This is a genomic window from Providencia sp. PROV252 (genome assembly GCF_033676005.1).
GTDB classification, from domain to species: Bacteria; Pseudomonadota; Gammaproteobacteria; order Enterobacterales; family Enterobacteriaceae; genus Providencia; species Providencia vermicola.
Genome location: NZ_CP096294.1, coordinates 4,489,527 through 4,546,316 on the forward strand (window position 1 = coordinate 4,489,527; position 56,790 = coordinate 4,546,316).

Sequence of the window (56,790 nt, forward strand, 5' to 3'; positions counted from 1 at the left end):
ATGATGACTATGTTTTAGTTATCGGCGAGAGTGTTCGCCGAGATTATATGAGCGCTTATGGGTACCCAATAGATAACACCCCATTTATCAATAAAACTAATGGTATAATAGTTGAAGGATTAACTTCTGGTGGAACCAATACCGTTTCTTCGTTACGCGTAATGTTAACACAATCAAGTACAGAAAGCTGGGAACCCAACTATGGGCAAAATTTTGTTGATTTAGCAAAATCAGCTGGCTATAAAGTTTACTGGATCTCAAATCAAGGTTTTCTTGGTGAATTTGATACACCAATAACGTTTATCGCCAAAAGGAGTGATGTTAAAAAGTTCAACAAGATGGGGGCCTTTAACTCCAACGATTCAAGTGACTTTAGCTTAGTAAATATGTTTAAAGATGAATTAGAAGAAAAAGTAAATAAGAATCAAAAACGGTTATTTGTCATCCATTTATATGGTTCTCACCCTGATGCTTGTGCACGTATTGAAGATTATGAAAATAAATATGTCACTAAAGATAAAAAATATACGAATATCTCATGTTATGTCTCAAGTATCGAAAAAACAGACAATATCCTTGAATCAATTTATAATATATTAAAAATACAAGAAAAAGAAAATAATCGTAGTTTTTCAATGTTATACTTTGCAGACCATGGTGTTTCGCATACCATGATTGATGATGAAATAAAATTAAACTTAAGTAATTCATCTACTCAAGTTCTAAGAACTCCATTAATGGTATTCAACTCTGATAGCTCCAAAAAGGAATATATAAAAACAAAAAAATCAGGAAAATTATTTATACAAGGTATAGCAAATTGGCTGAATATCAAAAATAGTAAGATTCAGCCTAATTACAGCCTATTTACAGAACAAAAAGACAATGATGGATATAATTTTGAACAACAATTTGAGAGACTAAGAAATGGGGATACTGACTTACCCATTGATGTGAGTGAAAAATAGCTTAGAATTCCCTATTTTGCCTATTAATGTTAATAGGCAATTTTCAATCAAGATCAATTATGATAAGTTCCCTAGACAAATCAAATAATAAAAATGATTCAAATATATCCTCCCTAATTAAATTAGTCCTTAACAAAGTTATTTTTACATTATTCATTTTCATTAAGTTTAGCTGGCATGTGCTAGCAAATCCAATTAAATTAACTGAGTGCCCATCACTAATAAGTTTTATAATAAAATCTTCAGATATCGTATCCACACTTTTTTCTATCATAGAAAATGCGTCAATTAAATTTTCTCTCGGATGTCTAAGATAAATAATATTAGGGTACTGCCTTGACAATTCTCTTATTTTACCAAGTAATAAATTAAAATTTTCTTCATTTTTATCTCTCAGTATATCCTTAAATTTTGACCCTATAAATATGTTAATATTTTCTTTCTGAACGTTATTTTTAAAATCAAAATCAAACAAATTAATCTTCACCAATTTAGATTTAACATTTAATTTTCTATTATTATCTAAAATAGTATAATGAACATCACTCTCATTAATTATTCTCTTTATACTATAGTTATTTTGATAAAATAGTTTAGTTAATTTATGTTTTATTTTTCTTTTTTCCTTTAATTCCAAATCAATATTTTTAATTGTATTGATATTTAATATTCCATCATCAAATGTTCTAATAATAAAATCACTTTTTATATTTGACAATATATAATGAATAGTTAAATCATTTGCATTTGCAAGATACACAAAAAGGTTTCCATTTTTTATTTTGGAAATAAATCTCATGATATGCTTGAAATTAAATATCCCATAATCCATCCCAGAAATTAAGTAGGAATCATATTCAGTAAGAATATTTTTCCTTATCCCATTATTAATTATAGAATTTGCTTTGAGATACAAAACATGAAATTCATTATCAAAAACACTAAATTCTTTTTTTATTTTTGAGACTATACTTAATTGCAAAGGTGAGCATACAATAAATATATGATTATTCATTGTCTCCTCCAACTTTATCTAAGAGTTTTAATTCGTGTAAAATAGCATTAACTATATCACTCACATTAAGATTACTAATTCCTGTTGACTCTACTATTTGTTTAGACTTAGCACTGATGAATCCCCTAATGATTTTGGTAAAAATCATTAAGTTAAGGTGGATACACATCTTGTCATATGATCAAATGGTTTCGCGAAAAATCAATAATCAGACAACAAGATGTGCGAACTCGATATTTTACACGACTCTCTTTACCAATTCTGCCCCGAATTACACTTAAAACGACTCAACAGCTTAACGTTGGCTTGCCACGCATTACTTGACTGTAAAACTCTCACTCTTACCGAACTTGGCCGTAACCTGCCAACCAAAGCGAGAACAAAACATAACATCAAACGAATCGACCGATTGTTAGGTAATCGTCACCTCCACAAAGAGCGACTCGCTGTATACCGTTGGCATGCTAGCTTTATCTGTTCGGGCAATACGATGCCCATTGTACTTGTTGACTGGTCTGATATTCGTGAGCAAAAACGACTTATGGTATTGCGAGCTTCAGTCGCACTACACGGTCGTTCTGTTACTCTTTATGAGAAAGCGTTCCCGCTTTCAGAGCAATGTTCAAAGAAAGCTCATGACCAATTTCTAGCCGACCTTGCGAGCATTCTACCGAGTAACACCACACCGCTCATTGTCAGTGATGCTGGCTTTAAAGTGCCATGGTATAAATCCGTTGAGAAGCTGGGTTGGTACTGGTTAAGTCGAGTAAGAGGAAAAGTACAATATGCAGACCTAGGAGCGGAAAACTGGAAACCTATCAGCAACTTACATGATATGTCATCTAGTCACTCAAAGACTTTAGGCTATAAGAGGCTGACTAAAAGCAATCCAATCTCATGCCAAATTCTATTGTATAAATCTCGCTCTAAAGGCCGAAAAAATCAGCGCTCGACACGGACTCATTGTCACCACCCGTCACCTAAAATCTACTCAGCGTCGGCAAAGGAGCCATGGGTTCTAGCAACTAACTTACCTGTTGAAATTCGAACACCCAAACAACTTGTTAATATCTATTCGAAGCGAATGCAGATTGAAGAAACCTTCCGAGACTTGAAAAGTCCTGCCTACGGACTAGGCCTACGCCATAGCCGAACGAGCAGCTCAGAGCGTTTTGATATCATGCTGCTAATCGCCCTGATGCTTCAACTAACATGTTGGCTTGCGGGCGTTCATGCTCAGAAACAAGGTTGGGACAAGCACTTCCAGGCTAACACAGTCAGAAATCGAAACGTACTCTCAACAGTTCGCTTAGGCATGGAAGTTTTGCGGCATTCTGGCTACACAATAACAAGGGAAGACTTACTCGTGGCTGCAACCCTACTAGCTCAAAATTTATTCACACATGGTTACGCTTTGGGGAAATTATGAGGGGATCTCTCAGGACTTAGCATAGTTTGGAGCACATAAAAAATCCGTGTTGAACCCATCATTAAATACTGAACTATAAAATGCTAGCAAAGGAATATCCTTGCTATTTGCTAAATGAACAAAAGATGTATCTGAAGAAATACAAAAATCACAAAGACTTAATATTGCAGCAGATGAAATAAAGCTCTCTGTTTTAAAAAAGTAAACATTTTCATCAATATTAATATTTTTCACTCTGTGTTCTTCGCAGAGTATAATAATACTTATATTCTTTTCTTTTTTTAACTTACCTAAAACTGCATTAACTTGCTCATCACTAAAACTTCTTTCTAGGGTTGATGCGAATGGGCAAAATGCAATTTTTAAATCTGACGTTGGAATATTACCTAGTAGTTCATGGGCTTTTTTTATTTCACCATCTGGTATGTTAACAATATATTGCCCTTCAATTTTACTATTAAAGAATTTTTTTAAAACATGATTATAATAATCAGTTATATGAATATCATTTTCTGAAAGAAAATTATCACTATATTTACTTGGATTTTTAACATTAAAACCACTCAAATACTTATACTTCATTTCACTTAATAGTTTATAATATCTATAAGAAAAAAACCATCCACAGTGACTATAAGGATCCACAACTAAATCATATTTTTGCTGATTTGTTTTTTTTTCATCAATGCAAAGTACATTTCTCACATCTTTATTATTAGTGAATATGTCAAAGTTTTTTTTAGCAATAATAACATCTATGCTCTTATTTAACTTTTTTAGTTCATGAATAAATGAGGTTGCCATTATTGCATCACCAATTCCAACATTAATCAAAATCAGACATACTGAATTAATACTCTCTCCTTCCTCGTAACTAGCTAGTTTTAGCATATTAGTCTGCTGAATTATTGATTTTATTTTATATTTAAATTCACTAAAACTCATATTGTCACCTAACATAGAAATTACATATAGCTAATGAATATTATCAAACTACCTTTTTTAGTAAATATTTTAGATAATTTTTGATACATGCAAAATATCTTTTCTGATAGCTTAAATGCTTGGCACAATAGCGTAAATGATTACTACTCTTCGCTTTTAATAAGGGAATATCTTTCCATGGAGATGCATTTTTTGCATCTATAAAAGGCTGAGCAGTGGGGTAATTGGCCCATTCATGCCAAGGCTTAGTCGGTCCAATATAATGGATCAAAACAGTATCAGATGTTATTGGATTTTCTTTTTTACCTTTTTGTAGCTCATAGTTGATGCTGTATTGGGTGTTATATTTCCCATCAAGATAAATAACTTTCTCTGTTAAGAGCATATTTAAAATATCCTGATCGAGATAAGATAGTTTCGCTTTAACGGTCTCTTGAGAAAGTAATTCCATTGCCTTAGTCGATATATCAAATTTTGACCAATTGACTAAATTAAGAACCAAAAAACCTGCATTAAAATAGCCAGAAGCAATACTTGGGATCCCTAAAGCATCGGCCCGCTTTTGCCACCATACCTTGTCTCTTTCTGGTACTACTGCTGCAATCTCATCTTGTTCAAACTGAATATCTAATAGCGGTTTCAATGAGCCTTGGCACATAATATCCGCATCCATGTAGATCATCCGTTCTAATTGATTCGAAAAATAATCCGCAATAATAAACCTAAAATAGGTAGCATAGGACCAGTTCTTAGTACTCGGTAATGATCTTAGTTGTTCACAATCAATAAGATATATTTTAATACTAGTTTTGTATTGTTCTGCAAGCGCCTTAAACAATCGAGATTGTTCATCATCAAAATAGTCTGTAAAAACATGAAATGAGAATGAAATATCAGAATTTGCTTTTAATAATGATGCGATGGAAATCCCACAACCATATAAAAAATTACGGTCAATACCATACGAAACATGCAAGCTATCATCACCAATAACCGTATCAGATGATGATAAATCAATCTGTTTTGTAACTGCATTTTCCTTATTGAAGAACATTATTCTATCTCTCTAATTTCGATTGTATTTACAATGACTTTCTAATCGTACGTTCTTTTATCTTTTCAGCTTTACGACTGACTTTTCCAATAAGTGCTTGCTCTTTTTTTAAAATTTCTTTTAATGGTAAGGAAAAATAAATCTTCATAAAACGAAAAATATCACGTTGGGTAAGCCCAATATTTAGCGAAGAATAATAGAGGCCAATTAAATCTTTGTCACGCCAACGCATTGGGACTGATTTTCTCAGTTGTGCGCGGTGCAAATCAATCACGGATATTTTTAAATCACCTTCATTTTCGGTGAAAGGTAAATGGAGTAGAAAATGGCAAATATAACAGTCACGATGATTAATACCCGCTTTATGCATACCACGAACCATGTCAGCAACTCGGCGAATAATCATTTGTTTCGTACGAAATAACGGGGGCTCATTTAACCAATTTGCACAATAATCTTCCAAGCTAATGGTTGGCGTTAAGTCTTCTGTAATAATAAATGAATGGCGACGCAGCGGATTTACCCCTTTTTGCCCAAAGGCACGTCCATTCATCGTATCGACACCCACTTGTGTAAGCCGATGAATCGCATTCCATTCTCTATCTGCACCTAAAACAGGCAACCGAAAAGAAATCAGATTTTTCAGGACTTCTTTTAAGGTTGTACCATAATGAATTTTGATAAAATAACTACGACTTTCAACCTCAAAACGTAGCGTTTTTCGGGTCTCTAATGCACGAAAAACCTCACCTTGCAGTTTATCCGCTTCAATAAATGGATCTTTATTTTTCCAAAGCTCATCAAAAGGTGATTTTAATTCAATCATTTTGGCATCCTAAAATAATATCAGCTGCCTTTTGCGGTAGACTATATAAGTCTTCCGTATCTGCAAACTTTTGGGCATTTTTAACCCACGTCATGCGCTTTTCTGTCTCTTCTAAACCATTTTGTAACGCATAATTGAGTTCTGATTGCTCAAAAGGTTCGTTAATAACGACTCCACATTGCGCTTTTTGAATAAACGAGGCGTAACCACACACTTCAGTAACAATAATAGGTAAGCCCGCAGTAATCGCTTCCAATAAGACAATACCCGCAGCTTCTTGGTACGCAGGGTGCATTAAGATATCGGCCGCAGCCATTAATTCTGCAATATCATTACGCCCACTAAAGAAAGATACCTGCTGGCTAATACCTAATGATTGTGCTAACTGCTGGTATTTTGACGGTTTATCTTGGCCTACCACCATCAGCAATGTGTTTTTCTTGATGTTCTCTGGTAGTGCAGCAAGAGCCCTTAACGTACGGTCAACACCTTTACGCTTAAAGTCAGAGCCTACTTGCAATAGCAAAAACGCAGATTCTGGGATTTGGTTCTTTTGGCGATAAATCCGTTTTGCATCAGTAATTTGCTTATCGTATTTACGATCCAAAGCAATACCTGGTGGCAACATATGGAAACGCACATCTTCAGTTTGGTAGTGCTTTTTGAAATGTTTGATTTGATGTGGTGTTAACATTAATAGTTGTGTGGGTTTATCCACATCAAAAACGGCTTTTTCGAATGCCGCATAATGCTTATAACGTGGTGTCAGTTTATAGAAAAAACCTTTTTCTTCAGCAACTTTCTGTGCATAACACACATCCGCAGCATAATAAACATCCAAACCAGGCATCTTATTAAAGCCAACAATACGGTCAACAGGGTGCTGCTTAATATTTGCGAGTACCCAGTCACAATATTGTGCATTTCGACCATGATTGGTGCTTGAAGACACGGGGACAATGACAACCTCAAACCCATCAGGTTTTTCGCCTTCCCATGATTGGGTATACACTCGAATATGATGACCCCGTGATTGGCATTCTGTCGCAATGCGCAAAAAATCGCGCTGTAAACCACCAAAAGGGAAGTATTTATACAAGCAAAATGCCAATTTCATATTAATACCTTGTCATCATGGAACGGATATTCATTGGCAACAATTTTTCCGTTGCTTTAATCACATCTGAGGCAGGAATAATCGAAAGATATTTTTTATTTCTATCCAATTCATCCCGTGGTGGCATTGCTTCGTAATCACCCGCCCAAAATTGTACTGCATTATCCGTCCATGGGCGCCAAAATATGTGATTAGTTGCGCCAAAAAGACACACAATTGGTGTATTTACAGCTGCGGCTATATGCATCGGTGCTGAATCTACACCAATAAATAATGCAGCATGGGCAATCAATGCGCCAAGTTCAGGAAACGTCGTTTTACCCGCTAATTCAGTCACTGGCTTTGTTCGGCAACCATTCGCAATATTATTGACACATTCAAGATCTTCCTTGCTTGGCCCAGAAGTTAATACCACTTGGTAACCACGCGATTGCAATGCATCAATGACTTCAGAGAATTTCTCATCATCCCAGCACTTAAAAATTTGCCGCGCTGTTGGCTGAATAACCACATAGCTGCTATGCACGCCTAAGTCTAATAGCCTTTGGTCAATATTTTTCCAATCATCCGCTGTGTAAGACATCGTTAGATTTGTTTTAAGTTCTTTTAATTCTAACGGTTTAAGCACAGATAAATTATTTAAAACAACATGCTCCCCTTCGGGGATAGTTAAATGCGTGAAGCTGTTACGCCAATATTTAGAATCACGATGACTAAACTGGTGCGAAATTTTTGTTCCCGCAGGAATTGAACGCACCAGTAAACTTACCATCCACTGATCTGCTAAATTAACAACCAAATCGTATTTATTTTTACGCAGCACTAAAAGCAATTTAATAAAATTGCACGCTTTACTTATCCCACTACTTTTTTTATTTGCCATCCCATATAGCGCATTAATTTCGCTGTTTTCAGATAGGATAGGGAGCGTATCCTGATAAAGCAAAACATCAATTTCAGCATCAGGATATTGGTGTTTTAATGAACTGATAACTGGCGTTGTCAGCAACATGTCCCCATGAAACCGCATCTTGATAACAAGAATTTTTTTAAACTGTTTTTTCACCAGGCACTCTTAGTCAGGTCTATGTATAAAAAGTAAAAGACGATAGATATTCGACAATAAATATCATCATTAATTCAATCAATATTCGCTATGTTACTACTTTCAGAATAATGGTCATAGCCTCCTGTGCGCATATCGCCATTCAATTAAAATTTAGGCAAAAAAAAACTCAGCCTAGGCTGAGTTTTTAACGCAGAAAGCAAAATTATTTGATTTTTGCTTCTTTGTAGATCACATGCTTACGAACAACTGGATCGAATTTTTTCAGTTCCAGTTTTTCTGGCATTGTGCGCTTGTTCTTCGTAGTGGTATAGAAGTGACCTGTACCTTCAGAAGAAACCAGCTTGATTTTCTCGCGAATACCTTTAGCCATTTTTTAGCTCCTTAGTACTTCTCACCACGGGTACGCAGTTCAGCAAGAACAGCATCAATACCCTTTTTATCGATAACACGCATACCTTTAGCAGATACACGCAGTGTTACGAAACGTTTCTCAGACTCAACCCAGAAACGGTGAGAGTGCAGGTTTGGCAAAAAACGACGTTTGGTCGCATTTAATGCGTGTGAACGGTTGTTACCGCTCATTGGACGCTTGCCGGTAACTTGGCAGACTCGTGACATGTCTATTCTCCAAAAATCTAATCAGCTCGAGCTTTTTTGTTCTGGGTATGGCCGCCTCGTCAGGCTTAGGAGCCCATCTCAGCAAACTTTTAGTGACTGAAAAAACCGTTTATACCTAAGTAAAAAATTTACTGAGATAGGCCCTTCTCGCCAAACCCAAGATCCTTAAAGGTGGCGTAGTATACGCTTTCAATCGTTTTCACTCAAGCCCAACAACGTAAAAGTTGTCATTTTTTAGGCAAAAAATGATTTTACAGCCACCCTCGCTCTGCAAAGGAGACGCATCGTTTGTGCCCAACAACAAAATGGTCGAGTAATTTCACTCCCATAATGGAACAAGCGCTCTGGATCCGTTCAGTGACTTCTCTATCTGCGGCGCTGGGTTCAGGATTACCTGATGGGTGGTTATGCGCTAAAATGATTGAACTTGCATTCATTTTTATTGCAAAACGAATAATTTCCCTTGGATGAACTTCAACGCGGTTTAATGTGCCCTTAAACATTTCTTCATAACAAATAATTTGATTTTGAGTATTTAAAAATAACACAATAAAGACTTCGCGTTCTTGCCCCGCAAACAAATCAAGCAATCTAGATTTTAGGAGGTCAGGCCCACTCATTACATCCTCATGCAGAAATTGCTCCGAAAAAAAACGACGAGCCAACTCGCTAATGGCTTGCAACTGCGTGAATTTACAGCTTCCCATACCTTTACATTGCATTAGCTTCGTATAATCGGCTTGAATTAATAAATACAAAGAACCGAACTCCTTAATTAGCCGTTCAGCAAGTTTCAAAACTGGCTCTCCTTGGCTCCCCGTTCGCAAAAAAATCGCTAATAATTCGGCATCCGAGAGCGCTGCTGCACCATAAGCAAGTAGCTTCTCTCTGGGCGGTAAGTTTTGGTGTTCATTCATGATATTATTCGTCCTTGAATTCTCTCTCACCACTTTTATCGAGTTTTCAGTGAATCACAATTGCGCTCATAAGGCTTTGCGTAGCGCTTCGCAAAAATAATAAGTTGATGCAAAATCGAGCGCGCCACCTAAACGTGCAATGTGGTAATATGCCGTTCATGTTGAGCAAAGTGGATAAAAATAATGAATCAACTATCACTATTGGGTAAACAGATAGTTATTGGTATCAGTGGGGGCATCGCCGCCTATAAAATTCCAGAACTAACGCGTCGCTTACGTGATCAAGGCGCGGTCGTACGTGTCGTCATGACTCAAGGTGCGAAAGCCTTTATTACCCCTCTGACTTTACAGGCAGTCTCTGGCCATCCAGTCGCAGACGATTTATTAGATCCAGCGGCTGAAGCAGCAATGGGTCATATTGAATTAGCAAAATGGGCTGACTTGATTATTTTAGCCCCAGCAACTGCTGATTTAATTGCTAGGTTTAATGCAGGTATGGCAAATGATTTGCTTACCACAATATGCCTTGCTAGCGCTGCGCCGATTGCCGTTGTACCCGCAATGAATCAACAAATGTATCGGGCCCGTGCAACACAAGATAATTTAATCAGATTGAAACAACGCCAGTGTATGATTTGGGGGCCTGATGAGGGCAGTCAAGCTTGTGGTGATATTGGCCCAGGCCGCATGATTGATCCGCTCGAAATTGTTCGTTTGGCTGGTGAATATTTCAATCCTAAGCTAGATTTACAAGGCATTAAACTGATGATCACTGCGGGCCCAACTCGTGAAGATCTAGACCCAGTGCGTTTTATCAGCAATCACAGCTCAGGAAAAATGGGGTTTGCTATCGCACAAGCAGCAAGCCAACGAGGGGCTGATGTGACATTAATTTCAGGGCCAGTTAACCTCCCTACACCGATGAGCGTTAATCGAATTAACGTGATTAGCGGCTTAGATATGTATGAAAAAGTGCACCAATCTATCGCTGAGCAAGATATTTTTATTGGTTGCGCTGCTGTTGCAGATTACCGAGCCAAAACGGTTGCTGAAAATAAAATAAAAAAACAAGGCGATGAGTTCACGATTACACTGGTGAAAAACCCAGACATTGTCGCAAGTGTTGGGGCTCTTACGAAAAATCGCCCTTATGTTGTGGGATTTGCAGCTGAAACCCAAAATGTGGAAGAATATGCTCGCCAAAAACGACAACAAAAACAATTAGATTTAATTTGTGCCAATGATGTTTCCCTTGCAGACAACGGTTTTAATAGCGATAACAACGCATTACATCTATTTGATGCCAACGGTGAGACTCGGTTGCCACATAGCAGTAAAATTGAATTAAGCCACTATTTACTTGACGAGATACTTCAACGTTATGAAAAAAATTGACCTAAAAATCCTTGATAACCGTATCGGTAATGAATTTCCTTTACCAACCTATGCAACAACAGGTTCAGCAGGTTTAGACTTGCGCGCTTGTCTTGATGCACCTATTGATTTAGCGCCAGGTCAAACAGAATTAATTCCAACAGGTTTAGCGATTCACATCGCTGATGAAAGTCTCGCTGCAGTTATTCTTCCCCGTTCGGGGCTGGGCCATAAACACGGTGTTGTACTCGGGAATCTTGTCGGACTTATTGACTCCGATTATCAAGGGCAACTCATGGTTTCTGTTTGGAATCGTGGTGATAAAACCTTTACTGTTGAGCCAGGCGAGCGCATGGCACAAATGGTTTTTGTCCCTGTGGTTCAAGCTGAATTTAATATTGTTGACGACTTTGATGCAACAGAACGTGGTGCAGGTGGTTTCGGTCACTCAGGTCGCCAATAAATAAAATATTCTGATATTTAATATGCTATATAGAACCTACTTTAGGTTCTATATTTATGAATCAAAACAATCAGTCGCATATTACTAAACAGGAAATTGTTCAAAATTTACTTATACTCTCTACATTTTTAAACCTATTTTGCTCTGTAAGTCTCTTTACTAAGAGCAAAATTTTGGATAGTTTGTTTTGCTGTTTTAGCAGGGGTCTTATTAGACATGGCAGAAAAAGCGACAACACAAAAACGTAACAGACGTGACGAGATCTTACAGGCTCTTGCGTTAATGTTAGAAAGTAGTGATGGTAGCCAACGCATTACGACTGCAAAACTTGCAGCCTCCGTTGGTGTTTCAGAAGCAGCGTTATATCGTCATTTTCCCAGTAAAATGAAAATGTTTGATAGTCTTATTGGGTTTATTGAAGATTCACTGGTCTCGCGTATCAATCTGATTTTAAATGATGAAAAAGATACCATCATTAGAATTAAATTAATGTTAGCGTTAATTTTAGGGTTTTCAGAGAAAAACCCAGGCTTAACACGTATAATGACAGGCCATGCGCTCATGTTTGAGCAAGACAGGCTACAAGACCGAATTAACCAATTGTTTGAGCGAATAGAGTCTCAATTGCGCCAAGTGTTAAAAGAGAAAAAAATACGTGATGGTCATGGCTTTATCCATGATGAATCGCTACTTGCTTCTCAATTACTTGCTTATTGCGAAGGTATGTTATCACGCTTCGTACGTTCAGAATTTCGTTACCGACCGACTGTCGAATTTGAAGCGCGCTGGCCTTTAATTTTAGCTCAGTTACAATAACAGTTATTAGTACTACTCACCCCGCCCGTTTTTTGGGCGAGGGGATTTTTTTAAATACCGTACTGTTCTCTATAAGCTTTCATTGCCACTAAGTGTGCTTCCATACCTTCTTGTTCAGAAAGATACGTAATCAAATCACTCATCGTAATGATTGAATAAACCTTGCAGTTATAGTCACGCTCAACCTCTTGTACGGCTGAGATTTCCCCTTTTCCTTTTTCTTGACGGTCTAAACACAACAAAACACCATTGAGAGTCGCTTTTTGCTGCTTAATAATTTCCATTGATTCACGAATTGCAGTACCTGCAGTGATCACATCATCAACCACAACAACACGTCCTTGCAGAGGGCTACCAACTAATACACCACCTTCTCCGTGATCTTTTGCTTCCTTACGATTAAAGCAATATGGCATATCGATATCATGATGCTCAGCCAATGCAACTGCCATTGTAGTTGCAATGGGAATACCTTTATAGGCTGGCCCAAAAATCACATCACACTCAATTGCACTCTCTTGTAGCGCTTGTGCATAAAAACGACCGACAAGTGCCAGATCACGCCCAGTATTAAATAACCCTGCATTAAAAAAATAAGGGCTTTTTCGACCTGATTTCAGCGTAAACTCACCAAATTTCAATACCTGTTTTTTCATGGCAAGTTCAATAAAATCGCGCTGATAGGCTTTCATTGGTCATTCTCCTCATTGATGACGATTATGTATATTAAATTTGTTATTTTGCTAATTGCGTTATCTGCCATTTAGCAGACATAAAAAAGGCGACTTTTCAGCCGCCTATTTAAACATTAATTTATTTCAGCGCTTCTCGCTGAGCTTCAAAAATGGTGTCGAGCCCTGTTTTGGCTAATGCTAATAGAGCCAATAATTCTTCATGGCTAAATGGTTCGCCTTCTGCGGTGCCTTGCACTTCAATCATACGGCCATCATCCATCATCACGACGTTCATGTCCGTTTCTGCCGCAGAGTCTTCAACGTACTCAAGGTCGCAAAGCGCTTCTTGGTTCACAATCCCGACCGAAACTGCAGCAACCATCGACTTCAGAGGACTTTTTGCAATTTTCCCCTGAGCAACCATATTATTCAGTGCATCCACCAGTGCCACACAAGCACCTGAAATCGCCGCTGTACGTGTACCGCCGTCAGCCTGGATAACATCACAATCTAAAGTGATGGTGAATTCACCCAATTTTTTCAGATCAACAGCTGCACGTAATGAACGGGCAATCAAACGTTGAATTTCCATTGTACGGCCAGTTTGTTTACCACGAGCCGCTTCACGTTGGTTACGTGAATTTGTTGCGCGAGGTAACATGCCGTACTCAGCGGTTACCCAACCTTGACCTTGACCTTTTAAAAAGCGAGGTACACCCTCTTCAACCGTTGCATTGCATAACACCTTCGTGTCGCCAAACTCAATAAGAACAGAGCCTTCTGCGTGTTTTGTATAATTGCGCGTGATGGTAATCGGGCGCATTTCGTCCGCTTGTCTATCTGCTGGGCGCATGGTGTTATCTCCGTTATCAACTCAAATTGGGACGCATTATACGTCCTTAAAACGATAATGCCTATCCTGTCATCTCTCATAGCGTTATAATCCCATTATCTTATCGATAATAGGAACGAATTATGATCCGTAGTATGACCGCTTTTGCCCGCCGTGATATCAAGGGTGAATGGGGGAATGCGGCCTGGGAGCTGCGTTCCGTAAACCAACGTTATTTAGAAACGTATATCCGTTTACCTGAGCAATTCAGAAGCCTTGAACCCGTTATTCGTGAACGCCTTCGTTCACGCTTAACGCGCGGAAAAGTGGAATGTAACCTGCGTTTTGAATTAGACGGTGCAAACCGTGGCGAATTAATTCTCAATGAACAATTAGCCCGCCAATTAATTAGCGCAGCAAATTGGGTCAAAAATTACAGCCACGAAGGTGAAATCAACCCGCTAGAGATTTTACGTTGGCCAGGTGTGATGTCGGCTGGCGAGCAAGATTTAGATGCCATCAGCGAACAGTTAATGGCTGGTTTAGATGAAACTATCGATGCTTTTATCCAAAGCCGAGAAGCGGAAGGTGCTTCATTGCATGCCTTAATTGAACAACGCCTTGATGGTGTTTTAGTTGAAGTGGCAAAAGTTCGTCAACATATGCCAGAAATTCTGCAATGGCAGCGCGATCGCCTTCAAAGTAAGCTCGAAGAAGCGGAAATCCAAGTGGATAACAACCGCTTAGAACAGGAGCTCATTTTGCTCGCCCAACGTGTTGATGTTGCTGAGGAATTGGATAGATTAGAAGCGCACGTTAAAGAAACGCGTAATATCTTGAAGAAAAAAGAAGCCAATGGGCGCCGCCTTGACTTTATGATGCAAGAATTTAATCGTGAGTCTAATACGTTAGCATCAAAATCGATTAATAGCGAAGTCACCACTTCCGCCGTTGAACTGAAAGTATTAATCGAACAAATGAGAGAACAAATTCAGAATATTGAGTAATCTCTCTGACTGTCATGCATGACTAAGCCAATTAATGCTCTGTGTAAATTGGCTTTTTTTATTTTACTGAAATATCCAAATAACCTGAAATAGGTGGATCCCCCCGCAATTTTGGAATAAAAATCGCATAAACTGCCTTAAAAATCCTATTTTTTGAAAATCCTTAGGCGCTCAAATAATCTCCACGATAAACTATCTTTCTTCCCCCAAAAAATCACTTACTCAAAAATTGGAGAGTCAAATGGTGCCGCAACAGCCTTTTGAAGATATTAGAAAAACGGATAATTCGGGAAATGAATACTGGTCAGCGAGAGAGTTGTCTAAACTCCTCGAATATTCGGAATATCGGCATTCTTACCTGTTTTAGAAAAAGCAAAAGAGGCATGTTTGCAAAGTAGACATGCCATTGAAGACCATTTCGAGGAGATCATCGATATGGTCGAAATTGGTTCTGGTGCTAAACGAAAGCTCAAACGAGATAACATCCAAAGTAAAACAGAAGCGAATCAAACTCACTTTGAAGTTGGCCAAAAAGTGAGAGAAACACTTGGCGGTACCATGCCAGAAAATCTGCCTACCCCAGAAAAAAGCATAAGACAACTCGCTCAAAAAGAGGCGAAAAAAAAGAAAATTGATAAATAACGTCTATGTTAAATCTAGAAATACGTCGGCATTTCTAGATTTAACTATTTCCCACGGCAACAAACGCTTAATTTACCCATGCTCCCTCAGAAGCATAATACATTGATTAATAACAAATTAATCTTTGATAATTGTTTTGTCGAAAAAACATGAGCTCGCTCATAAATTCACCAAATGTTTTGATTTCAATCACAGATAACAAAACAGATCTTTGACAGGCCAATAACGGGTTATTAACATCCATCTTGTATACAAGTTGAATTCAATATAAATACAATAAAATTAATTACCTCTACAGACCAATAAAAAAGGTAAGACTATGTCATACAAAGACTCTGTGATAGCACCTACAGCAAAAGACACACCAGGGCGTTTACGCTGGGGTTTAGCAGCAATATTTTTTATTATCGGTTTAATTGCCTATATGGATCGCGCCAACATTTCCATTGTTGCGGAACATATGATGACCGATTTAGGTATGAGTAAAGTCCAATTTGGTTTTTTAGGCGCATTATTTTCTCTTGGTTATGCATTAGCACAAATTCCAAGTGGAATATTAGCGGAACGCTTTGGCAGCCGGTTAATTGCGACAATAAGCTTATATGTTTGGTCTGCGTTTACCATTCTAACGGTGGTTGCACCGACTTACCTCTGGTTATGTATCGTTCGTTTTTTCTTTGGTGTTGGCGAGGCGCCTCTATACCCTTCAAATGCTGTCTTTAATACTTGGTGGTTTCGTCAAAATGAAAAAGCCAGAGCGGCAAGCTTCTTATTGGCAGGCTCTTATTTTGGCCCAGTCATCGCTCCTACCCTTACTGTTTTCATTATGATTTCTTTCGGTTGGCACGCTGTTTTCTATATCTTTGGAGTCATTGGTATTTTAATTGGTTTGATCTGGTACTTCTGCGCTCGCAATAAACCAGAACAGCACCCTAAGATTTCACAAAGCGAAATCGCATTTATACAAAGTGGCCGAACAATCAGTGAGAATGGCGGTGAAGATGTCAAAGCTCCATGGCGTAAGTTTATGAAAGAACGTCCATTTTGGGCTGTAGGCTTTCAATACTTTTTTGTCGCCTATATGACTACGTTATTTATGATTTGGTTACCAACTTACCTCCAAGAAGCACGCGGATTTTCACTAACTCAAATGGGTGTTGCGGCAAGTTTCCCATGGTTAGCCATTTGTATTGCTGTGCTTACCGCGGGTTCAGTATCTGACTGGCTACTCAATAAAGGCTACTCCCAATTAGTGGCAAGGGGCTACATCGCCATTACTGGTTTTATCCTGTTTATTGTTGGGATTTGTGGTGCTGCTCAAACGGAGAGCGCTGTTGTAAGTGTCGCATGGCTAACCCTTGCCCTCGGTGCTTTAGGCCTGCCCGTTGTGACTTCGTGGGCAATTGCCGCTGATAAAGGCCGTCAATATGCAGGATCAGTGAGTGGATGGATGAATCTGTGGGGCAATTTGGGTGGTGTTATTTCTCCAATTTTATGCGGCTGGCTTGCCCAACACTTTGGGTGGACGGTTGCCTTACTTTTCAACGTGATACCTATTAGTTTAGCCATTATTTGCTGGTTCTTCATTCAACCTGATAAACCTCTAGCAGCGGCTGTAAACCAAGATTAGTTTTACTCATACACTCTAATATAACGAATAAAGGTGCCCTATGTTTACGTTAAATCCTCGAGTTACCTGTTTTAGCCAAGAAGTGATCGAAAGCTGCCGCGATGTTTGCCCGTCAACAATTGGCCATATGACCGATTTTGGCTTCATCAAAACACTACGTCCACAAATTGAAAAAAACCAGTTCATTGGCCACGCAGTAACTGTGCGAATTCCACATATGGACTCTTCAGCAGTACATAAAGTCTTTGATATTGTTCAAGAAGGAGATGTTGTTTGCATTGATATGTCAGGAGATTATGACCGCGCCTGTTGGGGTGAGATGGTGTCCTATATGGCGCGAGCGAAAAAAATTGCTGGGGCTGTTATCGATGGTTGCGTAACTGATATCAAAGCGCTGCGTGAGATTGGTGTCCCTGTATTTGCTCACAAAGTCAGTCCGCTAACAACTCGAATCCTAGGCATTGAAGGCGCAATCAATGTGCCAATCAGTGTCGATGGCGTCACTATCCACCCAGGTAATTTAATTATTGCAGATGGTGATGGCATTTTAGTGGCTGATGAAGTGACATTGCAAGAATATCGCCAACGCGCGCTTAATGCACAACATGCTGAAATTGATGTCAAAAAACGCATAGATGCAGGTGAAACCTTAGCCGCTATCTCAGGCGCTGCAAAATATTTCGAATAAGGAGCCAACATGAAAGTTGCAATTGCCCAACTAGCCAGTAGCCCTAATAAAGAACAAAACTTGAAAAAAGCCTGTGATGCCATACAAAAGGCGGCTCAAGGCGGAGCAGATTTAGTTCTATTACCTGAAATGTTTATGGCATTTGTTCCCGCGGATAGTGGTATCAGCTATGCGGATGTCGCAGAGAACGTTGATGGTCCTTTTGTTTCTCAACTAGCCAAAACAGCAAAAGAGTATGGAATTTATGTGGTTTGTGGTATTTATGAACGGGCTGAGAATGAACCTAAACGCGCGTTTAACACCACCATTATGTTAAACCGCCAAGGGGAACTCATTTATCATTACCAAAAAACGCATTTATATGACGCATTCTCTTATCAAGAGTCACTCAATATCATTCAAAGTCATAATGAATTGAAACCTGTCGAAACCGAATTTGGGAAAATTGGTATTTTAGTATGCTATGAGCTGCGTTTCCCAGAAGTCGCCCGTAAATTAGCATTAGCAGGGGCAGATTTACTCCTAGTCCCAACAGCTTGGGTCAGTGGTCCTCTCAAAGAAGAGCACTACCAAACCCTAGTAAAAGCCCGTGCTCTAGAAAATACCATACCTGTTTGTGCGTGTGACCAAACCAGTAATATTTTTATTGGGCGCAGCTTAATTTGTGATGCTCTTGGCGTAACAATTGCTTCTGCAGGCTATGATGAAACCGTGTTCTTCGCTGAAATTTCCCCCGAGCACACAGCTGAAACTCGTCAAAAATTGCCCTGTATGGAAAACCGCCGTCCTGAATTATATTAACGCAATCAAAACTGGCACGGATGCTGGTTTATTATCCATATTATCACCAATAATTAACCGCCATTTGCTTATTATCTAAACAATATAAAGTTGGTACTTTACTTGTATACCAATCTATTCCTTTCTATACTCACTGAAATTTCTAATTTTGATACAAGATCCTGATGAAAGATAAACCACTCAGCCAACAAGCCTATACGGCTATTAAACATAAAATTCTCAGTAAGCAGTTTGGCGAGGAAAGCTATACCTCTGAAAACAGCTTAGTTGAAGAACTTGGTATGAGCCGTACTCCAATTCGTGAAGCGCTATATCAGCTACAAAATGAAGGTTTGGTTAAAATTATTCCACGCAAAGGGGTATTTATCCAAAAACTGTCCTTAAAAGAAACGCGGGATAATTATGATTTACGTTTAGCCATTGAGTCTCATGCAATTAAACTCGTCCGTGATTATTTAACTGAGGAACACTTCGCTTGCTTAGATGCGATAATTGAACAGCAAAAAGCGCTACTTGCCGAAAATAATTACCAAGGTTGGATTAAAGAAGATGAGCGCTTTCATCGATTCTTTTTAGAGTTACTCGATAACACTGTCTTTTTAGATTTAGCGGATAATATTCGCCAGCGTGTTTATTTTCAGCCAGACCCCATTTATCGTAATGAATATTACTTTGAGTCTACACGTCAACATCAACAACTTGTCGAACAACTCAAGCAAAAGGCTTTCAGCCAAGCAGAAGAAACTCTGACAGAACATATTCTACGAGGTAAACGTAACTATGTTTAGCGTTGAGTTGCGCCAAAAAGAAAAAGCCAAATTAATGGCTTTCTCTTTTTACGTTTTGTTCGTTATGTTTAACAGATTATCTTAGCTGGATTTGGCTTCCTTCATTGCCGCGTCTTTATCATGACTATAATGGAAGGTAAATTGGAAAATAATCGCTAAAACAATTGTGTAAGACGAAAAGACCAGCCAAATCATTTGCCAATCTTTAATACCGTCAACAGTATAGTAATCGACAACCAACCCGCTGAGAATTGCACCAAAATAAGCACCGACACCATTCACCATGGTCATAAATAACCCTTGGGCACTCGCACGCATTCGTGTATCGACTTCTCGTTCAATAAATATTGAACCTGAAATATTAAAGAAATCAAATGCACAACCATACACAATCATCGACATGATTAAGAACATCAAACCAATCGCTGATGGATCTCCGAAGGCAAAGAACCCAAACCGCAATGTCCATGCAAACATACTTAATAACATAACGGTTTTAATGCCATAGCGTTTTAAGAAGAATGGAATTGCTAAAATAAAACACACTTCCGCCATTTGCGAGATAGATAATAATATGGAGGGATATTGCACCACTAAACTATCTTGATACAGCGGATTGAGACCAAAATCATGTAAGAACGGGTTACCAAATGTATTGGTTATTTGTAAAACCGCACCAAGCAACATAGCGAATAAGAAAAATACAGCCATTATTGGCTTCTTAAATAACACTAACGCATCTAAGCCTAGCTTGCTCATCCAGCTACTTGAAATGGCTTTTTTATTCACTTCAATTTTAGGTAATGTTAGGGAATATGCGGCTAATAGCAGCGAACATCCCCCTGCTATATATAGTTGCATACTGCTGAGTTCAAATTTTAATAAGCTAATACTCCACATGGCGACAATAAACCCAACCGTTCCAAATACACGAATTGGAGGGAAGTTACTGACCGAATCCAATTGGTATTGGCTTAGTGATGAATAACTAATGGTATTTGAAAGGGCAATTGTCGGCATAAATGCCATCGCATTTATCAACATCACCCAAAACATCACCGATGAGCTGGTGACTGTAGCGGCATAAAATAGTGCAGCTGCCCCTATCAAATGGCAGATCATATATAAGCGATTCGCTGGGATATATTTATCCGCAATAATGCCGATAAGCCCTGGCATTAAAATAGCCGCAATGCCTTTAGAGCTATAAACTAAACCAACTTCAGCACCTGAGAAACTCAAAGTTTTCATCATGTACGAGCCGAGCGTAACTAACCAACTTCCCCAAACAAAATATTGCAGGAAAAGCATGATTTTCAAGCGGGATTTAATGTTCATACGAAGCTCCGTTTGGAGTTACATGTGTTTATTTTTATTTTCAGCTCAGCGATAGCCACCCCCATTAAAATGACGGCAACACCTATAAACTGAATGAATTCGAGGGGTAATTGCAGAACAGTCACTGACAGTAAAATAGTAACGGGCAGCTGCATTGAGCTCACAATGGTCGCTAAGCTTGTACCAATCAGAGGTGTGCCTTTAGCAAACATCCACATACCGAAGAAAGAACCAAAGAAAGCCAGAGGTAATCCATAAGTAAAAAATAGCGATTGAAACGTTGATACACTAAATAAGAATGTTGGTGGCACGATAATAGAGGTCAAGATTGCGCCTCCCGTCACCATAATTGCCGAGCGCATCATCGGATCCGTTTTTACAGCCAATGCGCCACTCACATACACCCGTATCGCATTTGATAATGCTGCACATAATCCTAATAGCACGCCTGCCCAATGAAATACGATATCTTGGCTATTTAATAACCCTGTCGCCAGTATGGTACCAATTAAGATCACTATTACAGAAACAATTGTCATTAATGGTGGTATTTGACGGTTTACGACAGCATTAATCGCCACTCCCATCCATGTAAATTGCAGAAATAGCACCACACCTAATGCTGGGGATAAATACTGCAACGATGCGTAATATAATAACCCCGTTAGGCCCGTCGTCGTCCCCGTTAACAACATCAAAAGACCTTGTTGCCGAGTTGGCCACATTAAGCGAGCTTTTTTCACTAATGCGCCGACAACAACAAAAAACCATAACAAAATTGCACCAAGTACCGTTTGGCTACCGATTACATCATTCAAGGAATAACCTGCGCGATAAGCCAGTACAACTAATGTTGAAAGAATGCCATAACTACAAGCGCCTAAAGAAACTAAAATCAGACCTTTAAATTTCATTTCAATATTCACCTTATTAATAATTACAGCATCTTTATTTTATTTTGAGAAAAAGAGTCTTTAAATTAGAAACGCGCAATCACACCCGTGACGAGTTTCAAGAATGTCGCTTTCACTTTTTCTGCGGTTTCAATCACTTCATCATGGCTTAATGGTTGTTCCAAAATTCCGCATGCCATATTAGTTAAGCAGGAAATTCCTACGGTTTTAATTTGTGAATGATGTGCAACTAATGCTTCTGGTACTGTCGACATACCGACTGCATCAGCCCCTAATGTTCTGATCATGCGAATTTCCGCTGGTGTTTCGTAAGTCGGGCCTGTCCACCATGCGTAAACCCCTTCACGTACAGAAACACCCTGTTCAGAAGCAACATCTTTGATTGTTTGGCGTAACTCTTTGTTGTATACCTCGCTCACATCCAAGAAACGAACACCCAACTCAGGGTTATTCGGCCCCATTAATGGATTATTTGCTGTCAGGTTAATGTGATCGGTAATAATCATCAGGTCACCTGGGTTAAAATCGGTATTTACCGCGCCACAGGCGTTAGTGATAATTAATTTTTCAACACCGAGTGCTTTCATCAAACGCACAGGGAAAGTCACTTGGTCTAATGAAAAACCTTCGTAATAGTGAAAACGGCCTTTCATCGCAACTACCGTTTTGCCAGCAATCGTACCAATCACTAATTCATTCGCATGGCCAACAGCCTCAGACTTAGCAAAATGAGGCACTTCGCTATAAGGAATATGAACCGCATTCTCTAGCGTATCTGCAAATGGGCCCAATCCAGAGCCTAAAATAATCCCAACAGTTGGCTTTAATTCCGTACGTGACTGAATAAATTTCAGGCTTTCTAAAATATCTTTCGTCTGGTGCATGGCTATCTCCAAATTAAAATCGAATACTGATTGTTGAAATCGATCATAGCGTAATTTAGAAACAGAACAGCGATCTTAATCTCATTTTAAGAAAAAGATTTTAGGTATGATGTGCGGCATAATGCAGAACTTTATATATAGATTTGCTAATCTTAAGCCTAATGGTTGGAACGAAAAGGAGTGGGGCGCTTGTTACATACATTATTAAATGAATTTCGCACCTCAAAAAATTCAAAAACACAAAAACTGAAAGTGCTTTACCGATTAGTTCTCAATCACGGGCCAATTCGAGCCGAGATGCTCGCTACACTCGCGAGTATGAAGCCAGCCACCTGTGCAAGATTGCTAGATGAGCTGAGTAAATGCCAATTAATTTCAACCTCTGAGCTGGGTGAATCCACTGGAGGACGTAAGCCCATTTTGTACAGTATCAACCCTGCGGATGGTTACCTTGTTGGCATTGAAATGAGTGATATCTATTCCACTATTGTTTTACAAAACCTAAAACTCGAAATTCTAGGGATGGTGAAAGTCAAATATGAGCACCTTGAAACGGCTGAGAACATGCTCGATCATCTGCTTAGTAAAGTTGACACCCTCCTTGCAGGACATCAACTAAGTGTAGAAAACCTGCTCGGTATCGGCATTGCTATCGACCATATTTTAGAGCGTGACAAACTCCCCTATCATCAATATAACTCGCGCATCAAAGGGCTCTATAACTACATCACGCAAAAAGTACCGTGCTTTGTGCTACTGGGAAGCGGGATCAGTTTTGCCGCATTCGCCGAATACCGTTTACATTATACGTCTGATAGCCAACGATTTTTATTTACCACCTGCGACACGGACATTCGCAGTTGCACGATCATCAATAATCATTACGCACCCGCACCAATTAGCACTGCGCAGGCATTTGGCCATACAACGATTGATATTAATGGGCAACGCTGTGAATGTGGCTCGTTTGGCTGTTTAAAGCAATACAGCTCGTTGTCCGCCATAAAATCTCGGGTGATCCAACAACTCCGATTAGGTAAAAGCTCGGTCATTAATGATCTTGTTAATAATGAAGCAGATATTAACTACCACACAATTTTCCAAGCGCTGACATTAAACGACACCATTTGTCTCGAAGCTCTTGAAGAAGCGGCTTATTATTATGGAATCGCTATCGCGAATGCTATTTTAACGACTCAAGCAGATGTCGTTGTTTGTGGTGGAACCTTAACACCAAAAAATCATTTCTTTGAGATGACGAAAAAGTCCGTTGAAGAAAAATTAGCCGCCTTCCCTCATATCAAAACACGTATTTATGCAGCTAATGACTCTTATGAAATTGTCGCACAAGGTGCTGGGGGAATGGTAATGGAAAATTACCTTTCAGATTAACGACTTCTTTCATTAAGAGAGATAGAGTGTAGAATAAATCCACTATTTTATACTCTATCACGCAAAATGAGGGGATCATGAGCGAATTTGAACATATCAACGATACTGTAATATCACCGATATTACAGCAACTTCACAGCAAATCTCCTCTCGTTCACTGCATGACCAATGATGTCGTTCAAACCTTTACCGCAAATGTTCTGTTAGCGCTAAATTGTTCCCCTGCCATGGTCATTGAACCTGAAGAAGCTGAGCAATTTGCTGCCATAGCAAACAGTTTATTAATTAATGTGGGAACACTCACGACGGATAGGCAACAAGCAATGAAACGCGCTGTACATAGTGCAAATACCGCGGAAAAACCTTGGGTTCTTGACCCTGTTGCTGTTGGTGCTCTCACTTTTCGTACCCGCTTCTGTCATGAGCTTCTTGGCCTTAAACCTGCTGCAATTCGGGGCAATGCATCCGAAATTATGGCATTAGCAGGTAACAGTCTCGGTGGTCGAGGGGTAGACTCCCTAAACTCCACAAATGATGCCCTTCCTGCAGCAAAATCACTGGCCAAACAAGCGAATACCATTGTCGCCATCAGTGGCGAAATTGATTATGTCACTGATGGCAAACGCACAATTGCTATCGCAGGCGGGGATATTTTAATGACTCGCGTAGTTGGGACGGGATGCGCACTATCCGCTGTCGTTGCCGCTAGCTGTGCGCTATCTGGTGATAGGCTACAACATGTTGCAACCGCTTGTGCACTAATGAAACAGGCAGGGGAAACAGCGACACAGCGCTGTCGCGGTACTGGTAGCTTTATCCCTGAGTTTTTAGATGCACTTTATCAATTAAACCCATAAATTCACCGATAAGAAAACTCAATTTAGTCTATAACCGAGTTTTCTTACCTCGCAACTTTCTAGACCAATGGCGAAAGTTATCCCTAAAACGAATAAACCGATAAGCCCCGTTTTTTTTGTCTGGCTCAATACCATAAAAACGTTTTAAGGCGATTAAATCATTTGCTTTACATATGGTTAAATTTCCGTAATCAGACAAATCAATCACTTTCAGTCCATTCTCTGTCAAAACAAAGTTTCCTGCATGAATATCATTAGAAGATAAACCATAGCGATGAAGTTGGTCGATAACCGATTTCATTTCAGCATAATAAGGTGTTAGATCATCCAATTCTGATAGGACAGTTCCTTCAACATATTCAGCAATAATCCACGTTTCAACTGATTCACGGCATTGCATTTTTTCTGCCACAAAATAGATGTCATTTGTAACAGTGCAGCCCTGATTTTGTGCGGAGACTAAACGCATTAATAAACGTGAATAAAATGGGCCAGATAACATACGCATTACTCTTTTTTCAATGCGTTTATCCCGCTCTTTTTCACATTTGATAATATAATTTTGGCCATTTAGTTGAATACGTTCGACACTTCGTTCTGCATTTCCACTGCCTAAATCTTTACCAACAATTCGTCCATCAATATAGTCAGTCATGACTTGCCAAAAATCAATTTCACCTGCTTTTTGGTAAGTTATGAAGTCACCTCTTTGTTTTTTTATAATTTTTTGCATGACAGAGCGCCCGCTTTTTAATCAATCGGCGGATGCTAACAAATGAAAAAAGACATTTCTTAGCGATTCTTGCAAAAATGGTTCAAAAATAAAGAAGTTGTGGAATACCGCACAAAATGAGCGGTTTTTAGGAAGGAAAAGGTGAAAAATAGGCTGGCAAACTGCCAACCCATTCTTACTATTAATATTTAGTCATTACCAAATAAATCACGGGTATACACTTTATCTGCCACATCTTCGATTTCAGGCACCATACGGTTAGCCAAAATGATGTCGCACTGGGCTTTAAATTCCGCTAAGTCATTGACCACTTTTGAACGGAAAAACTCGGTTTCTTTCATCACAGGCTCATACACCACCACTTCAATGCCTTTGGCTTTGATGCGCTTCATGATGCCCTGCACCGCAGAAGCACGGAAATTATCTGACCCTGCTTTCATCACTAAGCGATAGACACCGACTTTACGTGGTGCTTTGGCAATAATTGCGTCCGAAATGAAGTCTTTACGCGTGCGGTTGGATTCGACAATCGCGTTAATCAGGTTGTTCGGCACATCATCGTAGTTAGCGAGCAATTGCTTGGTATCTTTCGGTAAACAATAACCGCCGTAACCGAATGATGGGTTATTATAATGACTGCCAATACGCGGGTCTAACGAAACACCTTCAATAATTTGGCGTGCATTTAAACCGCGGCTTTCTGCGTAAGTGTCTAGCTCATTAAAATACGCCACTCGCATCGCTAAGTAAGTGTTAGCGAACAACTTAATGGCTTCGGCTTCAGTTCCATCAGTAAATAACACCGGAACATCTTTTTTGATGGCGCCTTCAAGTAGTAAATCGGCAAAAATTTGCGCGCGCTCAGAACGCTCACCGACCACAATACGGGACGGGTGCAAGTTATCCCATAATGCGCGGCCCTCACGTAGAAATTCTGGAGAGAAAATCACGTTGGTATAACCAAATTCTTCCCGTAAACGTGCGGTAAAGCCGACAGGAATGGTCGATTTCACGATAATCGTGGCGGTTGGGTTGATTTCATTTACATCATGAATAACCGATTCCACCGATTTAGTATTGAAATAGTTAGTTTTTGGGTCATAGTCTGTTGGTGTAGCAACAATAACGTACTGCGCACCCGTATAAGCTTCCACTTTATCTTCCGTGGCGCGGAAATTCAGTGTTTTTTCCGTTAAAAACTGCTCAATCTCCGTGTCGACAATGGGTGATTGGTGGTTGTTTAACATCGCCACTTTTTCGGGAATGATGTCCACAGCAACCACTTCGTGGTGTTGTGACAGTAACATGGCGTTAGATAGACCGACGTAGCCGGTTCCTGCGATTGCTATTTTCAAACTTGCCTCTCAAATCCTGCTACGGATATTACAGGTTGTTGATATTATTGATGGTAATAAGAACGATACCAATCAACAAACGCCTGAACACCCTGTTCAATAGAAACCTGTGGGCGATAACCTGTTACATTAAACAGGTCTTCAGTATCTGCCCACGTTGTGTACACATCCCCAGCTTGCATCGGTAAAAAGTTTTTAATTGCTTCTTTTCCAAGGGCTTTTTCTAACGCAGAAATAAACTCAATCAACTTAACGGGCTGGCCGTTACCAATATTATAGATGCGATACGGTGCGCTGCTTTGCGCTGGTGATGTCGAATGATTGTTTGGGTCTGCTTGAGGGATTATATCGGAAATTCGTATCACCCCTTCGACAATATCATCAACAAAAGTGAAATCACGGCTCAGATTGCCGTTATTATAAACATCAATAGCTTCGCCCGCTAAAATGGCTTTAGTAAATTTAAATAACGCCATATCAGGACGTCCCCATGGCCCATATACCGTAAAGAAGCGCAAACCTGTTGTTGGTAACTGATATAGGTGTGAATAGGAATGGGACATTAATTCATTGGCTTTCTTTGTTGCGGCATACAATGAAATGGGGTGATCTGTAGGCATGTCCGTGGTAAATGGCGCATTATCCGTCACACCGTACACAGAACTAGAAGAAGCATACACCAGATGCTTCACTTTCGCTTGACGGCAGCCTTCTAAAATCGATAAATGCCCAGTTAAGTTGCTGTCCGCGTAAGCAAATGGATTTTCTAACGAGTAACGCACACCAGCTTGAGCGGCAAGGTGGATCACTCGGTCAAACTGCTCTTGGGTACATAGTACTCTGACCGTTTCACGATCCGTCAAATCAAGGTGAATAAAGCGAAATAAGGGGTGTTGCTCTAATAAATGTAAACGAGATTGTTTAAGGCCCTGATCGTAATAGGCATTTAGGTTATCAATTCCAACGACTTCATGCCCATTTTCTAATAAACGCTGACACAATCTAAAACCAATAAAACCCGCACTTCCCGTGACCAAGTATTTCATATTTATCGTCTTCTAGCATTAAACCATTCACAAAGCTCAATAGAGCACCAAGTTTCACAGAAAAAATTAACTTAATTTAAGACAAAAAAAACAGTGAATGGTTTTATGGTTAGAATAATAATGTGTAAAAAAGCAGTGAATTTTAAGGAAGTATTAAGATTTCAAAAATCGACATAAAAGAAAGCCGCAAGTTTGCTCCAACCTGCGGCCAATCATCACAATTTATTGAGTACCGCTTTTATCTGCCGCTTCCAATGTGCGATAAATGTAATTACGGTAACTATCTAACAATTTTTGGTCTTCACAATCATTGAGCTTACCATCACATAAATGACGCATTTTGATATTTGCTTCATAGAATGGAGAAATCTTTAAGTTTGCTCTTTCCAGCAAAATTCCACCCAAGAATGAAATATCGGTTAATTCCCCTGTTTTGATTGCAGTACCTGATTTTAAATTGTCCCGCAATGTAAATTGCGTTAAATACGCAGGGGATGAAAATGGTGAATCGTACTGATTTAGGCTAATACCTGGTTGATGGTCCCCAAAATATAAAAACATTAACGGGCGGTCGCGCTTATCAATAAACTCAGCGAAATCTCGCATCGCCCCATCGGACGCGGTAATTTTTTCCATATAGTGGCTAAATTCACCAGCTGCATCTTGATGCTTAATTTTATCTTTTATACCGAAATCATCACTATGTGTTTCTTTATAAGGCCCATGTTCATACATGGTTAAAGAGAAAATAAAGACTGGCTTATCCGTTTCTTTTGCTAAGATTTCTTTGACGTACTTCAGCATGTCGTCCGTGCTAATAGTCCATAGATTATCTTGTAATTTCCCTGGGTAGCCAAGTTCCTGGGGCTGAATAATTCTATCCACGCCTAATGTTTCATATGCATGACCCGAATGATAAGCCCCTTTATTAAATGGCGTCAGCACAACAGTATAATAACCATTGGCTTTCATTTCTTTAAATAAGCTATTTTTCAAGTTATCGACAATAAAGTAAAACACACCACTTTTTTGTGCCCCGAAATCATCACTATTTAACCCAGTTAACGCTGAAAACTCAGATAACCAAGTGCCACCACCAAAGGTTTGGACTCGCATTTGACTATGAGCAGTGACCCCAGCATCCTGCTGGAACATAAATAAATTAGGGAGTTTCGTGCCTTCTGGCAAATCATAAATGTGCGGGTCAACCGTTGATTCTTGCAGTAATAAAACAATGTCTGGCTTTTCTGACGAGGTGCTATTGTTTAATGAGACTGTCGCCGCTTTTTCGATAAAGTAGTCAGCGGTACCCACAAACTCAGGAGATTGGTAACTGGAATTTTTTGCGGACATAATGATATTAGTCACAGTCCCGCGGCCTTTTGGCAACGTCTGGGACCATCGGTCATAATAATGGGAGCTAGCAAAATTAGCGCCAAAATAACCCACAACAACCAGTATCACACCTAAAATGCGTGAAACATGTGATTTGCTCGACTTAATTAAACGCCAACTAATGGCACCATTAACGACCAGTAGAATTAATAGCCCAACTAGCGCAACACCTGCTAACCAATAATGGCTTAACGTGCCCATATTAGAGGTGTCTGTCATAATATTAATATCAGTGAAGAAAAGCTGTTCTTTGTAATAATGGACTTTTAACTGATTTAGGAATTTTATGATAATAAACAGGGTACTGGTAATTACGACAGAAAATAACCAGCGTGCGGTTAATACCATTAAAATACCAAATAACACAGCATATACACTGAGCGATATGAGTGCAGGATAAATCACGCTACCTTTCTCAAACACCAAGAAAAGAGAGCCAATAAAGATCAATGCTAGATAAAAGCCTGCAAATAACTTTTTCTTCATCAGTTTTACCACAAGTTTAATATGAGGGGTTTGCTATGAGGCACCACTATAGCGGATCAAAACACTCAATTTATTCAACGAAAATGCCTTTATCTCGTAAATAGTGACCATCGCCTTTACGACGAGTAAAACCGCTTTTGTCAAAAAACTCAAGAATTTGTATCGCAAGTTTTCGACCAATCCCTAACTCATTACGAAAATCAGCAGCAAAAATGACGTCATTTTCCAAACAATGACGGTGGATTAGTGATGCGAAATGATTAATTTGCTCATGGCTATAATAACGATCACGAACGATAGCAGTAATTAACCCCATTTGAGCCGCTTTTTTGAGTACTCGGCGCATAGCCTCTTCTTCATTCCCAGTTTCTACTGCTAAATCACGTACCCACCATGCCTCATTGCGCGTCAATAAAGGGAAAATTTGTTGCCAAATCACTTCCTGCTGGGCATCAAAAATAAGTCCATGCTGCGGCATATGCAACCAACCGCGCGTTTGCTTAATCGTTCCATTTTCAATCAAGTCATTAATTAATTTGAAAACTAACGCATCACTCATTGAAGGCAGTGCCATACGTTTTAAACGCGCTTTTCCAACGCCTATCTGGTCGCTATGTACTTCATTAAATTTTTCAAGAGTTTGAATTAATCGGTCTTTCGCAGTTTGTGCTTTAAACGCAGAGAGAACGCTATTTCCAACATGTTCTGCATCCGTTTGCACTAATATGTTTTCAAGTGCATCACCTGTTAACTGCCTAGCCCAACCATAATCTTGTAGGTTTAATTCACCTTGAGGAAGTTGCAACTTGAAATGCGTTAGCTCATCATCTTCTTTCGACAATAAAGCTAACCAATCTAAAAATTCTGGAAGGCGCTTTCCTCGACGAGGAGAGGTTAATCTGAGCACTCTAGCCCCCCCTAATGTTTGGCGGGCACTGATATCTCGAATAATCAATCGGTCATTATCAGCTAACCATAATGGGGTATCTAAAATTAACTCGGCAAGAACAGGTGTTTCCCCTTGATCAACCAATAAAGAAACTCGCCCAGTGATATGACTTGCACCATGGTATAAGTGGACAGGCTGCCAATGCTTAATTAGCGAGTCACACTCCAGTTCAACAATCACACGATTAGCAATAAATGCAGGTTTTTCGGCCAGTAACCAATCACCTCGGGTGATATCTTCTTTATCAATATCACCTGAAAGATTTAATGCAACACGGTCACCCGCCTGTGCAAAATCTGCAGGTTGATTTTGCCTATGGATCCCCCTAACGCGCACTTGCTTATCTGCGCCTGTCACCCACAATGAGCCGCCGACTTGAACTTGGCCTGCAAGGGCCGTTCCTGTAACAACAATCCCTGCACCTTTAACATGGAAAACACGGTCTATCGCTAAGCGAAAACGGCGTTGTAAATTTTCATGTGTTCCACTTTGCTGATGTAACTGCTGCAAGTATTCGCGTAATGCATCAATACCGCGGCCATCTAGGGTCGAGGTGATAAACAAAGTCGCATTAGACCAACCTTGTTGAGATAATTCAGCTTTAACCTGTTCAGCCACCTGTTCGATACGTAAATCATCAGCGCGGTCTGCTTTCGTTAAAATAACCGTAAGATCTTGGCAACCTGCAAGCCTTAAAATAGACAAGTGCTCAAGAGTTTGCGCCATCACGCCATCATCACACGCCACGACGAGAAGTGCATGATTAATCCCGCCGATTCCCGCCAACATATTAGCTAAGAACTTTTCATGCCCTGGAACATCAATAAAACCAATAGCACTACCATCACGTTGAGGCCAATAGGCATAGCCCAAATCGATAGTCATCCCACGCTTTTTCTCTTCTGGAAGATGCGCAGTATTTACGCCTGTAATTAGTTGAATTAATGATGTTTTTCCATGGTCAACATGGCCTGCAGTTGCGAAAATCATGAAAGTAAAACCTGTAATAATGTATGTTCATCATCGAGGCAGCGCAAATCTAGCCACAGTTTCCCATCTTTCATTCGTCCAATCACAGGTTCAGATAGTTGACGCCAATGAGACGCTAACTGCTCCAGTGTACCGCCTTTACCATTGAGAGGCGCAAAGGTAATCGCAAAGCTTGGCAATCTATCAATAGGTAATGAGCCACTACCAATTTGTGACAAGCAAGGTTCAATTTCAACGATAAACTTGTCACCATAGAATGCCTGTAAAGCCACTAACACATTATCTGCACTACGACGAATTGTCTCAGGGTCACGCGTTAACCAACGTAATGTCGGTAAATCATTAGTCAGTTTTTCAGGGGTAAGATAGAGCTTTAATGTCGCTTCCAGTGCCGCTAACGTCATTTTGTCGACTCGCAATGCACGTTTTAACGGATGTTTTTGTATAGCATCGATCCATTTTTTCTTTCCAAGAATGATACCTGCTTGTGGGCCTCCTAGCAGTTTATCTCCTGAAATAGAAACCAAATCAACACCTTGAGTGAGATAAGTATGAGGCATAGGCTCCTCAGGCAAACCATATGCCGTCATATCAATCATGGAACCACTGCCTAAATCAATTGCTGTGGGAAGCTGGTATTTTTTGCCTAACTCAGCCAGTTCATGACCTTCAACCTCAGCGGTGAAGCCTTCAATGCTATAGTTACTGGTATGCACCTTCATTAATAGTGCGGTGTGCTCATTAATCGCATTTTCGTAATCACGTAAGTGAGTACGATTAGTGGTACCCACTTCAACCAGTTGGCAACCCGCTTGAGACATTACATCTGGCACACGAAAAGCACCGCCAATTTCAACCAACTCACCGCGAGAAACAATCACTTGCTGACCATTTGCCACCGTTGCAAGCAACAATAAAACTGCTGCGGCATTATTATTTACAATACAAGCATCCTCTGCGCCTGTGAGCTCGCAAAGTAAGTCTGCAATTGCGCGATCCCGATGACCACGCATTGCGCCATCAAGAGAATATTCTAATGTGACAGATGAACTCATCGCTTTGCTAACTGCGTCAATCGCTGTTTTGGACATCACTGCTCGCCCAAGATTGGTATGCAAAACCGTTCCCGTTAGATTAAAGACATTTTTTAATGCACTTTGGCCTAATTCATCGTGGCGTTTAGCGAGTTCTTTTAGCCAGTCAATATGCCAATCTGGTAGCTGTCCCTGCTGAGAGATACACTTTCGCGCTTGTTCCTGCATTTCACGTAAACACGTGGTGACCCAATGCAACCCCGACTGTTCAACCAATATTTGCACTTCATCAAGCTGCAATAGTTTGTCAATTGAGGGTAATTGTCGATATAACGCTAAGTTTGCTTCCACCATAGTCACTATTCTCTTTTACAACTTACTTTTCGCCAGGAAACAGGAATGGGTTAATACTGCTACGAGCAAAGCCTTCTTCTTCCATACGCGCATCAAGAATAATTGAGGCTAAATCATCCGCAACGGCTTCCACTTTGGCTTCTTTTTCTTGGTAAAGAATTTTAAGATAACTGCCGCAATCGCCGCAACTTTCCGCCTTCACCGCCGCATTTTCATCATCAAGAGACCAATAGTTTAACTTACCTGTTTGCTCGCAATTGCTGCACTTCACTCTCACCATGTGCCATTCAGTTTCACACAAGTTACAGTGTAAATAGCGTAGACCTTGAGAAGTCCCAATTTGAACGATGCTAGAAACAGGCATGCTATTACACACAGGGCAAAAATGACGATGATCACCGTGTTCTGCACGCGCTTTACCTGGAATATTCGCCGCCATTTGCGCCCAATAAACAGAAAGCGCGGCCCAGATAAACATAGACTTATCTGCAGGTACCTTTTCAAACTCTTCATTTAATAACGCTGTTGCCATGGCCTCTAATTCATTTTCAGATGCCTTATCTAAATTTTCGAGCGCTGGACGTACAGATTCAGGAACAACTGGCATTAATTCTGCAATTATTGATTTTAATAATTTATGCCAATGTGTTGTACGAGGCAGCGTTTTAGCATCCAACGGCGGATTATTAGTATGAATTGAACGCTCTAAAACTACTGTCATATCAATATCTAGTGGATTATCATGCTGTGCATTATGTTGTGCAGTTGCCACTTCAGCTGCAAAGCTAAGATAATCAGCAAAAGGATGTTCCCCAATACCTAGCTCTTTCAGTCTCTCAGCTCGACGTTGGTATAAGCTTTTTAAGTTAGGGAACAGTACTGGCGGAATAAAACCAATGCCTTTTTCTTTTAATCTTTCTTGTCCTAACTCTTCTTTAGGAACGATACGAATACCCATTGCATTCTCACTTTTCTATTTTCTGAACGATTTTTTGAGCATATAGGGTAAGCCTATACACAAATTTATCATTCCTATTTTATGCCATCAGCAAAAATTGCTGCTATTAACTGCTCAGGATAAAACAAATTTGGTTGGGTCGCTACCTTAACCCCTTTGTATCAATACGGGTATTTGATCTGATAAGGGTTTTGCGGACAACTAAAGAAAAAACACCGACAAATTTACCTTAAAGAATCGGCAATTATGATATTGAGTAATCGATAAAAATCCGTTTTTGAAGTATGGATTATGCCTATTTCAATGCTATAAATTATCGAAGCACTCTAACCTGTGAAGTTCATAAAATTTTAATAATATCAAAATTATTAATTATTCAATAAATGCAGTTAAATAAAATTTCGGCTTAATCAGTAATAATAAATTATTACAGAGAAAGAAAATAAAGAGAAACAATTCACATATTGTTAATTTTACGTCCAAATCACTCAATTTTATTTCTTATCTAATCATAGTGAAATCAAAAATATAATTAAGCCAACATTAGCAATCTAATGCTTTTATAATAATATTAATTGCATTTTTTATCGTAATACATCATCAATGGTCTGATAACCTAACTTATAATCTACCAACCAACTAAGGACAGTTATATTTTTCTCAAAATAATTAAACCAATTTATTGCTCTGACTAAAAATAGCTCACTAAATCAATCGGATGAGTCTATCAACGTCACATCCTTAGGGATATCGCAAGGTTTAATTTTACTCGATAAAAGCTTGGAAAGAACATGTTAGTAGAAAAACAAACTACTTATTTCAGACGATAGCATTGCGTTATTTAATAAAATCCCGCCCACAATGAGAGTATAAATAAAATATTAAATAACAATATATTAATATTAGATAACTTGAAAAATTAACGGGGTTACTATTAGGGAAAATTCAGTCATAATAAAAACACAGCATTAAATTTGGCAATATTTTACCAAGATATCATAGATGGGGTGCTAAATTTTAATTTAAAACCGTATTTATATACGCGACCAGTTTATCTTGATCGCGTATATTTAAGTATATCTAACTATTCGATAGTTCAATAATGCCAAATCATCAAAGCAAGCATTATGAAGATAAATTATGCTTTTAATAACTCAGGATAATACATCCGCTTAAGTGCTAGCTCTAATCCCCGTACTTCCGCCAGTCCTTTTAAACGACCAATCGCTGAGTAACCTGGGTTTGTAACTTTCTTTAGGTCATCCAAAATTTGGTGACCATGGTCAGGACGCATTGGAATAGGTGGTAAACCCGCCTCATTGCGTTTTTGTTCAATCGCTAAAATCGCTTTAACGACTTCGAACATGTCGACATCACCCGCAATATGGTTCCCTTCATGGAAAGTATTTGGGTTTTCTTCTCTCACCGTTGAACGCAAATGTGTAAAATGAATACGATCCCCAAATGTATTAATCATTTTCACAAGGTCGTTATCTGCGCGTACACCATACGAGCCCGTACACATCGTAAAACCATTATGAATACTATCGCAGCTTTCTTTAATAAACTGCATATCTTCAATTGTTGAAACAATACGTGGTAAACCTAAAATAGGGCGTGGTGGGTCATCAGGGTGAATTGCTAATACAACATTTTCTTCTTCACAGACAGGTACGATTTTCTGCAAGAAATAACGTAAGTTTTCACGCAATTGGTTTTTATCAATATCATTATACAATGCTAAGCGCTCACGGAATTGGTCTAATGTATAGCCCTCTTCTGCTCCAGGTAGCCCTGCAATAATGGTTTTAATTAAATTATCAATATCGTCGGATGACATTGCCGCATAATATTCAGCAGCCTCTTTAACTTCTTGTTCTGAATAACTTGCTGCTGCATTTTCACGTTTTAAAATATGAATTTCAAATGCTGCAAACGCGATATTATCAAAGCGTAATGCTTTAGAACCATCAGGCAACGTATAGCCAAGGTCGGTACGCGTCCAATCAAGAATTGGCATGAAGTTATAGCAAATTGTTTTAATGCCACATGAGGCTAAATTGCGAATACTTTGCTGATAATTCTGAATATATTTTTCGAAATCACCCTGTTGGGTTTTAATATCTTCGTGAACAGGGATACTTTCAACAACAGACCAAACTAAACCAGCGTCCTCAATGATAGCCTTACGCTTTACGATTTCCTCAACACTCCAAACAACACCGTTTGGAATATGATGGAGAGCAGAAACGATCCCTGTCGCCTCAGCTTGCCTTGCATCACTTAAAGAAACTGGGTCATTAGGCCCATACCAACGCCACGTATGCTCCATGAGTACATCTCCTTCACTTATTCAAAAATAGTCTGATAAGGAATTGTTTCAAATAAATAACCATCAAAATTGGGGTCGTCAAAATCGGAAAGCTGCATTAGAGTATTTTTGACATTCTCTAAGTGTTGCCACATCTCTTTTTTCGCCAATTCAGGGTCACGCTTTTGTAGTGCATTTAAAATATTTTCATGATCAATCAACCACTTCTTACGGTAAGTCGTGTTATCGATATGCTCATGCAATTTGTCCCACATTGGACTTTGTAACCGTACAGCCCAAATATCATCAATGATCTTCGCCATCATGTCGTTCTTACTTGCGCGAGCAATAAGCACATGAAACTTATGATCATTTTCATCATCGCTTTCATTATTAGCAACTTTAATCCGTTCATCTTCGAGTAACGCACGGATTTCTTGGATATCTGCTTTTGTTGCTGACAAGGCAGCGCATGCCGCAATTGCGCTTTCAATCACTTGGCGAGCTTGTAGAATTTCAAAAGGCCCATGATCCAAACTCTTGATTTCATCAATAAGCAAGTCTGGATGATTAATGACATAAACACCTGAACCCTTCTTGATAGAAACCAACTTTTCAATTTCCAGCATGATGAGCGCTTCACGTACCAATGAGCGACTGACATCATATTTTTTAGCGATCTCACGTTCTGGCATTAAACGACTTCCTATCGGATATTCACCAGAAGCAATGAGCTCTTTTAACTGCTGACCTAGGTACTGGTACGAGCGGTATTGAGTTTTCATATATATGTACAACGCGTTGTCGAATTAAATTTAGTTCTTCCATTGTAGATTATCGTCACTCTTGATAATGGTCAACCAATTTATCCATTATTTTGGCCAAATTAGTTAACCAATTTGTGATCACCTTCACTTATTGTCGGCTTTTTAGTCGTTGTCTTTTAATTTCTTGGTTGATAGAGTGAAAAAAAGAAAATTTGGTCAACCAATAAATAAACCAGTTAGGTGTTTTTCTCTCATTTTGGTTGATCAGTTGGTTAACATAAATATGGATATGGGCAAAAATGAAAATCGTAAACGCAGAAGTGTTTGTATGTAGCCCCGGTCGTAACTTTGTCACATTAAAAATTACCACGGATGAAGGCGTGTATGGCGTGGGTGACGCGACACTCAATGGTCGTGAACTCGCCGTTGTTTCATACTTAAAAGACCACCTATGCCCTCAGCTTATTGGTCGTGACCCACACAAAATTGAAGATATTTACCAGTTTTTCTACAAAGGGGCTTATTGGCGTAGAGGCCCAGTGACCATGTCTGCCATTTCAGCCATCGACATGGCTTTATGGGATATTAAAGGCAAAATTGCTAACTTGCCTGTATACCAATTATTAGGTGGAGCATCCCGTGAAGGCGTGATGGTGTACTGCCATACAACAGGTAAAGATATTCCTGAAGCATTAGATAACTACGCAAAATATAAGGAAAAAGGCTTTAAAGCCATCCGCGTGCAGTGTGGGATCCCTGGTATGGCAACGACCTATGGTCAAAGCAAAGGACAAAACCTTGCTTACGAACCTGCCACCAAAGGACACCACCCCGAAGAACAACTTTGGTCAACCGAAAAATACCTCGATTTCATGCCAAAACTGTTTGAAGCTGTTCGCGATAAATACGGTTTCAATGAACACCTCCTGCACGATGTCCATCACCGCTTAACACCGATTGAAGCGGCTCGCTTTGGTAAAAGCATTGAAGATGCACGTTTATTTTGGATGGAAGATCCAACACCAGCGGAAAATCAATCCTGTTTTAGATTGATCCGCCAGCACACCGTCACCCCAATCGCCGTTGGTGAAGTTTTCAATAGTATTTGGGACTGCAAACAACTAATCGAAGAACAGCTTATCGACTATATCCGTACCACTATTACACATGCGGGCGGTATTACAGGTATGCGTCGAATTGCAGATTTCGCCTCACTTTATCAAGTTAGAACGGGCTCACATGGCCCATCCGATCTGTCCCCTATTTGTCACGCTGCTGCCCTGCACTTTGACCTATGGGTACCCAACTTTGGTGTACAAGAATTTATGGGGTACTCCGAAGAAATGCTCTCTGTCTTTAGCCCTAACTGGACATTTAAAGACGGCTACATGCACCCAAGTGATAAGCCTGGTTTAGGTATCGATTTTGATGAAAAACGGGCAGCGAAATACCCGTACAACCCAGCTTACCTACCTATTGCCCGTCTTGAAGACGGTACTTTATGGAATTGGTGATTTTTAGATAATTCGGAGTTAAATATGAAAGCTGTAGTGATAAAAGAACCCAATACATTATTGATAGAAGAGCGTTCAATTCCTGAACCTGCTGAAAATCAAGTGCAAATCAAAGTTCGCTTAGCGGGTATTTGTGGCTCTGATAGCCATATATATCGTGGTCACAACCCATTTGCAAAATACCCTCGTATCATCGGCCATGAGTTTTTTGGCGTCATTGAAAAAGTGGGTAGCGGTGTGGATAGCAAACGTATCGGTGAACGCGTCTCTATCGACCCTGTACTCAGTTGTGGTCATTGTTACCCTTGCTCAATTGGTAAACCAAATGTCTGTGAAACCTTAGAAGTCTTGGGCGTTCATACTGATGGCGGCTTTACTGAGTATGTCACTGTGCCTGCAGCCAATGCGTATACCATTCCTGATTCAATCAGTGATGAGTGTGCAGTGACTGTCGAGCCTTACTCTATCGCAGCCAACGTTACCTCGCACGTTCAGCCAACCAAAGATGATGTGGCCTTAGTCTATGGTGCAGGCACGATTGGATTAACCTGTGCACAAGTCTTAAAAGGCGTTTACCAAGTCAAAACCTTAATTGTGGTTGACCGTGTTGCTGAGCGATTAGCCAGAGCCACAGCATGTGGAGCGGATATCGTGATTGATAACTCACAAACACCGCTTCCTGAACAACTCAAAGCCTTAAATCTACGACCTACGGTTGTGTTAGATGCAGCGTGCCATCCCGCTATTTTGCAAGAAGCGATTTTAATTGCATCTCCTGCGGCAAGAGTATCTATTATGGGATTCTCGAGTGAGCCAAGTTCCGTGACACAACAGAGCATTACCAGTAAAGAGATTGCCCTATTCTCTTCACGCCTAAATGCGAAAAAATTCCCAGAGGTGATTAGCTGGATTGAGTCGAACAAAATCGACCCAACCAAAATCTTAACCCATCAGTTCCCATTCACTGAGGCGCAAGAGGCAATTCTAACCTTTGAGAAAGACCAAAAAACCTGCTGTAAAATTCTTTTAACCTTTTAATTTTATTACAAAAAAAATAATTATTTCAAATACTACCCGACGTGATTAATAGGATAATAATATGAATACTCAGTCGATAGACCAATCAGGGAAAGTCGAACGTAGCTCTGGGGATCTCACCAAAGCTGCTGTTTCTGGTTGGCTTGGAACCGCCCTCGAATTTATGGATTTTCAGCTTTACTCACTAGGTGCAGCACTTGTTTTCCACGAAATTTTCTTCCCAGAGCAATCGGCATCAATGGCGTTAATCCTCGCCATGGGTACCTATGGTGCGGGATATGTCGCCCGTATTGTTGGTGCAGTCTTCTTTGGTCAGATGGGGGATAGAATCGGTCGTAAAAAAGTGTTATTCATTACCATCACTATGATGGGGGTGTGTACCACCTTAATCGGGGTATTACCGACTTATGCACAGGTTGGTATCCTCGCACCGCTGCTATTAGTTCTCTTGCGAATTATTCAAGGCTTAGGTGCTGGTGCTGAAATTTCAGGCGCAGGAACCATGCTCGCCGAATATGCGCCAAAAGGCCGCCGCGGTATTGTCGCTTCACTGGTTGGTTTAGGTACAAACTGCGGAACACTGAGCGCAACGGCTATCTGGGCATTTATGTTCTTCTGGTTAGACAAAGAAGACTTACTGGCTTGGGGTTGGCGTGTACCATTCTTAGCAAGTTTTGTTGTGATGCTGTTTGCTGTCTGGCTACGACTGAACCTCAAAGAAAGCCCAGTGTTTGAGAAAGTTCAAAATGCGGAAGAGCAAGAAGCTCAGGTGGCTGTCCAAACACCACCAAAAGAAAGTTTCTTTGCGATGTTCAAAACGAAAGCGTTTTGGTTGGCAACAGGTATTCGTTTTGGCCAAGCAGGTAACTCAGGGCTTATCCAGACATTCCTAGCGGGTTATTTAGTTCAAAGTCTATTATTCGATAAAAGTATTCCAACTGATGCGATCATGATCAGCTCCGTTGTAGGTTTCCTTACAATCCCTGTGATTGGCCTACTATCAGATAAATTTGGTCGCCGTATTCCTTATATTATCCTTAGCTTATCCGCGATGCTGCTCGCCTACCCGATGCTTTCCGTCATCGTAAACGGAGCCAACAGTGTCAGCTTAATCACCATCTGTATTATTATTGTCCATAACTGTTCAGTTCTCGGGTTATTTGCTCTTGAAAATATTACGATGGCTGAAATGTTCAACTCACGTAACCGTTTTACGGGTATGGCTGTTGCAAAAGAAATTGGTGGGTTAATTGCATCTGGCTTAGGCCCAGTGCTTGCAGGTATCTTCTGTAGCATCACAGGGAGCTGGTGGCCTATCGCTATTATGATCATTGTTTATTCTGCCATTTCATTAATTACCGCCATCATCATGCCTGAAGTCAAAGACCGTGACTTAGCCAGCCCACTGGATGCGGTTGAAGAAGTTGAGCAACAAAAAAGTAAAGGTAAGGCCAAATATGCAACTGTCAATCAATAACCTAAACCAACTCCCTGCGGCTATCAAAGTGCCAAACTACGATAGAAATCAGGTTAACGTTAAAATGCTTCACTTGGGTTTCGGCGCGTTTCACCGCGCCCATCAAGCCATCTTTGCAGACATTTTAGCGACGGATCACCAAAGTGATTGGGGATTTTGTGAAGTTAACTTAGTGGGTGGCGAGCAGCAAATCGAAGATTTACTGGCTCAAGACTGCTTGTATAACGTTGTTGAAATGCAAGGTGATAACTGGCAAACCCGTACCGTTGGCGTGGTTAAAGAGGCACTACACCCAACCATTCACGGTATTGATGCTGTTATCAATCGTATGTTAGACCCAAATATTGCTATCGTCTCCATGACGGTCACAGAAAAAGGGTACTGCTACGTTCCATCAACTGGGTCAATTGATTTTGATAACCCCGCTATCGCCCATGATTTAGTGTCCCCTGAAGCACCTAAATCATTACCTGGCGTGATTGTTGAAGCGCTTCGTCGCCGCAAAGTATTAGGATTAGCACCCTTTACCGTGATGTCCTGCGACAATATGCCAGAAAATGGGCATATTACGAAAAATGTTATCCTTGCGATGGCGGCAAAGCGCGATGCAGAGTTAGCCAAATGGATTGAGGAAAATGTCACGTTTCCGTCAACCATGGTAGATAGAATTGTACCTGCAATGACCACAGAAACCGCAGAGAAAATTCAATCCCAACTTGGTTCTGTTGTTGATAAAGTTGCGATTGCCTGTGAGCCTTTTAAGCAATGGGTGATAGAAGATAACTTTGTTGCAGGCCGCCCTGAATGGGAAAAAGCAGGTGCCCAGTTAGTCACGGATGTTATCCCATTTGAAGAAATGAAACTGCGCATGTTAAACGGCAGCCACTCATTCCTTGCTTACTTGGGATACTTAGCAGGCTATCAGTACATTAATGAATGTATGCAAGACAGTGCTTATGAAAAAGCGGCTTACCACTTGATGGTGAATGAGCAAGCATCGACACTTTCCATTAAAAATGTCGATTTACCTCAGTATGCAAACGCGTTAATTGAACGCTTTAAAAATACGGGGCTCAAACACCGCACATGGCAAATTGCGATGGATGGAACCCTAAAACTATCTCAACGTTTGTTGGATTCGATTCAAATTCACCTAAAAAATGGCCAATCATTTGATTATTTAGCGTTAGCTGTTGCAGGGTGGATGCGTTATGTCAGTGGGAAAGACGATCAGGGTGCAGATATTCAAGTGAGTGACCCACAGGCCGCTAAACTGGCTGAACTGGTGGCGCAAAGTCAGGATGATGAAAACCGCGTTAAGGCATTGCTCTCACTGGAAAGTTTGTTTACCCAAGAATTGGTCAACAACCCGTTATTTACTGAAAAAGTGACTGCGTTTTACCTATCACTGCGTGATAACGGTGCGAAAAAAACCATTGAAGCATTAAACCGCGAACATTCGCTGTAATTATCCACTGATAAACGTCGTTAACTCTCAAACCTGATACTTCCCGTATCAGGTTTTTTTATTATTTTCTAAATAATGCATATACTCACCATCACTATCTATTTTGATGAGCGGCAGAACAACCAATGACATTATTCCAATTTGAAGCCAACTCCCATACGCCCTTTTTCCTCTTACTGGCCTTTATTGGCGGGTTTGTTGATGCCTGCTCTTTCGTGATTTTTGAAGTGTTCACGGGGCATCTGACGGGGAACAGTATTTTAAGCATGGTGTACCTCGCCAAGTTAGATTGGCCAATGCTCCTACTTTCCGCAGTTTCTATCTGTGGTTTTTTTCTAGGGACTTGCCTTGGTTCATGGCAACGGTTAAAAAATAACTCACTACGTGATTACCGTTTTCTGATTGGTTTATCATTTTTATTATTTACTGGGGTGTTTGCGCTCTATTTCTTCGCCCATGCCGTCTATTCTGACAATATCGTAATATTTATCATTAGTTTATCCATGGGGTTACAAAACGGCTTTTTTAATAAGGCGGGGACTGTTGGTATTCATTCAACGTATGTTACTGGGATGACAACATCCTGCATCAATGCTTTTTTAAAAAACGTGCAAGGTGATAGCAGCAAAAAGGTGCTGTTCCTCGCCGTATTATCTTTTATTCTGGGGGGATTAACGGGCGGGGTGTTATCCGTCAATTACCAATTCCTCGGTTTTTCTTTTGTGTTGATACTGCTAGCACTGGCTTTTGTCTATAGCCTGACCATTAATGATAGGTGATTTTTTGATTACTGTAATCATAATAAAATAACACAAATGACAACACATTAGGCTTATTATGGATACTATTCATTTTAGAATTGATGAAGAAACAAAGCGCTTAGCGATGCAAGCTGCAAAGCGCCACCAAACAGACCTAACAAAATTAATGCGATAAATAATAATGAAAGTGGTAAAGCGGCTTTTATAGAACATGGTGAAAGTCAAAAACGAATGGCTCAATTACGAAAAAAACTCTGTGGAGATGATAAATGATAAAACTGCTTTGGGAAAAGCGGCACAAACAGATAGGGAACACATTTATCACTATTTTTTTAAACATGCAGGAATATTACTCGCAGATAAAATTAACAATCGATTTCAATAAGTTACAGAATTACCACAAGCACCCCCTACTCTGGTGTGAAAGTTAAAAACAAAGAAAGTTACAGAAAATTAATCATTCCTAATTTTCCATTTTTCATACTTTATCAAGTTAACAAAAAAGATAATCACATTCGCATACTTAGAATGTTACGCATTGCGACACGTTTAGCCTCTAATTATTAACTCTTCTCTCCAATAAAAAAGCCTGCCTCAATATCATCAAGAGCAGGCCTTATTATTACGTGACAAGATAAAACTTAGTTTTTCTCTTGCTGTTGTTTTTCTTGCTTTTCTTTTTCAAGAAGTTGGCGGTACCACAGTGGGTGGTGCTTTCTCGCCCAACCACGGGTCACCCAACCTTCGACCATCGCACGAACCGAACCTTTCACCCAAATCGCCGCGTAAGCGTGAACCACAATCATAATGATCAACGCAATCGCAGAGAGTGAGTGGATCAGAATCGCTGCACGATAAACAGGGATTGGGAAGTATTCGGCAAAATAAGGGCGCCACATGATGACACCGGTGACCACCAGCGCCAATAAGCAGATAGTGACCACCCAATACACCCCTTTTTGACCGAGGTTATACTGACCTACATCGCCTGCTTCTTCGTTTTTCAGTACTTTGCCGATATTTTTTGCCCACTTAATATCTTCTTTATTAATGAAGTTATGGTGGAAATAACGGAAAAACATGAACACGAACAGCAAGAACATCGCCGTACCCACGAATGGATGCAAAATACGCGACAGCTGTGGCGTGCCTAAAATATTCATAAACCAGTTCAGTGAGGGGAAGAAAAACCCTAAGCCACTGATTGCTGTGAACAAAAAGCAAATCACAACCGCCCAGTGATTGATCCTTTCAATCGGCTTATGGCGGATAATTTTGTCGTTATCATCTGGCATCATTTCTGATCCTCCCCTTCTTTTGACTTGGAAGTGTCATCAGATGACATTGCATTATGCAAATCTTCTAGAGCCTCTTCTTCATCTTTTTTGGAGACGCGGTTCGGACCAATACCCACATAGTGGAAGATGGCCGCCGCAAATGTTGCAGCAAAACCAACCGCAGCTAACGGCTTCCAGATACCTTTCCAGAAAGTCACTGTTGGGCTAATTGTCGGGTTTTCTGGCAGTCCGTGGTACAACTGAGGTTTATCTGCGTGGTGCAGGACGTACATCACGTGCGTACCGCCAACACCTTCAGGGTCATATAAACCTGCATTTGCATAACCACGGGTTTTCAGCTCTTCAACACGCTCACCCGCCATGCCAATCATGTCTTCTTTGCTACCAAAGTGAATAGCACCTGTTGAGCATGTTTTCACACACGCAGGTTCTTGACCCACTTCAACACGGTCAACACACAGCGTACATTTGTATGCACGGTTATCTTCTGGGTTGATACGCGGTACGTCGAACGGGCAACCCGCGATACAGTAACCACAACCAATACAGTGTTCTGATTGGAAATCAACAATACCGTTTTTATACTGAACAATCGCACCTTCTGAAGGACACGCCTTCAGACAGCCTGGGTCAGCACAGTGCATACAGCCATCTTTACGGATCAGCCATTCGAATTTATCGTTCTCTTCTACTTCAGAGAAGCGCATTACCGTCCATGACTTGGCGGTTAAATCGGTTGGGTTATCATATACCCCAACGTTGGTGCCGATTTTGTCACGGATATCGTTCCATTCGGAACACGCGACCTGACACGCTTTACAGCCGATACAGGTCGTTACGTCGATAAGCTTTGCAACTTCTTCCTTATAGTCCCGCACCTGAGGCGCGGGAGTCAGGGAATTGGTGGCAGAGCGACGAATAATGTCCTGAGATTGCATTGACATAATTTATCTCCTTACACCTTTTCCACGTTGACAAGGAATGATTTAAATTCCGGCGTTTGTGTATTCGCATCGCCCACATATGGCGTTAGCGTGTTGGCAATAAAGCCTTTCACCGCCAAACCTTCAAAGCCCCAGTGGATTGGAATACCAATAGTATCGATATCTTTTCCAGCCACTTTCAGCGTATGAATACGTTTGGTGACCATCGCTTTTGCTTTAATGTAGCCACGTTTAGAACTCACTTTCACCGTATCACCTTGCTCGATACCCTTCTCTTTCGCCAAGCGCTCACCGATTTCGATAAATTGCTGTGGCTGAATGATGGCATTCAACAGGGCGTGTTTTGTCCAATAGTGGAAGTGCTCTGTTAAGCGATAAGTTGTTCCCACATAAGGGAATTCTGTCGCTTTACCCATTTGCGCCCAGTCGTCTTTAAACACGCGAGCCGCAGGGTTAGACACCACATTTGGATGCAACGGGTTAGTATCCAGCGGCGTTTCGATAGGTTCATAGTGCTCAGGGAATGGGCCTTCGGCCATTTTATCCAGTGCAAACAAACGTCCCATACCTTCAGGCTGCATGATAAACGGCCCTACACCACTTCCAGGAGGCGCATTGCTATAGTCAGGAATATCCATTCCCGTCCATTTGCTGCCATCCCACTCAAGAATTTGACGTTTCGGATCCCACGGTTTACCCATTGGGTCTGCCGATGCACGGTTATAAATGACGCGGCGGTTCAGAGGCCATGCCCATGCCCAGCCTAACGTGTTCCCCAGACCTGTTGGGTCAGAGTTATCACGATTCGCCATTTGGTTACCTTTCGGCGTCCAGCTACCAGCAAAAATCCAGCATCCACTTGCAGTTGAACCATCATCACGTAACTGTGCAAACGAGCTCAGTAGATCGCCTTTTTTAACCAGAACGTTACCGTCAGCGTCTTTGAGGTCAACTAATGCATAACCGTTGTTTTCTTGCGCGACTTCTTCTGGCGTTGGATTATCAGTATCCAAGTAGTTCCAAGTCATGCTAAGCACTTGCTCAGGAAGTGCCCCACCTTCGGTTTTGTACAGTTGACGTAAACGGTGGAAAATACCCGACAGAATCTCACCATCACTGATGGCCTCGCCTGGGGCATCTGCACCTTTCCAGTGCCACTGCAACCAACGTGCTGAGTTAACAATCGAACCATTTTCTTCAGCAAAACAGCAAGATGGCAAGCGGAATACCGTCGTTTGAATTTCCGCTGGATTTACATCGTTCATTTCGCCGTGGTTTTGCCAGAAATTCGACGTTTCCGTATTCAGTGGGTCAATAGTAATCAAGAATTTCAGTTTTGATAACGACTTAACCACTTTGTTTTTATTCGGGAATGACGCTAATGGGTTAAAGCCTTGGCAGATATAACCATTGACTTCGCCCTTATCCATCATCTCGAAATAACGCAGCACGTCATAGCCTTGATCCCACTTCGGTAAGTAGTCAAAGCCCCAGTCATTTTCTTTCTGCGCTTTATCACCGTAGAAGGTTTTCATTAAGCTCACGAAGAATTTCGGGTAATTCCCCCAATAATTCACCTGACCGGCCACCGTGGCTTTCGGCGTATTCGCCGCTAAATAACTTTCTAATGTGGTTTGTTTTTCTGATGGTAATGTCAAGTAACCTGGTAAGCTTTGTGATAACAAACCTAAGTCAGTCAGACCTTGGATATTGGAGTGCCCACGCAGTGCGTTTACACCACCCCCTAACATACCCATATTACCTAAGAGCAATTGGATCATCGCCATCGTACGGATGTTTTGCGCACCCACCGTATGTTGAGTCCAACCTAACGCATATAAGAACGATGCTGTTTTATCTTTAACACTGGTTTCTGCAAGGTATTCACAGACTTGCAGGAAGTCTTTGATTGGCGTACCACAGATGTTATTCACCACTTCTGGTGTATAACGGCTAACGTGTTCTTTTAATAAATTCAGTACACAACGTGGGTGTTTTAGAGTCGGATCGCGCAGCGCAAGGCCGTTTTCATCCATCTCATAGTTCCACGTAGTTTTATCGTATTGGCGTTTTTCTGCGTCATAGCCAGTAAATAGACCATCATCGAAGCCAAAATCTTCACGGATCACTAAACTCGCATTGGTATACGCTTCCACGTATTCACGCTGAATTTTTTCATTATCCAGTAAGTATTTGATAACACCTGATAAAAACGCAATATCTGTACCTGAACGGATAGGCGTGTAGAAATCCGCCACTGCCGCTGTACGGGTAAAGCGTGGGTCAATAACAATTAATTTGGCTTTATTATGGATTTTAGCTTCCATCGCCCAGCGGAAACCAACTGGATGCGCTTCTGCCGCATTACCACCCATAACAACGATTAGGTTTGCATTTTTAATGTCAACCCAATGGTTGGTCATCGCACCGCGACCAAATGTTGGAGCAAGACTTGCTACCGTTGGTCCGTGTCAGACACGCGCTTGGTTGTCTACGGCAAGCATGCCGAGAGCGCGGGTGAATTTTTGTGTTACAAAACCAGTCTCATTGCTTCCAGCTGATGCACACAGCATACCGGTGGTTAGCCAACGGTTAACCGTGACACCGTCTTTATTTTTTTCGATAAAGTTCGCATCGCGGTCTTCTTTCATCAACTTAGCGATACGGTCAAAAGCGTCGTTCCACGTGATACGTTTCCACTCATTGGTACCAGGCTCACGCACTTCGGGGTATTTTAAGCGGCTTTCACTGTGGATGAAATCGATAAGTCCAGCACCTTTCGGACAAAGTGCACCACGGTTTACCGGATGATCCGGGTCCCCTTCAATATGGAAAATGCTCTCTTTTGCATTTTTCGCGCCATCACCGAGGCTGTACATTAACAGCCCACAGCCGACAGAACAGTAGGTACAGGTATTTCTGGTTTCCTTCGCACGCAGTAATTTATACTGGCGCGTTGACGCTAACGCGGTTGCAGGTGCAAAACCTAACGCCGCTGCCGTCGTACCTGCCATACCGCCAGCGCAGATCTTAAAGAACTGCCTTCTGCTGACTTGCATGGGGATCTCCTCATTTACATTGCTCATGTTTACCTAACGTCAATTGCGATAATCAGGTAAACTGTTTTTATTCAACGTCTTCCTTACGTCCCAGGTTCATTGCCTGGCAAATGGTGTAAATTCTTTTTACCCATAATTAATATTATGTATCATTAATGCTAGGAATTCATCTAATGTATGAAACAAATACTACAAATGACTCCCAAATCACCCAAATGATTGGCTTAAACAGCACAATTGTGCAACAAAAAGGCAACCTTAACTCACCAGTGAAAGATTACGTTGCAGAAGAATATCCTGTTGCATTAGTGTTCAATGGCATATCCCATGTGGTAATGATGGCAACCCCAAAAGATCTTGAGGATTTCGCTGTCGGGTTCTCACTTTCGGAAGGCATAATACAGTCCAGTGATGAAATTCGTGGAATTGATATCGTTGAAGGCTGCAATCGGGGCATTGAAGTTCACGTGGAATTATCTAGCCGCCGCTTTATGGAACTCAAAGAACGTCGTCGTAATTTAGCAGGCCGCACAGGCTGTGGTATTTGTGGTACAGAGCAGCTTGATGAAATCTTTAAGCCTATCTCTCCCCTACCTTTCAGCCAAACCTTCTCTCTCTCGCACCTTGATAATGCATTGCATGAATTGAAAAAAGTACAGGAAATTGGCGCACTAACAGGCTGTACCCATGCCGCTGCATGGATATCCCCAGAAGGTCAATTAGTCGGTGGTTGTGAAGATGTCGGCCGCCATGTTGCTCTTGATAAACTACTGGGAATGAAAAGCCGTCATCAATGGCAACAAGGAGCCGTTTTGGTTTCCAGCCGAGCCAGTTATGAAATGGTACAAAAAGCCGCGAGTTGCGGCGCAGAAATTTTATTTGCCGTTTCTGCCGCGACGTCATTGGCGATTGAAGTAGCGGAAAAAGCCAACTTGACGTTAGTCGGCTTCTGCCGTCAGGGGAAAGCCACGGTGTTTACCCATGGTAGCCGTATTACGGATTAACGTGTTGAGCCTGAAAGTGAATGCAGCACCCCACCCACAAACAAGAAAGGGATTAATAGCAGATTAAAACGCTCACATTCGAACTTGGCCTTAATAAACAGTGCATACACTAAATTTCAGCTAATACACTGGATGGCAATATTGATTTACTAAACACCTTAATTCATTCAAATACAGAGAAATATTAAATCACGACAGTTATTCAGACTGCAAAGAGACCTTAATTAAAATGTTTTTGCTGGGTTCCCCTTGCCATGATTTTGCCTGCAACGGAATGATCCCTTCATAAACACTATTTTCTAATACAAGGTGTGGGTTATCTTTAGGAAAGTATTCCAATACTAGCCGAGAGAATTTATTCTGGGAAGCACATGAAGCAGCCGTATTCATTGAGTTCGTAGCGCACTCTGTTTGGCGAGAAGCTCTGAAATTAACAAGGACTTCATCACCTAATGAATTCTTTAACAGCCCCTTTACCTGTGAGTATGCTTTTTCAATCCAGACCAAAGACAGTGGCCCCTGCCCGCGATACAACGCAACAAACCCATAATAATCATTGCCATTTACCGTGTAGCTTGTCGCATTTTTTTTATCTTGGCTAAGGTTCAATGCTAACATTTCAGCACTTTCGATATCAAATGGGGCCACATAAGGATCATATCTATCATAAATCAACCGGATAACGTGATTTTTAATATTTTGATTATCATTAGATATTTTGAATGCAATCCAACATTTCACTAATTTTTCTGCTTCAATGTCAAAATGATAGAACTTTAAGAACACATCTCCTGTGATCTCATCATCATGGAGATGTGTTTGATGCCCCTCTTTCACTACACTTGCTTTAAATGACAACGGGAATATCTCATGAGTCACTAAATCAATAGCATCAACATACATTATTGAATAATTTTCATAGTCTTCAATTTTCACCGTATCAAAAGGAATAATACTACTCCCTTCATTCAGTGATATCGGTATTAATGTTTCTAACGCATTAATGGGATTTAGTTCCAGGTTGGTTGATGCAACATGACCAAGCCCAATAACGGATATATTGCTATTTCCAATCAACCCGCCTAATTCAGCATTCAAATTTTGAACTGCGACACCCACATTGACAGTCCCGCCCCCCCAATGTAATCCAATAATTTGATTACTGGCTCTTGATATAACTGGAGAACCTGATGATCCCCCTTGGGTATCAGCATTATGAACTATTTTATTGCCATTATTTTCAACGTTTAATATCTCAGCAAATTTGCCATTTTTTATATCGCCAATATGCATTGGGCGTAAACCACCATCACCATATTGTGGAATATAAATATTCTCGCCTTTAACCGGATTACTTTGGCTTAATGCTAGCCCACCAAATAATGCTTTCACATTAGAATTTAAATAGTCAAATTCATCTAAGGTAAATAATGCATAATCATTATCGCTAGCGCTGATCCCCCGCTTTAATACCCTGCCCGGCTTTAAACGAACAGGTTCAGTCACTGCGGATGTCGAACTACAAGTCTCATTAAACCAATTAAACCATATTTCGCCATTGATTAAATTAGGATCACTTTCGACAACATGGTTATTAGTGAGAACATGGTTTTCACTACCAATTAAGGAACAAGACCCCCATCCACCAATACGTGCAGCTGCACTTGATAACGCATACTCCGCAATTGTGCTTCCTTCATAACACATATAAGGTTTTCGTTCGTCTTGGCCGATAATCACCCTTGAGTGATTATCGTGCTCAATCGAATCTAGGAAAAACGAAAAAACATTTTCTACATCAGTGAGTAATGGTAATCTAACACGAATATTAACGCCGCTACTCGGGATCGTCATTATCGCCTCATTCATCTGATAAAAACTTTCTCGCTGTATAACGCTATCCCCATATTCAAATTCAACATAACTATTTTTAGGTAAATTAATATGTGAGAAATACAACTTTAAAAAATTCGAATTAGTGCGTTCGAAAAAAAAGGTATGAAGCTTTTCTTTGCTATTTTTTTTAATAATATCAATATTAATTTTTTCATTAACACTTTTTACATCATATATTTCCATCATTGAGCCCTTTATTTAAAATTTAAATTACAGGGTTAATGATAGTTTTTTTATTCATGTAAAAAATAACATAAAAATTAATATTGTTTTTTATTATTTAATTAAAATAAAAATAATAGGGTAAATAACAATTTTAGTAGTGATTTAATATTCAAAAGTGAATGATGACTTATATGTAATGCGTTGCTCAGCTGTTTTTAGGTCAGGTATCAGCACGAATTCAATAATCGGCTGATACCCTCTCAGATTTTACTATTTTCCAATACAGAAACTGGAGAAAATACGCCCTAATAGGTCGTCAGAGGTAAATTCACCTGTAATTTCACTCAGTTCTTGCTGAGCCAAACGCAGCTCTTCGGCCAGTAATTCACCGGAGCGAGCATTCACTAACTGGTCATATCCCTGTTCTAGGTGAACGGCCGCTGCATTCAGTGCTTGTAAATGGCGACTACGAGCAAGGAAACCACCTTCAGTATTGCTATTAAAGCCAATGGTTTCTTTTAGGTGATCGCGCAACAAATCAATACCTTTTTCTTCACGTGCAGACAAACGAATTAACGGATAACGAGTATTATCAATAAACTCAACTGGTTCGCCTGTCATATCTGCTTTGTTACGAATGACGGTGACCGGAAGTTCATCAGGTAAGCGCGCCATAAATTCAGGCCAAATTTCTTGTGGTTCCGTGGCATTGGTTGTGGTGCTATCCACCATAAACAACACATGGTCAGCTTGTTCAATCTCTTTCCATGCGCGCTCGATACCAATACGCTCAACTTCATCGCTTGCTTCACGTAGGCCTGCGGTATCAATAATATGCAGTGGCATCCCGTCGATATGAATATGTTCACGCAGTACATCACGCGTGGTCCCCGCAATATCGGTTACAATTGCGGCTTCACGCCCTGCTAATGCATTCAATAAGCTTGATTTACCCGCATTTGGACGCCCAGCAATAACCACTTTCATTCCTTCACGCAACAAACTGCCTTGGCGAGCTTGGGAACGAACCTGCTCTAAATCCGCCACAACTTCATTAAGTTTGGCTTCAATTTTACCATCAGATAAGAAATCAATTTCCTCATCAGGGAAATCGATGGCTGCTTCTACATAAATCCGCAAGTGAGTAAGTGCTTCCACTAACTGGTGGATATGGGAAGAAAATGCGCCTTGTAAAGAGTTCATCGCAGAGCGCGCAGCCTGTTCAGAACTTGCATCGATCAAGTCTGCAATAGCTTCTGCTTGAGCTAAGTCGAGCTTATCATTCAAAAATGCGCGCTCAGAAAACTCTCCAGGATTTGCGATACGAATACCATCGATAGCTAGAATTCTTCTCAGTAATAGGTCAAGGATGACCGGGCCACCATGCCCTTGTAGCTCAAGAACATCTTCCCCTGTAAAGGAGTTGGGGCCAGGAAAATAAATCGCAATGCCTTGATCAAGAACAGCGCCTTCCACATCACGAAAAGGGAGATAATCCGCATAACGCGGCTTAGGAAGTTTCCCCAATACGGTTTCAGCAACCAGTGCCGCCTTCGGGCCTGATACACGTAAAATACCGACACCACCACGACCGGGAGGTGTTGCCTGTGCGATGATAGTATCGTTAATCAGCATGATGTTTCTCTGTCTTTGACTTTTTGAAAAGAATAAGGCGACCTTATCTGGTCGCCTTAATACTACTATAGAATCCCGCTTTGTGAAGCCATTCCCATCTTACTGAGAACCGAGATTATTTTTTCTCTTTTTTATCGCGACTGTGCAGACCACGTTTTTCCAAGCCACGGTAAATCACTTGTTGCTGGATGATGGTTACTAAGTTACTCACGATATAATACAGTACCAGACCTGATGGGAACCACAGGAAGAAGATAGTGAACACGACTGGCATGTACGTCATAATCTTCTGCTGCATTGGGTCAGTGACTGCTGTTGGTGACATTTTCTGGATAACAAACATCGTCACACCCATCAATACTGGCAGGATGTAGTACGGGTCTTGTGCAGACAAGTCTTGGATCCAACCAAAGAACGGTGCATGACGCAGTTCAACAGAACCCATCAACATGTAGTAAAGTGCAAGGAAAATAGGCATTTGGATAAGCAGCGGTAAACAACCACCCAGTGGGTTTACTTTTTCTGCTTTATACATCGCCATCATTTCTTGGCTCATACGCTGTTTATCATCACCAATACGCTCACGCATTGCCGCCAGTTTTGGTTGCAGTAAACGCATTTTCGCCATGGAGGTGTACTGCGCTTTAGTCAGCGGATACATGATACCACGAACGATAAAGGTGATAACGATGATGGCAATACCCCAGTTACCCACGAAACCGTGAATAAATTTCAGCAATTTAAACAATGGCTGAGAGATAAACCATAACCAACCGTAATCAACAGTTAAGTCTAAGTGTGGTGCAACTGCTGCCATCTCAGACTGAATTTCTGGGCCAACCCATAACGTTGATGAATAAGTACCTGCGCCATTTGCGGCAATCGTCATTGGTTCACTCTTATAACCAATGATGGCAGATTTTTTATCAAGGTCGATGGTGTAGAACGTGCTTTTCTCTGCGCTTGCAGGGATCCAAGCTGTCGCAAAGTATTGTTGCAACATCGCAACCCAACCGCCTTTCGTTGTCAGGCTCAGGTTTTTATCTTCGATGTCTCCAAAGCTATATTTTTTATAGTTGTTTTCATCGGAAGAATACGCCGCACCGCGGTATGTGTGCAGAGCAAAGTTGCTGCTCCCTGTATCACGTTCTTTTGGTAATTCGATAGTTTGTTTTAACTGACCGAAAAACGCCAACGTTAGCGGCTGTGCTGTAGGGTTTTGGATGCTGTATTCAACTTCAACCGTATATTGACCGCGTTTTACAATGTACGTTTTTTGGTAAACAACGCCGTTGTTATCCGTAAATGACATTGGTACACGTAATACGTCTTGGCCGTTCGCTAATGTGAAAGTTGCAGAATCTGCAGAGTATAGCGGACGTTCACCGTTATTATTTGCTGGGTTGTCTGGGCCATGAGGGCCAATCAAACCACTTTGTGCCTGGTAGACAAAGCCTGGGTTAGTTTCCAGTAAACGGAAAGGGTCTTCCGAATGAAGGGTCGCAGGATAGGCTAACAGGTCAGCCTCATCGATATCACCACCACGAGTATTGATGCGAATATCCAGTACATCCGTTTTAACGGTGATGAGCTTACCTTGCCCACTGCTAGTTACTGCTTGGGCATCACTGCTTGGCATATCCGCTTGTTGCGAAGTTTGAACAGTTTTAACGTCCTGAGCAACTTTATCGCTCTCCCAGGCCTGCCAAACTAAGAACGACACGAACAACAAAGCGATGAGTAGAAGATTGCGTTGCGAATCCATCGTTATAATTCTCTATTATCATCAGTTTTTCTGGGTGGGACAGGATCATCTCCACCAGCGTGTAAAGGGTGGCATTTTAATACGCGTTTCGCCGTTAACCAACTCCCTTTTAGCATACCAAACCTGCGCAATGCCTCAATTCCGTAATTTGAACAAGTAGGATTGAAGCGACAACGAGGCCCTAACAACGGGCTAATCGCCAGTTGGTAGCCTCTGATCAGCATGATCAGGATTTTTGAGCCAAGCGACGGTGACGACGCCATAACTTATCCAATGCTTCCGTGATCTGTTGATTGTCGAGATTGGCAACCCCTTTCCTTACCAATACCACAAAGTCCATTGAAGGCAACTCGTGTTGATGCAGACGAAAGTATTCACGCGCTAATCGCTTAATACGATTTCGCTCATGAGCTCGTTTAACATTTTTTTTGGCGATGGTAAGACCGATGCGGGGATGCCCCAGCTCGTTTAGGCGACCAAGGATTGTTATCTCTGGGGAACTCGCCCTCTGCGGCTGCTTAAAGACATTATCGAAATGCCTGGGAGTTAACAAGCGTAACTCCCGGGTAAAAGCGAGCGTAACCACTGGAATAGAGGGCTAGCTTTATTACTTAGATGAAACGGTCAGACGAGCGCGGCCTTTAGCACGACGGCGAGCCAGGACCTGACGACCATTTTTAGTGGCCATACGAGCACGGAAACCGTGTGAACGGTTGCGCTTCAGTACGGACGGTTGAAAAGTGCGTTTCATAACGATTTCTACCTAACTTTAAAATTTATTACTGATTCAGTAAACGCGTTGGCAACCAGTGGAAACTGATTTACACCTGTGCCTCTATCGCAACAATATAGAAAGAGGCAGGATTGTAATAAAACATAGGGGGTCACGTCAATAAAATGACGCAATCAAACCACTTTTATTTATAGCCTGGCTGACCGGTTTGCCGACATATGCTGTGACAGTCAACTCATGATTCTATTTTCATACTGACTGACAACCTGCTTTTCGTCTGTATTCAAGTCTAACGTTAACGCGAGAACAGAACGCAGAACCCAACAAGTATACCTCAGTTTCGTGTAAAAACCACATCAGCACTGTGCACAGGGAGGAAGATTATACGGACTCCACCCTAAAGCGCAAGGATCTTCCCGCGATCTAAAAATATTTTTTGATCTTAAGGAATATTTTCACTAAATCGTCTAGAGTTATCCCCAGCCATGTGGAAAAACGAACAAAAATTCAAGTAGCCCAGCTAACTTCTTCCTTATAGGCGATGCCTTATCACATTTACCTGTGGATAAAAAGCATAAAAACTGTGTAAAAGAATGA

At 40.7% G+C, this 56,790-nt stretch carries 50 protein-coding genes and 2 pseudogenes (1 of these 52 cut by a window edge); 20 read left to right on the forward strand and 32 right to left on the reverse strand.

All coding sequences use genetic code 11. The annotated features are described in order from the left end of the window. A protein-coding gene (locus M1F05_RS20865) for a phosphoethanolamine transferase (RefSeq protein ID WP_318825960.1) crosses the window boundary here: on the forward strand, positions 1–968 show its 3' portion. Its footprint begins 142 nt before the window's first position; the window shows 968 of its 1,110 coding nt (coding positions 143–1,110); the start codon falls outside the window, past its left edge; the stop codon is at positions 966–968. A gap of 43 nt (positions 969–1,011) precedes the next feature. Here M1F05_RS20865 and M1F05_RS20870 read toward each other — a convergent pair whose 3' ends face one another. After that, on the reverse strand, positions 1,012–1,983 hold the full coding sequence (locus M1F05_RS20870; protein WP_206085745.1) for a glycosyltransferase family 52: 972 nt from the start codon (positions 1,981–1,983) through the stop codon (positions 1,012–1,014). Positions 1,984–2,203: 220 nt separating this feature from the next. Between M1F05_RS20870 and M1F05_RS20875 the strand changes: the two genes are divergently transcribed. Then, on the forward strand, positions 2,204–3,412 hold the full coding sequence (locus M1F05_RS20875; RefSeq protein WP_001339197.1) for an IS4-like element ISVsa5 family transposase: 1,209 nt from the start codon (positions 2,204–2,206) through the stop codon (positions 3,410–3,412). A 9-nt stretch (positions 3,413–3,421) separates the two neighbouring features. Here M1F05_RS20875 and M1F05_RS20880 read toward each other — a convergent pair whose 3' ends face one another. From M1F05_RS20880 to radC, 8 genes are all read right to left on the reverse strand, one after another. Then, entirely contained in the window at positions 3,422–4,357 is a 936-nt protein-coding gene (locus tag M1F05_RS20880) for a glycosyltransferase family 9 protein (protein ID WP_318825961.1), read from the reverse strand. 43 nt (positions 4,358–4,400) lie between these two features. Beyond that, positions 4,401–5,411, reverse strand: coding sequence for a lipopolysaccharide 3-alpha-galactosyltransferase (gene waaO / locus M1F05_RS20885; protein ID WP_206085742.1), 1,011 nt, complete (start codon positions 5,409–5,411; stop codon positions 4,401–4,403). Positions 5,412–5,439: 28 nt separating this feature from the next. Continuing rightward, entirely contained in the window at positions 5,440–6,237 is a 798-nt protein-coding gene (gene rfaP / locus M1F05_RS20890) for a lipopolysaccharide core heptose(I) kinase RfaP (protein WP_206085719.1), read from the reverse strand. After that, positions 6,230–7,354, reverse strand: a complete 1,125-nt coding sequence (locus tag M1F05_RS20895; RefSeq protein WP_206085717.1) for a glycosyltransferase family 4 protein — start codon at positions 7,352–7,354, stop codon at positions 6,230–6,232. The genes rfaP and M1F05_RS20895 overlap by 8 nt, the downstream gene beginning before the upstream one ends. A gap of 1 nt (position 7,355) precedes the next feature. Continuing rightward, positions 7,356–8,420: a lipopolysaccharide core heptosyltransferase RfaQ gene (gene rfaQ, locus M1F05_RS20900; protein WP_206085716.1), complete on the reverse strand. Its 1,065-nt coding sequence runs from the start codon at positions 8,418–8,420 to the stop codon at positions 7,356–7,358. 205 nt (positions 8,421–8,625) lie between these two features. After that, complete coding sequence (gene rpmG / locus M1F05_RS20905) at positions 8,626–8,793, reverse strand: 50S ribosomal protein L33 (RefSeq protein ID WP_004265124.1); 168 nt, start codon at positions 8,791–8,793, stop codon at positions 8,626–8,628. An 11-nt stretch (positions 8,794–8,804) separates the two neighbouring features. After that, complete coding sequence (gene rpmB / locus M1F05_RS20910; RefSeq protein ID WP_004265123.1) at positions 8,805–9,041, reverse strand: 50S ribosomal protein L28; 237 nt, start codon at positions 9,039–9,041, stop codon at positions 8,805–8,807. 251 nt (positions 9,042–9,292) lie between these two features. Continuing rightward, positions 9,293–9,958: a RadC family protein gene (gene radC / locus M1F05_RS20915; RefSeq protein WP_206085714.1), complete on the reverse strand. Its 666-nt coding sequence runs from the start codon at positions 9,956–9,958 to the stop codon at positions 9,293–9,295. Positions 9,959–10,141: 183 nt separating this feature from the next. Here radC and coaBC point away from each other — a divergent pair, with 183 nt between their 5' ends. The 3 genes from coaBC to slmA all read left to right on the forward strand — a co-directional run bounded on the left by coaBC (position 10,142) and on the right by slmA (position 12,611). Next, positions 10,142–11,353 carry a bifunctional phosphopantothenoylcysteine decarboxylase/phosphopantothenate--cysteine ligase CoaBC gene (gene coaBC / locus M1F05_RS20920; protein ID WP_206085711.1) on the forward strand — a complete coding sequence of 404 codons (1,212 nt, stop codon included), beginning with the start codon at positions 10,142–10,144 and terminating at the stop codon, positions 11,351–11,353. Then, positions 11,340–11,795, forward strand: coding sequence for a dUTP diphosphatase (gene dut / locus M1F05_RS20925; protein ID WP_206085702.1), 456 nt, complete (start codon positions 11,340–11,342; stop codon positions 11,793–11,795). The genes coaBC and dut overlap by 14 nt, the downstream gene beginning before the upstream one ends. Before the next feature lie 216 nt (positions 11,796–12,011). Then, positions 12,012–12,611, forward strand: a complete 600-nt coding sequence (gene slmA / locus M1F05_RS20930; protein ID WP_206085700.1) for a nucleoid occlusion factor SlmA — start codon at positions 12,012–12,014, stop codon at positions 12,609–12,611. A gap of 50 nt (positions 12,612–12,661) precedes the next feature. Here slmA and pyrE read toward each other — a convergent pair whose 3' ends face one another. Together pyrE and rph are read right to left on the reverse strand one after the other, a co-directional pair. Then, positions 12,662–13,303 carry an orotate phosphoribosyltransferase gene (gene pyrE, locus M1F05_RS20935; RefSeq protein WP_206085693.1) on the reverse strand — a complete coding sequence of 214 codons (642 nt, stop codon included), beginning with the start codon at positions 13,301–13,303 and terminating at the stop codon, positions 12,662–12,664. A gap of 121 nt (positions 13,304–13,424) precedes the next feature. Beyond that, positions 13,425–14,138: a ribonuclease PH gene (gene rph / locus M1F05_RS20940; RefSeq protein ID WP_206085691.1), complete on the reverse strand. Its 714-nt coding sequence runs from the start codon at positions 14,136–14,138 to the stop codon at positions 13,425–13,427. A gap of 122 nt (positions 14,139–14,260) precedes the next feature. Here rph and M1F05_RS20945 point away from each other — a divergent pair, with 122 nt between their 5' ends. The 6 genes and pseudogenes from M1F05_RS20945 (at position 14,261) to M1F05_RS20970 (ending at position 19,673) form a co-directional block, all read left to right on the forward strand. Further along, positions 14,261–15,124 (forward strand): YicC/YloC family endoribonuclease, encoded by an 864-nt coding sequence (locus M1F05_RS20945; RefSeq protein WP_206085689.1) that lies wholly within the window; start codon positions 14,261–14,263, stop codon positions 15,122–15,124. 241 nt (positions 15,125–15,365) lie between these two features. After that, positions 15,366–15,766: pseudogene (locus M1F05_RS20950) on the forward strand (hypothetical protein). A 319-nt stretch (positions 15,767–16,085) separates the two neighbouring features. Further along, positions 16,086–17,396, forward strand: coding sequence for an MFS transporter (locus M1F05_RS20955; protein ID WP_206085687.1), 1,311 nt, complete (start codon positions 16,086–16,088; stop codon positions 17,394–17,396). A gap of 40 nt (positions 17,397–17,436) precedes the next feature. Further along, positions 17,437–18,084, forward strand: a complete 648-nt coding sequence (locus tag M1F05_RS20960) for an RraA family protein (RefSeq protein WP_206085685.1) — start codon at positions 17,437–17,439, stop codon at positions 18,082–18,084. 9 nt (positions 18,085–18,093) lie between these two features. Then, positions 18,094–18,885 (forward strand): carbon-nitrogen hydrolase family protein, encoded by a 792-nt coding sequence (locus M1F05_RS20965; RefSeq protein ID WP_206085684.1) that lies wholly within the window; start codon positions 18,094–18,096, stop codon positions 18,883–18,885. Positions 18,886–19,049: 164 nt separating this feature from the next. Then, positions 19,050–19,673 carry a GntR family transcriptional regulator gene (locus M1F05_RS20970; protein WP_047756388.1) on the forward strand — a complete coding sequence of 208 codons (624 nt, stop codon included), beginning with the start codon at positions 19,050–19,052 and terminating at the stop codon, positions 19,671–19,673. Between the two features lie 81 nt (positions 19,674–19,754). Here the strand turns inward: M1F05_RS20970 and M1F05_RS20975 are convergent, their stop codons facing one another. The 3 genes from M1F05_RS20975 to M1F05_RS20985 form a co-directional block, all read right to left on the reverse strand. Beyond that, positions 19,755–21,011 carry a nucleoside permease gene (locus M1F05_RS20975; protein ID WP_206085682.1) on the reverse strand — a complete coding sequence of 419 codons (1,257 nt, stop codon included), beginning with the start codon at positions 21,009–21,011 and terminating at the stop codon, positions 19,755–19,757. Further along, a complete protein-coding gene (locus tag M1F05_RS20980; protein WP_206085680.1) occupies positions 21,008–21,925 on the reverse strand; it encodes a DMT family transporter in 918 nt (305 codons plus the stop codon). Before M1F05_RS20980 ends, M1F05_RS20975 begins: the two co-directional genes overlap by 4 nt. Positions 21,926–21,990: 65 nt before the next feature. Beyond that, the gene (locus tag M1F05_RS20985; protein WP_206085679.1) at positions 21,991–22,809 is read right to left on the reverse strand and encodes a purine-nucleoside phosphorylase; all 819 of its coding nucleotides are present in this window, start codon (positions 22,807–22,809) and stop codon (positions 21,991–21,993) included. Positions 22,810–22,998: 189 nt separating this feature from the next. Here M1F05_RS20985 and M1F05_RS20990 point away from each other — a divergent pair, with 189 nt between their 5' ends. Beyond that, complete coding sequence (locus M1F05_RS20990) at positions 22,999–24,201, forward strand: ROK family protein (RefSeq protein ID WP_241016880.1); 1,203 nt, start codon at positions 22,999–23,001, stop codon at positions 24,199–24,201. Between the two features lie 77 nt (positions 24,202–24,278). Next, positions 24,279–25,058, forward strand: coding sequence for a hydroxyethylthiazole kinase (gene thiM / locus M1F05_RS20995; protein ID WP_272516349.1), 780 nt, complete (start codon positions 24,279–24,281; stop codon positions 25,056–25,058). Between the two features lie 28 nt (positions 25,059–25,086). Here the strand turns inward: thiM and M1F05_RS21000 are convergent, their stop codons facing one another. From M1F05_RS21000 to M1F05_RS21040, 9 genes are all read right to left on the reverse strand, one after another. Further along, positions 25,087–25,791 (reverse strand): lipopolysaccharide core heptose(II) kinase RfaY, encoded by a 705-nt coding sequence (locus M1F05_RS21000; RefSeq protein WP_206085676.1) that lies wholly within the window; start codon positions 25,789–25,791, stop codon positions 25,087–25,089. Between the two features lie 188 nt (positions 25,792–25,979). Then, complete coding sequence (locus M1F05_RS21005; protein ID WP_206085674.1) at positions 25,980–27,146, reverse strand: nucleotide sugar dehydrogenase; 1,167 nt, start codon at positions 27,144–27,146, stop codon at positions 25,980–25,982. A 44-nt stretch (positions 27,147–27,190) separates the two neighbouring features. Next, on the reverse strand, positions 27,191–28,192 hold the full coding sequence (locus M1F05_RS21010) for an NAD-dependent epimerase (protein WP_206085664.1): 1,002 nt from the start codon (positions 28,190–28,192) through the stop codon (positions 27,191–27,193). 222 nt (positions 28,193–28,414) lie between these two features. Further along, positions 28,415–30,073: an LTA synthase family protein gene (locus M1F05_RS21015; RefSeq protein ID WP_206085662.1), complete on the reverse strand. Its 1,659-nt coding sequence runs from the start codon at positions 30,071–30,073 to the stop codon at positions 28,415–28,417. A 70-nt stretch (positions 30,074–30,143) separates the two neighbouring features. Then, entirely contained in the window at positions 30,144–32,012 is a 1,869-nt protein-coding gene (gene selB, locus M1F05_RS21020; protein WP_206085660.1) for a selenocysteine-specific translation elongation factor, read from the reverse strand. Then, positions 32,009–33,400 (reverse strand): L-seryl-tRNA(Sec) selenium transferase, encoded by a 1,392-nt coding sequence (selA, locus tag M1F05_RS21025; protein ID WP_206085658.1) that lies wholly within the window; start codon positions 33,398–33,400, stop codon positions 32,009–32,011. The genes selB and selA overlap by 4 nt, the downstream gene beginning before the upstream one ends. 22 nt (positions 33,401–33,422) lie before the next feature. Continuing rightward, entirely contained in the window at positions 33,423–34,358 is a 936-nt protein-coding gene (gene fdhE / locus M1F05_RS21030; RefSeq protein ID WP_206085656.1) for a formate dehydrogenase accessory protein FdhE, read from the reverse strand. A 1,138-nt stretch (positions 34,359–35,496) separates the two neighbouring features. Next, positions 35,497–36,690 carry a mannonate dehydratase gene (uxuA, locus tag M1F05_RS21035; protein ID WP_206085654.1) on the reverse strand — a complete coding sequence of 398 codons (1,194 nt, stop codon included), beginning with the start codon at positions 36,688–36,690 and terminating at the stop codon, positions 35,497–35,499. Positions 36,691–36,707: 17 nt separating this feature from the next. Beyond that, a complete protein-coding gene (locus tag M1F05_RS21040) occupies positions 36,708–37,454 on the reverse strand; it encodes an FCD domain-containing protein (protein WP_206085652.1) in 747 nt (248 codons plus the stop codon). Between the two features lie 281 nt (positions 37,455–37,735). On the opposite strand from M1F05_RS21040, the gene manD reads away from it, so the two are divergent. The 6 genes and pseudogenes from manD to M1F05_RS21070 all read left to right on the forward strand — a co-directional run. After that, positions 37,736–38,950, forward strand: coding sequence for a D-mannonate dehydratase ManD (gene manD / locus M1F05_RS21045; RefSeq protein WP_206085650.1), 1,215 nt, complete (start codon positions 37,736–37,738; stop codon positions 38,948–38,950). Between the two features lie 24 nt (positions 38,951–38,974). After that, positions 38,975–39,988, forward strand: coding sequence for a Zn-dependent oxidoreductase (locus M1F05_RS21050; RefSeq protein ID WP_206085648.1), 1,014 nt, complete (start codon positions 38,975–38,977; stop codon positions 39,986–39,988). Positions 39,989–40,049: 61 nt separating this feature from the next. Continuing rightward, the gene (locus M1F05_RS21055) at positions 40,050–41,465 is read left to right on the forward strand and encodes an MFS transporter (protein ID WP_206085646.1); all 1,416 of its coding nucleotides are present in this window, start codon (positions 40,050–40,052) and stop codon (positions 41,463–41,465) included. Beyond that, entirely contained in the window at positions 41,446–42,933 is a 1,488-nt protein-coding gene (locus tag M1F05_RS21060; RefSeq protein ID WP_206085644.1) for a mannitol dehydrogenase family protein, read from the forward strand. The genes M1F05_RS21055 and M1F05_RS21060 overlap by 20 nt, the downstream gene beginning before the upstream one ends. A 125-nt stretch (positions 42,934–43,058) precedes the next feature. Then, on the forward strand, positions 43,059–43,712 hold the full coding sequence (locus M1F05_RS21065) for a YoaK family protein (protein ID WP_206085642.1): 654 nt from the start codon (positions 43,059–43,061) through the stop codon (positions 43,710–43,712). A gap of 58 nt (positions 43,713–43,770) precedes the next feature. Continuing rightward, positions 43,771–43,866: pseudogene (locus tag M1F05_RS21070) on the forward strand (damage-inducible protein J); the annotation flags it as partial. A 469-nt stretch (positions 43,867–44,335) separates the two neighbouring features. Here the strand turns inward: M1F05_RS21070 and fdoI are convergent. From fdoI to fdnG, 3 genes are read right to left on the reverse strand one after another with little or no spacing between them, the layout of a single operon-like run. Continuing rightward, positions 44,336–44,992: a formate dehydrogenase cytochrome b556 subunit gene (fdoI, locus tag M1F05_RS21075; protein WP_047755785.1), complete on the reverse strand. Its 657-nt coding sequence runs from the start codon at positions 44,990–44,992 to the stop codon at positions 44,336–44,338. Beyond that, positions 44,989–45,936 (reverse strand): formate dehydrogenase subunit beta, encoded by a 948-nt coding sequence (gene fdxH, locus M1F05_RS21080; protein ID WP_318825962.1) that lies wholly within the window; start codon positions 45,934–45,936, stop codon positions 44,989–44,991. The genes fdoI and fdxH overlap by 4 nt, the downstream gene beginning before the upstream one ends. Before the next feature lie 11 nt (positions 45,937–45,947). Further along, the gene (gene fdnG, locus M1F05_RS21085) at positions 45,948–48,995 is read right to left on the reverse strand and encodes a formate dehydrogenase-N subunit alpha (protein WP_318825963.1); all 3,048 of its coding nucleotides are present in this window, start codon (positions 48,993–48,995) and stop codon (positions 45,948–45,950) included. A gap of 173 nt (positions 48,996–49,168) precedes the next feature. On the opposite strand from fdnG, the gene fdhD reads away from it, so the two are divergent. Continuing rightward, a complete protein-coding gene (gene fdhD, locus M1F05_RS21090) occupies positions 49,169–49,999 on the forward strand; it encodes a formate dehydrogenase accessory sulfurtransferase FdhD (protein WP_206085636.1) in 831 nt (276 codons plus the stop codon). Between the two features lie 198 nt (positions 50,000–50,197). Here the strand turns inward: fdhD and M1F05_RS21095 are convergent, their stop codons facing one another. The 6 genes from M1F05_RS21095 to rpmH form a co-directional block, all read right to left on the reverse strand. Then, positions 50,198–52,078 carry a serine protease gene (locus tag M1F05_RS21095; RefSeq protein WP_318825964.1) on the reverse strand — a complete coding sequence of 627 codons (1,881 nt, stop codon included), beginning with the start codon at positions 52,076–52,078 and terminating at the stop codon, positions 50,198–50,200. A gap of 252 nt (positions 52,079–52,330) precedes the next feature. After that, on the reverse strand, positions 52,331–53,695 hold the full coding sequence (gene mnmE, locus M1F05_RS21100) for a tRNA uridine-5-carboxymethylaminomethyl(34) synthesis GTPase MnmE (RefSeq protein WP_206085632.1): 1,365 nt from the start codon (positions 53,693–53,695) through the stop codon (positions 52,331–52,333). A 115-nt stretch (positions 53,696–53,810) separates the two neighbouring features. Beyond that, positions 53,811–55,460, reverse strand: a complete 1,650-nt coding sequence (gene yidC, locus M1F05_RS21105) for a membrane protein insertase YidC (RefSeq protein ID WP_206085629.1) — start codon at positions 55,458–55,460, stop codon at positions 53,811–53,813. A gap of 2 nt (positions 55,461–55,462) precedes the next feature. Beyond that, positions 55,463–55,723 (reverse strand): membrane protein insertion efficiency factor YidD, encoded by a 261-nt coding sequence (gene yidD, locus M1F05_RS21110; protein WP_036959180.1) that lies wholly within the window; start codon positions 55,721–55,723, stop codon positions 55,463–55,465. Then, positions 55,687–56,046, reverse strand: a complete 360-nt coding sequence (gene rnpA, locus M1F05_RS21115; protein WP_004906229.1) for a ribonuclease P protein component — start codon at positions 56,044–56,046, stop codon at positions 55,687–55,689. The genes yidD and rnpA overlap by 37 nt, the downstream gene beginning before the upstream one ends. A gap of 21 nt (positions 56,047–56,067) precedes the next feature. Then, complete coding sequence (gene rpmH / locus M1F05_RS21120; RefSeq protein ID WP_004906236.1) at positions 56,068–56,211, reverse strand: 50S ribosomal protein L34; 144 nt, start codon at positions 56,209–56,211, stop codon at positions 56,068–56,070. Positions 56,212–56,790 lie beyond the last annotated feature (579 nt).

Bases quoted from the DNA above. Each gene is read 5' to 3' on its own strand.
- rpmG (WP_004265124.1), bottom strand. From the start codon at position 8,793: ATGGCTAAAGGTATTCGCGAGAAAATCAAGCTGGTTTCTTCTGAAGGT.
- thiM (WP_272516349.1), top strand. From the start codon at position 24,279: ATGAGCGAATTTGAACATATCAACGATACTGTAATATCACCGATATTA.
- M1F05_RS21055 (WP_206085646.1), top strand. From the start codon at position 40,050: ATGAATACTCAGTCGATAGACCAATCAGGGAAAGTCGAACGTAGCTCT.
- M1F05_RS20975 (WP_206085682.1), bottom strand. From the start codon at position 21,011: ATGAACATTAAATCCCGCTTGAAAATCATGCTTTTCCTGCAATATTTT.
- M1F05_RS21065 (WP_206085642.1), top strand. From the start codon at position 43,059: ATGACATTATTCCAATTTGAAGCCAACTCCCATACGCCCTTTTTCCTC.
- M1F05_RS21000 (WP_206085676.1), bottom strand. From the start codon at position 25,791: ATGCAAAAAATTATAAAAAAACAAAGAGGTGACTTCATAACTTACCAA.
- coaBC (WP_206085711.1), top strand. From the start codon at position 10,142: ATGAATCAACTATCACTATTGGGTAAACAGATAGTTATTGGTATCAGT.
- M1F05_RS20970 (WP_047756388.1), top strand. From the start codon at position 19,050: ATGAAAGATAAACCACTCAGCCAACAAGCCTATACGGCTATTAAACAT.
- M1F05_RS21095 (WP_318825964.1), bottom strand. From the start codon at position 52,078: ATGGAAATATATGATGTAAAAAGTGTTAATGAAAAAATTAATATTGAT.
- M1F05_RS21010 (WP_206085664.1), bottom strand. From the start codon at position 28,192: ATGAAATACTTGGTCACGGGAAGTGCGGGTTTTATTGGTTTTAGATTG.
- M1F05_RS20875 (WP_001339197.1), top strand. From the start codon at position 2,204: ATGTGCGAACTCGATATTTTACACGACTCTCTTTACCAATTCTGCCCC.
- M1F05_RS21050 (WP_206085648.1), top strand. From the start codon at position 38,975: ATGAAAGCTGTAGTGATAAAAGAACCCAATACATTATTGATAGAAGAG.
- M1F05_RS20980 (WP_206085680.1), bottom strand. From the start codon at position 21,925: ATGAAATTTAAAGGTCTGATTTTAGTTTCTTTAGGCGCTTGTAGTTAT.
- M1F05_RS20870 (WP_206085745.1), bottom strand. From the start codon at position 1,983: ATGAATAATCATATATTTATTGTATGCTCACCTTTGCAATTAAGTATA.
- M1F05_RS20960 (WP_206085685.1), top strand. From the start codon at position 17,437: ATGTTTACGTTAAATCCTCGAGTTACCTGTTTTAGCCAAGAAGTGATC.
- M1F05_RS20985 (WP_206085679.1), bottom strand. From the start codon at position 22,809: ATGCACCAGACGAAAGATATTTTAGAAAGCCTGAAATTTATTCAGTCA.
- M1F05_RS20965 (WP_206085684.1), top strand. From the start codon at position 18,094: ATGAAAGTTGCAATTGCCCAACTAGCCAGTAGCCCTAATAAAGAACAA.
- manD (WP_206085650.1), top strand. From the start codon at position 37,736: ATGAAAATCGTAAACGCAGAAGTGTTTGTATGTAGCCCCGGTCGTAAC.
- selA (WP_206085658.1), bottom strand. From the start codon at position 33,400: ATGGTGGAAGCAAACTTAGCGTTATATCGACAATTACCCTCAATTGAC.
- rpmH (WP_004906236.1), bottom strand. From the start codon at position 56,211: ATGAAACGCACTTTTCAACCGTCCGTACTGAAGCGCAACCGTTCACAC.
- rph (WP_206085691.1), bottom strand. From the start codon at position 14,138: ATGCGCCCAGCAGATAGACAAGCGGACGAAATGCGCCCGATTACCATC.
- waaO (WP_206085742.1), bottom strand. From the start codon at position 5,411: ATGTTCTTCAATAAGGAAAATGCAGTTACAAAACAGATTGATTTATCA.
- M1F05_RS21060 (WP_206085644.1), top strand. From the start codon at position 41,446: ATGCAACTGTCAATCAATAACCTAAACCAACTCCCTGCGGCTATCAAA.
- M1F05_RS20880 (WP_318825961.1), bottom strand. From the start codon at position 4,357: ATGAGTTTTAGTGAATTTAAATATAAAATAAAATCAATAATTCAGCAG.
- slmA (WP_206085700.1), top strand. From the start codon at position 12,012: ATGGCAGAAAAAGCGACAACACAAAAACGTAACAGACGTGACGAGATC.
- yidD (WP_036959180.1), bottom strand. From the start codon at position 55,723: ATGGCGTCGTCACCGTCGCTTGGCTCAAAAATCCTGATCATGCTGATC.
- dut (WP_206085702.1), top strand. From the start codon at position 11,340: ATGAAAAAAATTGACCTAAAAATCCTTGATAACCGTATCGGTAATGAA.
- mnmE (WP_206085632.1), bottom strand. From the start codon at position 53,695: ATGCTGATTAACGATACTATCATCGCACAGGCAACACCTCCCGGTCGT.
- M1F05_RS20955 (WP_206085687.1), top strand. From the start codon at position 16,086: ATGTCATACAAAGACTCTGTGATAGCACCTACAGCAAAAGACACACCA.
- M1F05_RS21015 (WP_206085662.1), bottom strand. From the start codon at position 30,073: ATGAAGAAAAAGTTATTTGCAGGCTTTTATCTAGCATTGATCTTTATT.
- rpmB (WP_004265123.1), bottom strand. From the start codon at position 9,041: ATGTCACGAGTCTGCCAAGTTACCGGCAAGCGTCCAATGAGCGGTAAC.
- M1F05_RS21040 (WP_206085652.1), bottom strand. From the start codon at position 37,454: ATGAAAACTCAATACCGCTCGTACCAGTACCTAGGTCAGCAGTTAAAA.
- fdxH (WP_318825962.1), bottom strand. From the start codon at position 45,936: ATGTCAATGCAATCTCAGGACATTATTCGTCGCTCTGCCACCAATTCC.
- fdoI (WP_047755785.1), bottom strand. From the start codon at position 44,992: ATGATGCCAGATGATAACGACAAAATTATCCGCCATAAGCCGATTGAA.
- yidC (WP_206085629.1), bottom strand. From the start codon at position 55,460: ATGGATTCGCAACGCAATCTTCTACTCATCGCTTTGTTGTTCGTGTCG.
- rfaP (WP_206085719.1), bottom strand. From the start codon at position 6,237: ATGATTGAATTAAAATCACCTTTTGATGAGCTTTGGAAAAATAAAGAT.
- selB (WP_206085660.1), bottom strand. From the start codon at position 32,012: ATGATTTTCGCAACTGCAGGCCATGTTGACCATGGAAAAACATCATTA.
- M1F05_RS20895 (WP_206085717.1), bottom strand. From the start codon at position 7,354: ATGAAATTGGCATTTTGCTTGTATAAATACTTCCCTTTTGGTGGTTTA.
- uxuA (WP_206085654.1), bottom strand. From the start codon at position 36,690: ATGGAGCATACGTGGCGTTGGTATGGGCCTAATGACCCAGTTTCTTTA.
- fdhD (WP_206085636.1), top strand. From the start codon at position 49,169: ATGTATGAAACAAATACTACAAATGACTCCCAAATCACCCAAATGATT.
- pyrE (WP_206085693.1), bottom strand. From the start codon at position 13,303: ATGAAAGCCTATCAGCGCGATTTTATTGAACTTGCCATGAAAAAACAG.
- radC (WP_206085714.1), bottom strand. From the start codon at position 9,958: ATGAATGAACACCAAAACTTACCGCCCAGAGAGAAGCTACTTGCTTAT.
- fdhE (WP_206085656.1), bottom strand. From the start codon at position 34,358: ATGGGTATTCGTATCGTTCCTAAAGAAGAGTTAGGACAAGAAAGATTA.
- M1F05_RS20945 (WP_206085689.1), top strand. From the start codon at position 14,261: ATGATCCGTAGTATGACCGCTTTTGCCCGCCGTGATATCAAGGGTGAA.